We start from the raw sequence: 43994 nt of genomic DNA on the forward strand, positions 1-43994 counted from the left end.
TTCTGCTGAGCTCAGTGTTCTACCCCTTTTTGTCTTTTTCCAGCAACGGTTTAACACAAACCATCACCTTACCTGACGCAGGGCGCATGCTGTTTAACTATGACAGTGCAGCACTTGGGGTATTTATTGATTTGAGTATTATTGCCCTTCCTTTGTTAATGCTGTTGTTGCTCATTCCTATGCATATGGGCTTACTCAATGCCATCCCTAAATCTTGGGGCAGACGCATACTTAAATTTACCCAAGCGTTGGAACTTTGGGTTATGTCAGAGATTTTCCTTGTTGGTGTGTTGATCAGCATGGTCAAGATCATGAGCTTGGCTGATGTATCTTTTGGTCACAGCTTTTGGGCGTATGTTGGCTTTGTTATTTGTTACAGCTGGGCTTTTTGTAAAGTTAATCATGCGCGATTATGGCAGCAAATAATGCCATATCAACATATTGAGCCATTGCAAGGACCAAGAGCGATAGACTCACAGTTAAGAGCGTGCCACATTTGCCATCAACTCAGTAGCGATAAGCGCTGTCCGCGCTGCCATACACGCACATCTATCAGGCACAATCAGAGCGTACAAAAGGCTGCGGCGTGGCTTGCGACGTCAGTTTTACTGTATATACCCGCTAATGTGCTGCCCATCATGTACACCATTAGTCTGGGAGATAAAGAACCATCGACCTTAATAGGTGGCGTAATTTTATTGTGGCAAGCAGGCTCATACCCGATTGCGTCAATTATCTTTTTAGCGAGTGTGGTCGTGCCGTTTGCAAAAGCACTCGTTTTAGGGACATTGTGTGTTATGGTTTATCAACGTCTGGGACCACGTTCTAAAGTCTACACTCGGCTATATCAAGTCACTGAATTTATTGGGAAGTGGTCTATGATTGATGTGTTTGTGGTCGCTATTTTAGTCGCCCTAGTGCAACTTGGAAATTTAATGACAGTAGAGCCTGGTTTAGGGGCACTGTGTTTTGGCGCCATGGTAGTTTGCCAAATGTTGGCCGCCCATGCGTTTGACCCGCGTTTAATTTGGGATTCACCTGAGCAGGTAAAGAGAGTAGTGAATGACTAATTCTGCATACATAAAAGCAGCAAAGAAAATTTCTCCAATTTGGCTTATCCCATTACTAGCCTTATTTGTAGGAGCATGGATGCTGTTGCAATATCAAATGGATAAAGGGCAGACCATTTACATCAAAATGGCTAACGCCGATGGGATTGTCGCCGGTAAAACTGAAATCAAAGTGCGCAGTGTAAAGATAGGCACGGTAACGGCGATTCGCCTTGGCAATACCCGTGACCACGTATTGGTGCAAGCACAAGTAGAAAAACACTATGAATCATTGCTCACTGAAGATGCAAAAATATGGGTTGTAAGACCACGCATTGATGAAACCGGTATCAGTGGTTTTAGTACCCTGCTCTCTGGTGTGTATTTTGAATTTGCCCCAGGCGAAAGTGAGCGCACAGTGATCCGCTTTGAGTTACTCGAAGAGCCCGCTTTGATAGGTAATGACGTCAAAGGTACCCGCTTTAAATTATCTAGCCAAAACGCCGAAGTGATGGATGTGGGCACTGGAGTATTTTACAAAGGCTATAAAGTGGGCCAAATTGAAACAGCCCAGTTTGACGCCAGTCAACAGCAAATGCACTATGGTATATTTATCGATGCGCCTTACGAAACCCTGATCACCTTAAATACGATTTTTTGGGTGCACTCTGGCATTGAAGTCGATTTATCGGCAGATGGCATTAATGTTAAAACGGGCTCGCTCTCTAAACTGATAAAAGGCGGTGTATCTTTGGGGATCCCAGAAGGAGATGCCCCCGGCCCTGCAGTGAGTGAAGGCCACACCTTTAGTCTAAGTGAAAGTTATAATGCGGCCTTAGAGCAACGCTTTTACGACTACGAACATTACTTAATTCAATTTGAGCAATCTGTGCGCGGTTTACGCGAAGGTGCCCCTGTAGAATACCGCGGCATGCGCATTGGTACAGTTGAGCAAGTCCCAGCGCAAGTGATGATTGACGGAGCGCCAGCACACTTTAGTGACACCAGCGTGTCGGTACCCGTATTAATTCGCATCGAATTTGGTCGCCTATATCGCGATACGCAAATGGCCAGAGAGTTTTGGACTGACAACTTACAAGGCTGGCTCGACCAAGGCTTACGGGCATCTTTAAAGCCCGGCAATTTATTGACTGGTGCAATCTATGTTGATTTAGATATGTATCCAGACTTGGGGCCTGGACTGCTCTCTAATCGCGGTGAATTCACAGTTTTCCCAAGTACATCAAGTGGTATATCTGCTTTGGCGAACCAGCTCAACGATGTACTTAACAAGGTCAAAGACTTAAAGCTTGAAGATAGCCTAGGTCAATTTGAGCAAACTATGGCAAGTTATGATGCGCTCGCCAAAGACATGCGTACTTTTATCAATGACCCTGCAACGCGCGACCTTAGTGCTGACATCAGCAAGGATATGGCGGATATCAGTAAGAGCATGCGCCAATTTGAGCAAAGCATGGAGCAATTCGAAATTACCATGGCAAGTTTTCAAAATGGTTCACAGATGTACCACGAAATGCAGTCCACTATGGAGCAAGTCAGACGCTTGATGGATGAGCTACAGCCATTTTCTCGTGAACTGAACGAACAACCTAACATGTTGATATTTGATAAAGAAACATCACAAGATCCCACGCCAAGGAGTAAAGACTAATGCTGCGATTATTACCATTATTGATCACAACATCCTTGCTTGGAGCTTGTGCAAGCTCAACTCCCGAGCCGGCGCTGCGTTATTATCAATTTACTATCGACTATGCACAGCAACAGACTATTAGCCAAAGTCGTGAACAAACAGCGCACTTGCTAAGGCTCAGCCCCATAAAAGTGCAAGGAACGTTAAATAATCGCGCTATGGTATTGAAACTTTCTGAGCATGAAATATACAGCGCTAAATCACACTTTTGGGCAGACAATCCAGCGCAAATGCTTGCTAGTTCGACACAAACTCAACTGATGCAATCGTTGGAGGGTGTGCTCGTGGTGCGCGGTGCAGACGTATACGCTGAGCAACTGCAATCTTCATTTTATCAATTAGACATTACCGTTGAACAATTTAATGCTGGTTTGGAAAATGATGCTGAGGTAGCCGGGTTATGGCGACTTTCGCGGGTGGATAACAAGGGTAAATTGCATGTATTAAAGATTGCTCGCTTCTACCACAACGAACCATTAGCTCAAGATGGTTATGAAGCGCTTGCCAAAGCGATGGCTAAAGCATGGCACGCCATGCTTAAAAAAATGAGTGAGCAAGTGAATACACTCGTTACCCCAATTGAATTAAATAAATGATCTTCCTAGCAGACTAAATAGAGCTGTCCTAGCTCAAATTTCTAATACAATTGGTATTAAAAGCGCATAAAAAAGAGGATCTCATCCAGAGATCCTCTTTTGTTTCTACTCAAATATAGGCTTGCTTATTGCTGGCCTATTGCCAGCTAATCGCTTTATGGAATTGGTCCATCGATTGCACTTTTGTTTGACCGTCTAGTTCAGCGAACTCATCATCAGCAAACTTGCTACCACGTAATTGAATATTCAATCGTGCGGCATCCTGATTTAACATTGTCTGCTGGTAGAAATCTTGGATATCTTTAAGCGATGTTTTCTCAACTGCCGCAATAAGTTTAGCGCGGCTATCAAAATCATATTGCTCACGATACCAATCGGTGATCAAACGACCCACTTCGTCATTCAAATTCTTTGGCTTTTCTTTAAGTGCAACCAAAGTGGCATTTTTAAGCTGTAAGAACGTTTCTTCGTCCATATTAGCAAGCTCTTGCTGATATTGCTTTTTAAAGCTATCAAAACGCGCCTGCATATCCTTTGGCCCTTTTACTGGCGTTTGGATAAACAAGCCAATGCCTGCATATTCATCGAGTGGACGAGCCAATGCACCTACTGCGTAAGCGAGTTGCTCTTCAGTACGTAACTTATCAAACGCGATTGTACGGAAGTGACCACGCAATACTGATGCTGCCGCTTTTTGCTCGTAACCAGGCGTTGGGTGGTAAGCCATATCAATAATGGCAACGTCAGCAACGTCTATATCTTTTTGTACAACGTATACTTCACCCTGTTTCGGCTGCCACGTTTTTGAACGCGTGTACTGCGTGTCTTTTGCTTGCTCTGGCAATGCTTGGCTTATACTTTTAGCGATTTGCTCAACACTGCTGTCATCATAGTTACCAAATGCAAAAACACGAACGTTGTTGTTGCTGAGCACCTGACTCATCAATGACTCTAAATCAGCAACGTTAAGTGATTTAGCGGTTGCGATAAGCTCGTCTGTATCGTGACTACCTGAGCGGGTGATCTCAGAGTACATGCCAAACGCTTGATAGAATGGGAACTGCTTTTGCGCATTCATTAGGTTGCGCACATAACGATCCACAGCTTGATCGAACGCTTGTTGCTCTACATTCAAGTTGAGGTTCTTAAGCGCCTGAGTAAGTAACACCGGTTGCTTATCAGTAAACCCACCTACCGATAAACTAAAGCCATTACCTGCGTCCATGCTTACACTCATACCAGCTATGCTCGCTTCGGTAGCCAACGCGGTTTGCGATAGATTATACAAATCAGCCCATAGGCTCATTAGTACACCGGCTTTGATGTCTTGTTGCTTAAGCGGTGAGTTAACATACACTTCCAACAACCCTTTCGGCTGCTGAGCAAAGTACTGGCTTGGCTGCAACCACACTTTAATACCGTCTTTATCGTAACTAACCATCGGCTTGTCTTGCGCCTTGGCTGTCTTGATATCGAATTGCTCAGGTAACAAGCGATTTACACTTGGCAGTGCTAACGCAAATTGACTCGGTTGCTGCCAGCTCGCTTGCTCTTGCTCGCCGATATCTTCAATGCGATATTGGCCATCGTAAAAGTAAAGCTTGCCATCTGTTTGCTCTTCTTTAGACACATACCAAACACGCAGAGTATCACCGTTGAGTTGATTCAATACGCTGTTGATCGCTTCTTCGTTAAACTCACCGTAAAAGAATGGCGCGTTGATGGCGTTATTTAGCGGGTAATCTTGCATGCTTTGAGTTAATGATGACACGTAACCAAACTCGTCACTTTTCTCAAGGAATTGGAATTGGTTATTTAACGAAGTACGAATTTCGTTAAAGTACTTCTTATCAACACCTTGGGTTTTAATTAGCTCAATATAACGCATGATGGTAGCGACGATTTCCTCGCGATTTTTCATGCCTTCATCAGTCAAGTCGATGTTTACATTCAGCTCACCATAGTTGCCATACTTGTTCGGTGTTGCTGACGCACTAAGCTTAGATACCCAGCCCTTATCACGTAAAATCTGCGCTGGGCTGCCAGGCATTTCATTGCTCAACAGATAGGCAACAAAACGGTTAGGCTTGTAGGCAAATTCATCCATGTTGTTTTGGATGACAAAGTCCATCTGTAACTGCTTTACATCTTCGTTTGGCTTGTAGTAAACACGTTTACCACCAACATCATCGTAATTCAGCTGTGCACTGACCTTTGGTTTGTCTATTTTCTTATCTTCGATATCAGCAAAGTATTGCTGTGCAAGCTCACGCATCTCATTAATTGGGCGATTTGAGATCATGGCCACTTTCATGATGTTGGCTGAATAGTATTTATTATAAAAATCAACGGTTTCTTTGTGTAACTGGCTACCTTCTTTGTCGCCCAAGGTCTCTAGGTTACCAATCAAGAAACGGTTAGCAGGGTGCTCTCCCATCATCTTACGCGCAAGCTTAAATTGACCAAAGAAGTCCATCTCACGGCGCATTGACCACTCTGCATTTACTGCATTCTTTTCTTTATCTGTGTATTCAGGATAGAGCTTTGGCGATTTGAAAAAGTCACTGAAACGATCCAACGCTTCACCGTATGCGTCATTATTCACTTTGAACATATAGTTGGTGATATCGAGCCATGTATAGGCGTTGTGTGCACCACCATTTTTAGTCATGAAATCACTGTACCCTTTGGTATCAGGGTAACGCTCGGTCCCAAGGAACAACATGTGCTCAAGATAGTGAGCCATCCCTTGTTGCGTCATCGGATCGTGTAATAGCCCTACGCCAACACTTAGCGCAGCTGCCGATTTTTCTGCGCTTGGGTCTGACACCAAAATAACTTCAATATTGTTATCGAGTTTAAGCGTGTCATAAGAGCGTTTATCATTTGGACTAACGACCAAATTTTCAGGAATTAATTGTGCAGGTGACGATGTGATATTAGAGGTAGATGTCGCATTGCAGCCCACTAACACAGCAAGGCTCAATGCACTAAGTACAAGTGCTTTGTTCATTATTAGAATTCTTTGTCTGGAGTCGTAGGCTGACAATAATCAAAAATCAGCGACAAAAATGCAATGTAAAATGTGATTAAGTTTGTAACAGTTTATTAAATGGCTATTCACTAAAAAGCCTTATGGTAAGACAAACTATGTTAAGCTGGGCTAGAAATTAGCGAAAATAATTCGAATATGAGTCAAGGAATAGAAATGTTAGAAAAGTTATTGATCCTCGCCCTATTTGCTCAAGTCCTGCTGACCTTTTGCGTCATGTTTATTATGGGCCGACGTCGCTTTGCTGCTGCTAGGGCAAAAGAGATTCACTTAGAGCAGTTCTCAACCATGGATTTGAAAGACGCGTCTGAATCGGTGCAAGTGGCAGGGCGAAATTTCATCAACCAATTTGAAATTCCAGTGTTGTTTTTTGTCGCGTCGCTTGTCGCCTTAATAACCAATAACCTTGGGTACCTGTTGGTAACGCTAGCATGGCTATTTGTTGTGTCGAGAGTGATCCATACAGTGATACACCTGAGCAGCAACCATCTGTATTCACGCTATTATTCATTTTTAGCTGGCTGCATTATCGTCCTGATAATGTGGATCACTCTCGTGTGGCGTTTATTTTAACGCCACTTTACGACGCAGAGCCACTAACAGAGCGAAAGGTGCTAACCACCATGCACTGCCTGAGCTCGAGTCAGACGAGTTAACGTCATCAATCAGTGTATTTTCAACTGGGCTCAGTGTTACGGCTGAGTTTGGATCTTCGTCTATGATAATAACATCATTAATCGTAACGAGATTTGCTGATGTAATGTCTGAACCTTGAGAGCACTCATCGGCGCTGTAATTAACAGTAGGAACACTATCTAAGTAATTGAGTGCAGGCAAACCGCTGCACGTAGCCAGTGCGTTAATCTTATTAACCACATCCATGCCATCACCAATCACTTGTCCAAATACGGTAAATCCGCCATTTTGCAAATCGAGATTAGCGCTGTTATCACGGGTATTAAAGAACCATTGGCTAGTCGCACTGTTAACATTGCCTGCCTGCTTAGCCATCGCAATCGTGCCAGTCACGTTTGAGTATACAGGCTCATTTACTACTGCATTTTGAATATCAATAACGTCTATTGACTCATCAAACGTGAACGCGCCGCCCTGAACGACAAATTTTGCAACAGAACGATGCACAATCGTTGAACGATAATCGCCACGACCAACATAACCTAAAAAGTTCTCTACGGTTTTAGGTGTTTGTTGGTCGAACAAATTTACCTGAAAACTGCCTTGAGAGGTTTGAAATTCAACAATGGTTGCGTGGGCATTTGTTGCTAGCATTGCACCTGCAATAGTTAGCACACCGGCTGAAAGTACGGCTTTCATATTGACTCCTGAAACTGATGAGGGCATACCTTACTTCGAGACTAATTCAAGTGCTAGAGCAAAAATACAATAACTACAAATTGATACCTAACTGTAACTCAGGGTTACATTTGTATTTACTTTATATAATTTTAAGTTATTAAAAAATAAATTATAAAACATATCGGACTTATCAAACGCAGGATTCTTGCCTAAGATGGGCGCATGTTAGGGAAACGTTAGTAACAACACACATGAATAAAAATAACGTAATCTGCGATTTTGGCGTTCACAAAGGTGAACCTTACAAACAAGTCCCCGCTTCATTTTTAAACTGGATGGTGGGTATTAATCACAATAAAGCAGCCATCGCAAAAGAAGAATTACGCCGACGCGAGACTGCAGTTCAAGAACTCAGGTACAAAAATCAGTAAGAGATAATGAAATACTCACGAAACTGATTTAAGATCAGGCGCACTCATATACCTAATGGATACACTATGGTGCGCCTTCTTACTCTTACCTCCTTGCTCTTAGTCGGAGCATGCACATTTTCATCTCCTAGCCCTGAGCAATCAGTATCTCAACCTGACAGTCGATATTTAACTGTTTTGCACACCAACGATCATCACGGCCGCTTTTGGACGAATGACAAAGGTGAGTATGGCATGGCTGCACGCGCAACCTTATTGCGCACACTAAGGGAGCAAGCAGCGCAAAGAGGTGACGCGTTAGTGCTTCTATCTGGCGGTGATATTAATACCGGCATTCCTGAGTCTGACTTACAGCAGGCAGAGCCTGATTTTAAAGGTATGAGTTTACTGGGTTATGATGCCATGGCCATTGGTAATCACGAATTTGACAATCCATTAGCGGTACTCGACAAACAGCAAAAATGGGCCAACTTCCCTCTACTTAGCGCCAATATTAAGCATAAATCTAGTCATGAGTATGCCTATACACCTTATGTGCTGGTAGAAAAGAACAACATCAACATCGCGGTGCTTGGTCTGACGACCACAGACACCGCTAAAATTGCCAACCCAGAGTTCATTGGCGACCTCGAATTTATTAACCCGACCGATGCGACCACCGGCGTATTAAAAGAAATTAACAGCAAAAATCCAGATGTTATTATCGCCGTGACACACATGGGACATTACGCCGATGCAAAATTTGGAGTCAATGCGCCAGGTGATGTAACGCTCGCTCGTCAATTGCCCCTAGGAGCGATTGATATGATTATTGGCGGACACTCTCAAGAGCCTGTGTGCATGAGTGCCAGCAATGTAAACGATGCAAGCTACCACCCAGGGAAAACCTGCACACCCGATAACCAAAATGGCATTTGGATCATGCAAGCTCATGAGTGGGGAAAATACGTTGGCGAAGCCCGTTTCGAAATAAAAGGTGACGACGTTATCTTGCAAAGTTATACCTTACACCCAGTCAATTTACGTGATAAATCAGGACAATGGGTGGGAGATTATATTGAGCCTGACCAAAAAATGGTTGATTTCTTAAGCCCATATCAAGCAAAGGGGCAAAAGCAACTGAGTGTCACATTAGGCGTCACCAAAGAGCGACTTGAAGGGGATAGAAACAAAGTTCGCTTTATGCAAACCAATTTAGGCCAGCTCATCACCACTGCACAAAGCCAACACGTCAATGCTGACTTCGGTATTATTAGTGGAGGCGGTATTCGCGACTCCATCCCTGCCGGCGATATCAACTACAAGGATATTTTACGCGTACACCCGTTCAAAAACCGCATCGGGTACATTGACTTCAGTGGCACTGAGGCCCTTGCATTTATAAGCAAGATCACGCGATTCCCTGTTGATTCAGGGGCCTATACTCACATCAATAATGTCACACCCGTGTGTGATAATGCTCAGCTAGTCAATGTGTTAATAAATGGTCAACCACTTCAAGCTGACCAGACTTACCGCATGAGCATCAATAGCTATAACGCAGCTGGCGGCGATGGTTACCCACGTTTAAACAACGACCCGCGTTTTGTCGATACAGGCGATACTGATGCGGAAATATTGAGTGCCTATGTACGCAAAAATTCGCCAATACAAGGCATAAAAACGCCGCAGTCCCTTACTTGCCAATAATGGTAAAAGCGCTGTAATCGCGCACCCCGAGCCCATAGTGATGAACGCGAGAGCGAGAACCTTCACCATGGGCTTTAGGTGGAAAATAAGGCTCTTTTGATTCCATATCATTAGCAAAGCTCTCATCGAGCGCAGCGCGTATCTCACTTAAGGTCTTTTCTAGGCTGTTGCTGAAGTTTGGTCGTTTACGGATGGTATGACCGAGCTCGATTAAACGGGCAAAGTATTTATGCGCCAGTTGCAATAGCTCATCTGGCACATCTTTGTTTTGATTTAGCATTACTTGAGGATGTTCAACACTAAACTCGAGCAATGCCAAATAAAAACACAAAGGCTTATTTGCCAAGTTGACACGCTGGGAATGCTCCCCAAAACGAATACTTTTATCCACCAAGTCAATGATCAACTGCTTTGCCTCAATCTCGCTTTGTTGAGGCTGACTAAGCTCGGTGAGTTTGGTTTCCATGGCCCTAAACCACGGCCACATTAATAACGCCAATAACAGGGCTAACAAAATAGGTATGACACTGAGGCCCTTGCCAATTGGCATAGCCTGCAACGAGTAATACACTTTAATTGGCTCTGTACCCGGTTGATTGAGATAGATAAATCGCTCGGAATCAAACTTACCAGTGAGGCCTGTTTCGATTGCTTCAACGATAACAGGATAGTTATTACTCAACGCCAGTTCATTCAGATCAGCAATGTAAGTGCGAGTGCGACTATTATCTGCTGGCACTTCTAATAAAGGGTTGGCTAGGCCAATATATTGAGAGTCCAGTGCTATGCGTGTTTTAACCTGTGCCAACGCTAAGTTTTGTGTTCGCTGCCAACTGGCTGTCGCCCCCAAAAAGTAGGCCGTGAGGGAAGTTATAAGGGCACATACGCACAACAGGCTGATCGCGCGCCCTGCATGAAAGTGCTTTACGGGACCACGCTTTCTAAGCAAGGCAATGAGCATGCTGCGGACTCTCACAATGCCTCCTCAATAAATCGTGCGGCACTAACGTCATCACACTGCCAATAAGACTGCGCAGCGTTGAAGTATGCAGACGAGTCGGCCTTGGCTATCTCTAACAATGTTTTTTGTAATGCGCAGGCTAAATCTGGATTATCGGCGGCTTTTTTTAGATACCAATGGCTGCCACTAATATTATTGCCAATGGCAGTAATGTAGTTACGCGAGAAACGTTCAATATCACTTTGTTGCCAGTATGAAGCAATGACATCAACCTCTCCTCTGGCAAGTTTATCTCTAAGAGCCGAATGAGAGTTAGCAAAGGTAATATTGAGGTTATCCAAGTTAATATCTAAGTCTTTAAAAACTTGTTTTGGAATGATATGACCAGATCGGCTTGTGGGATAGTCAATTAAACCAATACGCTTATCGAGGAAGTACGCTTTATCAATGCGCGGTTTTTCGTGGCTACCGATGAAGTATGCAGTGTAGCTAGGGTAACCAATAATTGGGTAATAGCCGTACGTTTGTTTTGCGTCAAACGCATCAATGAGGTTGTCTTTTGCCAGTATTAAGGATGCGAGCCCTTTTCCCAAAAAGTTCACCTCATGTTGGGACGAACCGCCCCAAAATGCGATCACTTTTCCATATTGCTTAGAGACGATTGCATTCAAACACAAATTATCGGCAAGCTCTGTGGCTCTTTGTTGGCTTTGCATGAAGATTGACAGTTGCATCTGATTAGCGTCGCTTTGCGTGTTGCAACTGTAGGAAGTTTGCACAACGCTACCCAATGGCGGCAACTGCTTAGCGACATTAAAATCACCCAGCAGGTAACTTATCAAAGTCACTATTGCGATAGTTGTTAATACCAGCGCGCTGTCTCGCCAAGGTTTCATTGATTGCAAAGCGGTTTAACTGTACATCGATTTATGTTGCGGTTATTTCAACAGCTATTATTACTTATTGCAATAAGTAATTTTATCTATCAACAACAAACCATTGTTTTTTAAGAATTATTAATAAGTAATTATGAATGTCTTTAAATCCTTTTTTTTCACTTTAAAAACTCGGAAAATTTACTAGGACAAAGCAACTTTGCAACGTGATAACAACAATGGATTTACAGCATATTCGCGCTAACATTTCGGCATTTTTCTTTGCCGTACTGCTCGTCGTTGCCTGTTTAATAAACCAAGCATGGGCTTGGGGAGCAAACGGACATCGTATCGTCGCTGCGATCGCTGAACAAAATTTATCACCTCAGGCCAAAGCCAGACTGTATGAAATTTTAGGGACTCAAAGTCTCGCTCGAGTGAGCACATGGGCCGACGAAATGCGTTCTAACCCTGAGTATTTTTGGCAAAAGCAATCATCCCGTTGGCACTATATTAATATCGACTCCCAATCCGAATTTTCACGCTCTAAATTCCACGTTCATACAAACAAAAACGATATTAACAATGCACACAGCGCCATCCTCAGCGCAATTTCTGCTTTATCTGCCCCTGATACATCAATAGAAGACCAACGTTTTTACCTCAAGTTCTTAATCCACCTAATTGGTGACATCCACCAACCAATGCATGTAGGTCGCTCACAGGACCGCGGTGGAAATACAATTAAAGTGGAATTTTTCAATAACCCCACGAATTTGCATCGCCTTTGGGACAGTCAATTGCTAGAACAAGCACAACTTTCTTACTCAGAATATGCACAATTTTTATGCTGTGATAATCTAGAAAATACCCAATACAAGAACAAAGACAGTGTACAGCAGTGGTTATTGCAATCTCATAAGCTCGCTTCTTCAATCTATTCAAGCACTTCAGAGCAAATAGGCTACGCTTATGTGGACAAATATCAACGCATCATGGAGCAGCAGCTCGCGCTTGGCGGACATCGTCTCGCCGAGCTGTTGAACTATATATACCAAGGAACAGCGGGGACTCCGCTGCAAGAATAATTACTGGCACATAGATGTGCTGCAATAAATTTTGTTTAACAAATAAACTAAACACGGGAAACGACAACATGAAAATGCAACTTAGGAAAACGGCCATCTCTGTCGCTATCGCTGCGACTATGGGTGTATCCGCTGGTGCTTTCGCAAACGAGACGTCATCGTCAATCAAAGGTCAAATCACAGGTCCTAGTGGCAACCCTGCTGCTGGTACAGTGATCACCATCATCCACTTACCTACTGGGTCAACAAAAACAGCGGTAGTGAACGATGCAGGTTACTTCAGTGCAAAAGGCCTACGCGTAGGTGGTCCTTACAACGTAATCATTGACTCGGACAAATTCGAAGACCAACTGGTAGAGAACGTATCTCTTTCTCTTGGTAAAGAATATCCAGTGAACGTTCAACTACAAGCGAAAAGTGACATCGAGCAAATCGTTGTTACTGGCCGTACAATCAGTTCATTTTCAGGCGGCACGGGCCCTGCTTCTACCTTCACACAAGAAGACCTAGAAACTGCTCCTGCTATTAACCGCGACCTTAAAGACATCGTTCGTATCGACCCGCGTGTTTATATTGATGATAGCCGTGATGCAATTCACTGTGGTGGTGCAAACCCACGCTTTAACAGCTTAACGCTTGACGGCGTGCGCATGAACGACAACTTCGGTCTGAACTCAAACGGTTACCCTACCGTGCGTCAGCCGTTCTCATTCGATGCGATTGAGCAAGTTGCTGTTGAAATGGCACCGTTTGATGTTCAATACGGTGGTTTCACCGCGTGTAACATCAATGCCGTATCAAAGTCTGGTACCAACGAAATCCACGGTGGTCTTTTCTATGACTACACCAACGATTCAATGAAAGGTGACAGCATCGGCGATATCGATGGCAAAATCGATAACGGTGATTACACAGAAAAACGTTATGGCTTTAACGTTGGTCTTCCGCTAATCAAAGATAACCTATTCCTTTTCACGTCGTATGAAAAGTTAGAAGGTGTACAACAGTTTAACTATGGTCCTCTTGATAATGGTTCAATTTCACAAGCTGAAATCGACCGTATCCGTCAAATCACAAGCACTGTGTATGGCTATGACCTTGGTGGTACGCCAGGAAGCATGCCAGTTGAAGATGAAAAGCTACTTATTAAGTTAGACTGGAACATCAATGAAGATCACCGTGCTAACCTTGTATATAACTACAACGACGGTTTTGCATTATCACAGTCAGACGCTGATAACGATGAGCTAGCATTCTCAAGCCACTTCTATGAGCGTGGTGCTGAGTTCACATCAATTGTGGGTGCATTATACTCAGATTGGAATGACAGCTTCTCAACAGAAATTCGTGTTGGTAAGTCAGAACTAGACGCTCGTCAAAATGCACTTGATTCAGCAAGCAGCTTTGGTGAGTTCCAAATCAATGTTGGTGGTAACACCGTATACATTGGTCCTGATGATTCTCGCCACTCAAACGACCTAGATTGGGATAACTTCACGGTTAAGCTAGCGGGTACATATTACCTAGATCAGCACACTATCTCAGCGGGCTACGAATATGAAGACCTGAATGTATTCAACCTGTTTGTACAGCACACACAAGGTGAATTCCGTTTTGGTTCTATCGATGACTATGAGCAAGGTCTAGCATCACGCGTTTATTACAACAACGCAGCGGGTACCAACAACCCGAACGATTTAGCAGCGAGCTTCTCATACCAACTTCATACTTTCTATATCCAAGATGAGTATGCATTCTCTGATATCGACGCGACGTTAATGTTTGGTCTTCGTTACGACAAGTACACCAGTGACGATTACCCTAACTACAATGCTCAGTTTGCAAACCGATACGGTTTCTCTAACCAACAAAACCTAGACGGTATTGACCTTCTTCAACCACGCGTTGGCTTCAACTGGTTCGTAGATGAAGCGCTTGAAGTGCGCGCTGGCTTTGGTCTTTACTCAGGCGGTAACCCAAATGTGTGGGTATCAAATGCATACCAAAACGATGGTGTGACGCAAATCGGTCTTCAAGAGCGTGGCGTAAACCTATTTGATATTGCCTACACCAACGGTGGCACACCAGGTTATGAAATTCCACAAAGCATGTTTGACGAGATCCAAAATACACCAGCTGGTGAAGGTGATGCGGCTGTAAACGTGGTAGATCCTAACTTTGAAATTCCATCAGAGTGGAAGTATTCAATCGGTGCAACATACACGTTCGAAAATGACTATGTGTTAAACCTAGATGTACTTCATACTCAGAAAAAAGATTCAGCAATCATTCGTGATATCGCGTTACGTGAAAGCGGTGAAACAACCTTTGATGGTCGCCCTATCATTGAGAGCATCGAAGGCCGTAGTAACGAATACATGCTAACTAACGTAATGGGTAATGACGGTGTAGCCACTGTACTATCTGCAGCACTGAGCAAGAAGTTCGACAACGGCGTTGATTTCATGGTTGCGTACTCGTACACAGATAACGAAGACGTGAGCCCAATGACAAGCTCTGTAGCGGGTTCAAACTACGGTAACCTTGCAACAACTAACCCAGTTAACCCAGGTAAAGGGACGTCAGATTACGAAGTTCCACACCGCTTTGTATTCCAACTAGGTTATACGCACGACTTCTTCGACGGTTATTCAACGCGCTTTAACCTTCTAGGCCAAGCAAGCGATGGCTTACCGTACAGCTACACATATAGCCGTGCTGACAGCGAGTTTGGTGATTCAAACTGGAATGGCAGCCGCCAATTGCTATATGTTCCATTAGCAAACGATGCAAATGTCATTTACGACATGCCTGCTGATGAGCTTGCTGCATTTAATAACTTTATTGAAGAAGAGAACCTGACTCGTGGTGCTATTACAGCGCGTAACAGTGAAAGTGCAGAATGGTTCGTTAAGTTCGATCTGAAAATCTCGCAAGAACTGCCTGGCTTTATGGAAGGCCACAAAGGTGAAGCGTTCTTCGTAATTGACAACCTAACTAATCTTCTTAACGATGATTGGGGTACATACAAGAAAGGCTCATTCGTTGGTAACCGCATGGTAGACATGTACATCGACGATCAGGGCCGCTATGTATACACTGGCTTCAACGATGGTAACCAAGAGACATCTGTACAACGCGACGCTTCTCTTTGGGAAATGCGCGTAGGTGTACGCTACACATTCTAATGGTGTGAACAACCTATTTGAATAAACACGTCAAAGCCCATCCCTACTGATGGGCTTTTTTTATTTCCTCTGATTTACTTTCTAACTTTGACAAACATCGTATTAATAACGAAATTTCATCGTCGTTAAATTCCTCAAGTAACACTTTTTGCCAGTGCATTGCCACAGGCACTAAAGCATCAAATTGTTGTTTTCCTGTTGAGGTTAAACGCACCTGCTTGGCTCGCTTATCCGCGGCACACGGCTCAATTTTAAGCCACCCCATATTTTGTAGTTCGCTAATTGCTCTTGATGCCGTTGATTTATCAAGCATAGCCAAGTCACACAACTGCTTTGAGGTGAGCGTCGTATTCGCTTGCACGAGATGACAGACCACACGCCACTGGGGGTTCGTTAATTTATTCTGATACACATCAGCGAACGCCTCACTCACTTTCGCTCCAGTCAATGTCATTAAGTAAGGGATAAACGTCTCTAGGTTAAAAGTTGCCATAGCTTTACTTGTAAATAATCTCTTACAGCGGTGAACAAACACCATTTGAATTTACTCTCACATGAGAGTATCTTCTATCACAATACAATAGGAGCATCGCTATGAGCAACCAACAATTACAATATATGACTGGCTTTGGTAACGAATTTGAAACCGAAGCACTTGAAAATGCGCTACCTATCGGCCAATTTAGCCCACAAAAAGTAAATTACGGCCTATACGCTGAACAATTCTCTAGCACCGCATTCACCGCGCCACGTGCTGATAACCGCCGTACGTGGCTTTATCGTATTCGCCCTTCAGTAATACAAGGCGATTATGAGTTGATGGATAACGGCTTACTACGCACCGCTCCTATTACCGAAGTACCGACGCCGCCAACTATGCTGCGTTGGAACCCCGTTGCTATCCCAGAGCAAGCCACTGATTTTATTGACGGTCTTGTTACCATGGCTGCAAATGGCAGTGCCAACGGTCAATCTGGTATTGGTATTCACATTTACGTGGCCAACCAATCGATGCACGGGCGCTATTTTTATAACGCCGACGGTGAAATGCTGTTTGTACCGCAACAAGGTCGCCTGCGCTTAAAAACCGAATGCGGCGTTTTGGAGATTGAAGCGGGAGAAATTGCTGTTATTCCTCGTGGCATGAAGTTCAGCGTTGAACTCCCTGATGGCCCAGTTCGTGGTTATATCTGTGAAAACTACGGGAACCCTTACATTCTGCCAGAGCGTGGCCCTGTAGGTGCGAATGGTTACGCGAATGATCGCGATTTCCAATATCCAGTAGCCTGCTACGAAGACATCGAGGGCGACTTCGAGCTAGTAGCTAAATTCAGCGGTCAATTGTATCGTGCAGATATCAAACACTCACCACTGGACGTTGTTGCATGGACAGGTAACAGTGCGCCATACAAATATGATTTAGCGCGCTTTAACGTAATGAATACAGTGAGCTACGATCATCCAGATCCCTCTATTTTCACTGTCCTGACATCGCCATCAGGTACACCGGGGGTCGCTAACGTTGATTTCGTTATCTTCCCAGAGCGTTGGATGGTTGCCGAACATACTTTCCGCCCACCATACTATCACCGTAATATCATGAGTGAGTTTATGGGCCTTATCAAAGGTGTGTATGATGCAAAAGAAGCGGGCTTCGTGCCGGGTGGCTCAAGTTTGCATAACTGCATGTCACCTCATGGCCCAGAAGCTGATGTATTTGAAAAAGCCAGTAACGCCGAGCTTGAACCACAGCGTTATGAAAATACGCTAGCATTTATGTTTGAGTCACGTTACATCATTGCGCCAACCAAGTACGCATTGGAAGGGCAAGAGCGCCAAGGCAACTATCTAGATTGCTGGAATGGCATTAAGAAACACTTTAATGGACAAAAATAATGAAGTTATATAGCTATTTTCGCTCATCAGCAGCATACCGTGTGCGTATTGCGCTGAACCTAAAAGAGCTTGAGCATGACATTGTGCCGGTCAACCTATTAAAGTCAGAACAACAAGGTGATGATTACCTGCAAAAAAATGTTCAGGGCTTACTACCTGCACTGGAGACTGAAGAAGGCGTGCTGGGACAGTCTTTGGCTATCCTTGAATGGCTCGATGAAACAACGGATCACGCTCCTCTAATAAGTGGTAATGCGTGGCAAAAGGCACAGATCCGCAACCTTGCATACGCTATTGCTGTTGATATTCACCCACTTAATAATTTACGTGTGCTGAAGTATTTGACCAATGAACTACAGGTCACAGAGGAACAAAAAACAACGTGGTATCAAGATTGGATCACCACAGGGTTTGATAAAGTAGAGAAAATGCTCGGTGATGGACCATTTTGCTTCGGTGATACACCGACACTGGCAGATGTGTGCTTAATACCTCAGGTATATAATGCCCTGCGTTTTAAAACGCCAATGGAAAATTACCCGAAAATCATGGCAATCTATACCCATTGTAATACCCTTAAAGCATTTAGTGACGCTGCTCCAGAGCAGCAAATAGATGCACAATAAGGTATATAATGCGCAACAAAATGCTGCTTGGACTTGCTCTGCTAACTTCTTTGCAGGTCCATGCTAATAACAGCAATAAAAGCGAGCACTTAATTGTCGGCGTCAGTCCTGCAACAAGTGCTGCGCATCTGTGTTGGTATAACGAGCAGCGTTTCAGTGAAGGCGCTATCATAGAGATGCATAAAACTGCCAAAATCTGTGCCCTCAAGCACCCTAACCAAGCCAATGGCCCTCTAATGTGGCGTTCGCTCGATGCCAAAGGCCAGCCCATCTACCCCGAACTAAAAAGCAAAATCCAAGTACGCTAGGGCGTGTTGACCTAGGGTTTAATTAACACTAGGTACCATCACCTTGAGCGACATAGGTTGAATCTCGATATCTAGCTCATTGGCGTGGCGTATTTCACCATCAATCACATAGTCAATGCCATCTTCGCAACCAATGGTCACGTGTTTAGCATTGGTATGATGCACGTTCACATCAAGCTGGGTTTGGGTCACGCTATTGAATGCCAGCTCTGCTATGCTCAACACATTAACACTCGAGTCCTTCGCAGGTTCTAGCCAGTTAACATCTAATAAACCATCATCGTGCTCAGGTTGCCCTCGCCCTTGGGCGAGCAAGGTGAATGCAGGAGCTGCATTAGCGACAATCATACTGTTGGTATGAATTGTCTGTGGCGGCACTTCATCCATTTTGAGCACGTAATCTTTGGCTTTGTGTTCACTCAAGGCCTGCCAAAATCCCTGTAAATAGGCAAACTGACCGCTGTTATTTTTAGCTTCACGATGAGCGGATTCAATCATTTTGTGTTCAAAGCCAATGCCAACAAGCAGCAACACGAGTTCATCGTTACAACGTGCTGTATCTATCGCTTTAGCATCACCACTGATAAGTACATCCAGCGCTTTAGTCACACCAAATGCTTTGGTTTCTATTCCCATTAACACGTGCGCCAACGCGTTGGCAGTGCCAAGAGGTATAATCCCAAGAACCACCTCAGTGTCACAGGTGACCGATGCAACCTCGGCGATAGTGCCATCGCCACCGCAGGCGATAATCATATCGGGGTGCTCAGCCATGGCTTCGCGAGCCAATACTTTGCCGTCTTTATCTTCGCTGGTGACTTTAACAGACATGTCAAAATAGCCGTTAAGACGAGACATAATTTCGTGCTTTTTGTCATTCCACTGTTGGCGTCCAGACACGGGGTTAGCAATCAAGCATACGCGGTTGCGCACCACCAGCTCGCCTCGCTTGTGCATTTTCTTAAGGGCCTTTAATTGGAAGCGGTTTAAACTCGCCGTTTCTCGGGTTTCTTGGATACGATTAAGTATGTCTTCGACGTCGGCATTAGGGTCTTTCGCTAACAAATAAGCAGCCATCACCAACACCGAGCGCCCTCGCCCTAATGCGCAGTGAACCACAACATTGCGATTACGCTTACGGTGATGGTGGATCCAATTAATCGCTTGGCGTAATTGCGCGCGGTTGGGGGCAGCATGATCAAGAACGGGAATATTAAGATAGCTAATGTGCTCACCGAACACCGTCCAATCGAGGCCATCAAACTCACAGGTGGCATCTAATATAGCGGTGACGTTTTCATTTTTTAGGGTATCAACATCAGGCGGAAACAATCTACAGGCAAGAAATAAGCCGGGTTCAACCTCTTGAATTGGTGGCACTTTATCATTTTTTCTTTGCCATGCATTATAAAGCTGAGCACCCAATAAAAAGGGTATGAACGCCCAACGTATGTACCAGGGAATTGTACCATTTTGACGTTTTCTGAAAATGCGCCCCGCATTAGCGATATACGCTAAGGACACCAAAAACAACGACAGTGCACTCCAATAAAAGAACAGTGCAAAATAGGGTGATTTCATCATCACTGCTGCAGCACATAACACGACAGCAAGTACCAAGTATGCAATGGCGGCGTACATCTACCACTCCTTGTATGCGTTTATAATTATAATGCCCATCAACATGGTGTTGCGTTGAATCCCTGTGCACCTGCTTTTGCTGTTCAACGCGTTGATACAGCTCTATGCTTTAAGCTTAATACACTTTGGCCCGTTGTGTTATTTGCACATTAGCAAAAACACCCAGCAGTTTCTATTCACTGCGCAATGTGTAACTGACAATGAGGTCTTCAATCACACACGCATTGTTATTTGTGGATGTATTAAACATGGTTGTGGCCTCACTTGCCTCTAGCGTAAAGTCCCACATTTTTCCTTGCCAATACTGTTGCGCTAGCGCTTTGTCTGTATTCGTTAGGCACATAGCTTGAGTAAGGCTTCTCAGTTTGCCATCGTACAAAATGTCATTAAATCGTGTATTGGGCAGCGTTTGCCCTTTTGCACTCACGCTTGGCTCTTGCGGAGTTTTTGCAAGTAAGCGCCACTGGTTATCGGTGTATTGCAGTCTTACACCGGCAGGGTAGTAACTGTAGCTAAAGCGCTGAGTGTCCAACGGGGTGATTTTAACCACGCCAGATTTGCCAAGTACCGTGGCGATATTGCCGCGCTGTGAGGTAATAACAACCAAAGCGCTCGTTTCATCGACTCCATAACCCGAGCCCTGTCCCGTTTGGAGTAGTAAATTATGAAGACGCAAGGTGCGATTGCGTTCACTAAAATGTGTATCAAGTACGCCATCGCTAAAACTGCCAAGACCACCACTTTGCACATAACTCAACGCTTCGAATCCGGCTAATGCACTTGGCGCGCTTTCTTTTTTCTGTGCATGCTCAGTGCTCAGCAGGACAATCGCATCGCCGCTGGTGATCATTGGTACCGGACCATGGATGTTGTTGCCACCACTTTGCAGTGCTGTGCCCGCACTGGTACCCACGATCACAGGTGCTGTGCGTAATGCTTGCGTCCATGGGTAGGGCTGACCCTGTGAGTCAAATAATACTGTGAGCGCCCTACTTTGGTCCCCGCCATTAAATACCACAGCAGTCGCCGATGAAATGTGTGTTAAAAGCGCATCCACGCCCTGTTCGCACAGCGCCTGCTCTTGCGCCACTAAGTCAGGGTAAACACGCGCACGGTTGAATACTCCAGCGTTATTGCGAAACTCCTCTAAGCGCTCACAGTTACCAACACTGATAGCCTGCACCAGAGCTGGGGTCAGCGCGAGCCACTCGCTGTCGATATCGTCAAAACTAAATAACTGCTGATAATAATCGGCACTCGCATATGGGTCTCGACTTGACGCGGTGATACTCACCACCTTTGCTTTACCCGATTGCTCTTTAGCAGCGAGTCGCACTGCATTGGCTACAAATGACAAAATATCTCTAGTGGCGTCACTTGCGGTTAAATCGCGAAAAACCTGCTCTTTGCTGTGTTTAGTGCGCGTATCTGTGTGCGCTACTTGCAATGAATCAAGCACATAATCCTGAATTTCGATGTCAAGCAGTTGCGCCTTAGCATCTTGCGCAAACCATTTATCCACCAACGCTGAACGCGTTAACGCTTCGTTGCTTGGTATCGCCCTGAGCGCTGCTGCCAAGGCCTCTTTGTGCTGTGCAAATGCATCGGGCATTGCCCTTAACATGCGCTCAATAGCGTGTTCATCGAGTTGATATAGCGGTAAATGAGGCGCATTGAGCGAAGGTGGCTCAGAGCAAAACTCAGGTGTAGATGATGAGCAAACCTTGAGAGCCCCACCGATAAGCACCTGAGTTTGCGCCTGTGCAGCCGCCCCCCATAAAGCGCAAACCATCAGCATTATTTGCGGTATAAATCTAACCAAACTACACCCCTTATTATCACTTAACGCTCTTAGCGTGGTGTCGTAAACATGACTCAATGCACCGAGTGTACTTACGCTAGCGACTTCGGTTTTGTAAGTCAAAAAGTGTCGTAACTCGCGCAAAAAAAAGAGCGCCGAAGCGCTCTTGAGTCAATGATATTTACTTATTCATTGCCTCTAGTAGGAAAGCGGAAATTTTAGCGCCTTCTCGCAAGGTGGTCTCTGAACTGGACTTACCTTCAAGAGAGCTGTCGGTAAATGGTGCTATTTCCATCATGTCTGCACCAGTGATTGGGAACTCATCGCCCAGAGCTTTGAGTATAGCCAGTGCTTGTTCTGGGTTGAGGCCGTCGTCTTCTGGCGTACCCGTTGCCGATGCGAATTGTGCGTCAAGCGCATCAATATCGAAGCTCACGTATAATTCATCGACGCCATCAGCGCGTAGTTGTGCGAGCACCTCTTCGATCACCGCATCCGTGCCACGCTCATTAATCTCATGGGCCCAATGTTGCTTGACACCAAATGTGCCTTCCCAATGTGCTTTTGGTTTGCCACTTGAGCGAATACCAAATTGGATAAGATGCGATGGGTTTGGCAAATACTCTAGGATATGTGTACACCAAGAACCAAAACACAAATCGATGCCCAAACGCTCCACAAGTAAGTCCGTGTGCGCATCAAAGTGAATGATTGCGACCTTCTTACCTTGCTCACGCTTGGCTATTAGATAGGCCTTGGTTAATGGATAACTAATTGAGTGGTCACCACCGATACCAAAGATGCCTTTATCAGGGAAGTTAGCGTAAAAGTCTGTACATACGTCTTCAGTTATAGACAAAGGACTGACGTGGTATTCGCTGTTTTCATTAGCATACAGCGCCTTTTGGCAGTTGCTGATCGTGCCCTCATTCAGATACTTATCATGCAGCAAGTGTGGAATGACACGCACATCACCTAAATCGAATGACGTTGCTTGTGGCTGCTGCTCAACTAAGGTGCTGCGCAAGAATAACGGTCCCCAGTTTGCACCACGCAAAATACCGCCACCACAATCCGAGCTGATCCCCAGCATGACAGCTTTGTGCTCAGTTGTTTGCAAGCCATCTAAAGAATCCCGCCACACATTTTCAACATCTTCTGTTTGCCCATACAGTTTTTGATGAAGCGCAGCTTTGCGCTCTTTTGCCGTATTTACGGTAAACACACCATTTCCTGGTGGACATAAACAGTGTTCGATTTTATTGCGGAATTCTTGCCACTTCGCTGACATGCTATCTCCTCGATATTTATGCAGTTTTGCATCTTGCCCATGTTTTTTGATAGTCGCACTCGTACGTCGACCAGATACGGCTTTGCAAAGCGTAACAGATGGTCACGATTATAAATTAAGCCATTGATAAAAATAAACTTTTTAAATTTATCAATTAAACGAATGCGCTTGCATACTGGATCAATATACAAGCGCGAAGACGTTGTCAAACGTACACTGTTCGACACGGTTTTGGTGGGTGACTGCCTATGCATTAAAGGTGCATAAGCCTGCCATCTGCGTTATTCGTACTTACGTGGACGTTTGGTTTTGATGGTGGCGATATAGCCATGCCAGCTTGCATAACTTAATAGCGGCATAATCACAATGAACCCAGCCGTGCCCGTTGCAAACCCAACTAACACCAGCGTCACAATACATGCACACCACACAATCATTGCGCCAATGTTATTGCGTACCGCATGCATCGATGTCACCACGGCAGTCATAATATCCACTCTGCGTTCCATCATGATTTGCGGCGTAAAGGCTGAAATGGCAAATACGCTTACCAATAACACTCCACCGATGATTGAGCCCAAGGTCAAAAACGCACTAAGCTCTTCAAAGCTAGGGTTAGGCGTGTTTGGATAGAGCGCATGCACAAGTGCCGCCAAACGCATCCACACAATCATGATCACCATGAGTAAAATAGCAAAACCCCACTCTCCTGCAGGATTGCGGAACATTGACTTTAGACTATGTCGAAATGTGGGAGTATGACCTTTCTCAAGCTCCCATGCCACATCATACAATCCCGCGGCAAATGCCGGACCTATCAAAGCAAACGCAACGGCCGCTGGTAAAAGAACCAAGTGACTGTCGCTTGCATAGGCGAAGTAGAGAATGGCGGCGGGAATAAGGGTAAATACTAGGCCATAAATTAGACTTAAAATTGGCGCTCTGGCCATGTCTTTGAATGCTAATGCGAGCCAATGAAATGGAGCAAAAGCGGATATCTGATTACACTCAAAACAGCGTGCAAACTCACTGTGACTCGTCGCGTTAGTCGATGCAGCCATAACTTACCTCCTGTGATACATTTACAAAGTCAGTGCTTTGGTTAACGCTTTTTGTGCGATTTAAGTCTTTTGTACATATTTCGTACGGACTTGCGCATTGTTTCTCTACACTGACTATTTAACATCTAGTTGACATTTACGGGGCTGGCAAGCTAATTGGATCAAACATATCGGACATAAGTCCTTATTGACCCACTGCAAACAGTCGCAGCATGTGATGTTATTACCAGTAAGGGATATAAAACAAAGGGTTACTATGAAAACAGTGTTTCACCTAGGAATTAGTCAAGCCGACCTTAAAGGTGCCACCTTGGCCATCATACCGGGCGCACCGGAGCGAGCAGGCGTCATTGCACAGTTGTTAGACAATCATGAGTGTTTGGCTAAGCATCGAGAGTTTCATGTATACCTTGGGCATATCAACAACATCCCTGTTGTGGTGTGTTCAACGGGTATTGGTGGCCCATCTACTTCCATTGCTGTGGAAGAGCTGGCGCAATTAGGCGTGAACACCTTTTTGCGTGTTGGCACCACAGGTGCTATCCAAAAGCACATTAACGTTGGCGATTTGCTTATCACCCATGCATCAGTGCGTTTAGATGGGGCGTCACACCATTTTGCGCCCCCGAGTTACCCAGCAGTCGCCGACTTCAAAGCCACTGCAGCACTGGTTAAGGCCTGTGAAAAAAATAACGTGGCGCACCATATCGGTATCACCGCATCGAGCGATACCTTTTATCCGGGACAGGAGCGATATGATACGCACAGTGGCTATGTCCCAACGCACCTCCAAGGCAGCATGAAACAATGGCAAGCACTCAATGTGATGAATTATGAGATGGAATCAGCAACCTTACTGACCATGTGCAATGCGCTAGGCCTCAAGGCTGCATGTATCGCCGGTGTATTGGTTAACCGTTGTAATCAAGAAATTCCCAATGTAGATATTGCTGAAGTAGAACGACGTTCAATCACTCAAGTTATTGACGCGGCACGCGCGCTGCTTGAGGATAAATAATCAAACTGAGCGTGTGCAGCCACCACCTTAACAATGGACTGTACAGCGCTTTGGTGCGATTTAAGGCTGGGCTCTTCGGCAAGAGTCACGGCACTTATTTTATCAAAATCAATCCCTTTTCCAGTCAAGGCTATCTGGCTTAAGGCGGCTAAGAATGGGTTAAAGCTTGGATTAAACGCTGCATTTTCAATGTAACGACCAAAATAAGCTTTACCCTCATAATCAATCTGTACCGCAGCGCGCCCACCACTGTATGGCGCATAGCTGTGTGCTAAATGGCTCATCAATGCGCTGCGTTGATCATTGCTATTGCTCTGCGCGCTCAGCTGCTCTGAGGTTGTGAGTACTCTTTGTGAAATGTTTAAGTCTTCAGGGCCAAATGCCAGTGGCAGCAATTGCTCAAGGTCGGTGTGAGTATCATTAATGCTCACCGCTAAGCGTTGGTTGACCACAAACTCATTCATGAATTGACGACAATACCCGCACGGCGCGGCATTGATGTAAATATGCTTAAGCGCCACAGCACCATTTAGCCAAGCGTTATGTATCGCCGTTTGTTCAGCATGAACCGCAGTATCTAAGGCGCAATGCGGTAATTCTACATTCACTCCCAGTGCAAAAAAGTCCTCGCCATGCTCATTTTCAGCGCGCACCAAAGCGCTCACATAAAATTTTGAAATGGGGGGAAAAGCCCACGACTTAAAGTGCGCCAATAGCCATTTCGCAGTGGCATTGTCATCAGCATCTAATTGCAGCGCGAGTTGTTGAAATTGTTCGCAAGTAATGATCCCGCGTTGAGCGGTTATGGCATCAAGCAATGAAGATTGGCTCACTCATTAGCCTTGTATAATTATTATTTTCGCCGATAGTAACTCAGCAACCCACTGCGGGCAAATTCATACCTCAAAGGTCACATTGCTCTAGGTAAGAAGTTCGCCCCGCACATAGTAGATTGCGCGGGGCATTGAAGTGCGATTAACCGGTATTGCGCATTCCTGCTGCGATGCCTGTCATTGTGATCATCAACGCGTTATCCAGCGCCTCGGAGCTTTCACTGCGAGCGCGTTTAAGCAACTCCACTTGCAGCACATTCAGAGGATCGGTGTACGGGTTTCTCAAGGCTATGGACTCTCGGATCCATGGTTGATGCCCTAACAAAGTGTGCTCAGGGCTTAGCTCTTTGATGAGCGCGACTGCCTGTGCCAATTCCTCACGCAGCTTATCGCCCAAAGGCTGTAACTGTGCACTCACCAAATGTTGGTCGTAGTAAGCGCTGAGCCAACTGTCGGCCTTACAAAATACCATTTCCAACATTTCTATCCGAGTGCGGAAAAATGGCCATTGTTGCGACATTTGCTGCAACCTCTGCTCACCAAATTTCTCAATCGCCGCCGCCAAGCCTTGATAAGCACCAAGCCAAGCGGGAAGCATCAAGCGGTTTTGTGACCATGCAAAAATCCACGGAATTGCACGTAAGCTCTCAACACCACCATGAGGATTGCGTTTGGCCGGTCGCGAACCGAGTGGCAACTTACCGAGTTCTTGTTCCGGCGTTGCGCTACGAAAATACGGTACAAAATCTGGGTTTTCACGCACTACGCTGCGATAATGTGCGCACGATACATCACTTATCAAGGCCATCGCATCACGCCACTGCGGCTGAGGCTCTGGTGGTGGCAATAGGTTGCCTTCAAGTACCGCGCCAACATATAAGTGCAGGCTCTGCTTAGCCACACTTGGCAAACCAAACTTAAAGCGGATCATCTCCCCTTGTTCAGTGACACGCAAGCCGTTTTTTAAACTTCCCGGCGGTTGCGAACGCAGCGCTTGTGCCGCAGGCGCACCGCCGCGCCCTACCGTGCCGCCACGACCGTGAAACAGCACTAACTCAATACCATTATCCTCGCTCAGAGCCACTAATGACTCCATCGCGCTGTATTGCGCCCAACCAGCCGCCATCATACCGGCATCCTTAGCTGAATCAGAGTAACCAATCATGACATGCTGATGTGGCCCCATAATACCTCGGTAAACATCATTCGCGTAAAGCGTAGACATTACCTGCGGTGCACGATTTAAATCATCGAGCGTTTCAAAAAGTGGCGCTACTGGCATATTGAAGCCACAGCCTACTTCTTTGAGCAGCAGTTTTACTGCGAGCACATCAGAGGCTTGTCGTGCCATAGAGATAATGTAAATGCCAAATTTATCGGCACGGTTATTGGCGATGACTTTGAAGGTATCAAGCACTTCTTGGGTTTGCTCTGATCCCTGCCAATGAGCAGGTAAAAGCGGGCGTTTGCTGGCCAGTTCAGACTCCAAAAACGCGAGTTTTTGTTGCTCGTCCCACTGGCTGTAATCACCGAGTTGTAAATATTCGGTGATTTCAGCGAGTACCTGCGCATGCCTATCACTGTCTTGGCGAATATCTAATTGGCTCAACTGCAAGCCAAAACAACGACAACGGATCAGGGTATCGCGCAGTAAACCATCGGCAATAGTCTGCATATTGTTTGCGCACAGCGAGTCGTAGCATATTTGCAGTACTGAGCTGACCTGCTCAATGTCGGTAATACAGTCTTGGCCACGTGGACTTTGACCAGTAATTTTCGCTTCTAGATATTCATGGGTGAGTCGCAGTTGGCGACGTAGTTCCTTGAGGACTGTGCGATAGGGTTCGTGTGCCTCAGTACTCAGTGCTAACAACTCAGCGCTTGCTTGATGCATCGACAACTCACTGATCAACTGATTAAGGTCACGAATGTATAAGTCCAACGCCATCCAGCGACCGTGTTCAATAACGCTTTGCGTCACCTTTGCGGTGACAAAAGGATTACCGTCTCGATCGCCCCCCATCCAAGATGTGAAACGCACTGGCTGCGCATTTTTGTCTAAACCAATACCTAGTTGGGCGTTAAGTAATTGGTCTAACTCTTTGACATATTCGGGCACCGCTTGCCAAAGACTATTCTCAATAACCGCAAATCCCCACTTCGCTTCATCAAGTGGTGTCGGTCGACTGCGGCGAATTTCATCCGTGTGCCACGCTTGCGCTATAAGTTGACGTACGCGCTCCATCAGGCGTGCTCGCTCTGAGGGTAATAAGTCACTTAACTCTAATTGGTTTAAACAATCACTGAGCTCGACATGCTTATTGATTAGGGTGCGCCGCGTGACCTCAGTTGGATGTGCGGTAAGCACAAGATTAATATCTAATTTTTCAACAGCTTCTTGTATTTTATCTGGACTAACATGGTTGTGCTTTAAACGATTTAACGTTTGTTCTAACGGGTCGAGCTGGCAAAAGCCAACATCTGCATTACGAGAAACGGTGTGGTACTGCTCTGCCACATTGGCCAAGTTTAAGAATTGATTGAATGAGCGCACCACCAACAGCAATTCATCATCACTCAAGTTTTGCAGCTCTGCGAGCAACTTGGCTCTTGCAGCATCATCGCCATTACGGGAGCTCTTTGCTAACTGACGGATTTCTTCGACTTTATTTAATGCGTTTTCACCTTGGGCAGCGGCAATCGTCTGCCCCAGCACTTGGCCCAATAAACTTACATTACTTCTCAGTGCAGCATATTGGTCACTCATCCTCATTCTCCTGTTGCTGTTTAAATGGCTTAGGTCTTTTCAGTTGTAGCATGGAACGCGTGTTCATTTGAAGTGCACACACAGGTGATAAATATTAATGTGATGGATTAAATATAATCCGTACCCCTTTCAAACACTCGGTTTGAGTGATAACGATACAAATTTTCATCACTTTTTTTGCAATATTTTTGTAGCAGTACTTTGTATAAACCCAAATAAACAAGCTAGAATCAGGAAGATAGCAGTGACCTTGGAGAGACTTATGTTGCGAAAAACCCTATATACCGCGAGCCTTTGCGTCGCTTTCGCTCTGAGCGCCCCCGCTCAAGCAGGATTAGAAGAAGGCATAGCTGCTGCAAATGTTGGCGACTTTGAAAGAGCAGTCAGTGAATTTCAATATCTCGCAGACAAAGGATTTGCACCGGGCATTTATGAGTTGGCGCAATTATACGAAGGTGGTTTTGGAGTACCTAAGAACCAGCACAAAGCAGCCGAACTATATCAGCAAGCCGTTGATCAACAATATCCTGATGCAATGTTCTCTTTGGCGGTAATGTACCAAGAAGGCCGTGGCGTTAAAGTCGACCTGCAACGTGCGGTGGAATTATTCACTAGCGCTGCAGAAAAAGGGATAGCCGCAGCCCAATATAATCTGGGTGTCATGTATACCAATGGTGAAGGTGTACTTAAAGACTACAATGCCGCTGTAGATTGGTACCAAAAAGCAGCTGCACAAAACTACACTCTGGCACAGTTCAACCTTGCCCTGATGTATTACGATGGCCTAGGCGTTCAAAAAAGCCTAGAGAAGTCATACATCTGGAACACGATTGCAGAGTACAATGGCAACGACAACGCCAGTACAAGTCGCAAGCTTGACGAGCGTAAGCTGCAACCAGAAGTAATAGAAAGGGCCAAGAAAACAGCCGATGATATCTATCAAAGAATTCTCGCTGGTAGATATGTTGGCGAAGGTCGACGCTTATAATGCAGGCGCATTAGCATCATGATGAGGACTGACACAGCAGTCCTCATAACATGCGTGTTTGCAAACGAAGCTAGTTCAATTCCAGTCTAAAGGATTAGAGTGTCAAAATGGAATTTGCGATCCTCCTTGCAACGCTTTCATATCAACAACTCTTAAAGGATTTCAAGGGGATGGTATGAAATTAATCAGTAACGGACTGAGCCATCAAGGCTTTGTACGACATACAAATGAAGACGCGTTACTCGAATTACCAGAGCACAAAGTGTGGGTGATTGCCGATGGTATGGGCAGTCATGTACACGGCGATTTTGCCAGTGAGTTAATCATCACTGAAATTAAAAATCAGCTGAGCAATGGTGCTTGTCATAACAATAAACTCAGTGCGATACGCGATGCTTTAAGCAATGCCAACGAACGGCTTTACCACTACAGTGTAAACCAACTCAAAGGACAAAAGGTTGGTTCAACAGCAGTTGTATTAGTGCTCACGGAAGATACATATCATTATATATGGGTGGGAGATAGTCGCGGCTACTTGTTGCGCAATAATGTTCTCAGCCAACAAACACGCGACCATAGTCAGGTAAATGAACTACTCGACGAGGGTGCCATTACCGATGCGCAAGCAACCGCACACCCGCTCAATAGCAAAGTTTCAAGGGCTATAGGGGTCAGTGCCAACGTTATCATTGACTCGGTCCAAGGCCCCCTTGTTCACAATGACACCTTTTTGCTGTGCAGCGATGGCCTAACGGGCCAGTTGTCAGACGTAGAAATTGAGCATGCATTAATTGACAGCGCCACAAACGTAAATGCCCAAAATCTTGTGCAATCTGTGCTCGACAGAGGCGCACAAGACAATGTCAGCTGTATCTTGGTCAAATACGCAAGTTAACAAACAATATTGCGCGCTGTTCTATGCACTCTGTGGAGCCTTTTTAGCCTTGAGGTAGTTGTAAATACCTATCAGTGACGCGGCTATCCAGAAGATTTCGATAACAAAGCTAGCAAGGTTAAAGTTGTAGCAAAGGCTGATAAGCAGCAAGATTGCGCCACTGAGGTTCATGAGGTTATATCCCATGCCAGAGGCGGGTAATTTACCCAGTTGCAATAAGAAAAAAGCACCAACCACCAAAAATGTGCCGCTCATGCCAATTACGTCAAATAATATGTCCATCATGTCCTACTCAATAATGAAACCTGCGCCAGCCTACCAAGCAACACACGCACACCTAAGGACATATGCCCTACTTCATATGGACTTTCTGACCAATCATTTTTAAAGCAGGTGTTCCTCTGATCATTGTTTGGCGCGCAAATACTTGATGGCAGTTAGGGCAAGTTGCTGTTTGCTCAGTGTAATCTTCAACAATGCGTTCGATGAAACACTTAACTAATGCTCCTTTTCCGCCCTTGCGATACTTATAGAGCTGAGTGCGACATTTTGCGCAAAATATGTCGACGGTACGCACAGGACCTTTTTTATTGGGTTTGGCCATGACACTCCCCAGTGACAAAACCGTGAGTGTAACATCGATAGGTAACGAGGATTAACTCCAAAGCCCGAGAATAAAACCGATTAAGGTAAACTGCACGGTATGATAGCCACCATTAACCAGAAATAATTTAAGGGGTCGCTGCTCAAACAAGTAACTGATCCCAAATGAGGTCGCAACCCAAGCGATACCTGCAACAAATCCAGCTCCCACGGCAAAACCTAAATCGGGGTTAGGACCCAAAAACAAAGCAAAAGCGAAAGAAGCGATAAGTGAGAGGATAAACGCCAACAAAAAGACTTTTTTCATTGATGCATTCGCCAAGTCGACGTCGGTCAAACCGCACCCATCAAGCCATGCAGATTTGAACATGTAGGATGAATACCAAAAACCACCCAGAACAAAGCAAGCCAAGGCGGACACAAAAACAGCAAGGAAATTTAGTTCAGAAAAATTCATAAGATTACCCACTCAAGGCTAACACTTAAAGCGTAGTCTTTTATTAGCATTACAGCAACGCTGTAGCCCCAGTGAAATGCGCTGACACGCTTATTTTTACTGGCCTAGAGCGCGAGCATACATCTTAATGGGTTGTCTCTGTCTTTTTAATGGGGAACGGCTCACTCGGTGAGCCTTGGTGATACACCAAACGCCAATGGTCAGTGTCGCTTAAACGCCAAATCGACATCCGTGTAGAAAAATGCCATTGGCCGCCCTTTATCCGTCTAAGGGCAGCGCTATAGGATATTTGCACCACGGTGTCGCTGAGCATACGGCCTGTAAAATCTTGATTATGGAATACCGGTTTACGCCCCTTAGATTGTTCTCTAGGAGCGCGCAGCAGAACACTTTCTTTGTTCATACGCCGACCATCAGTCGACACCTCAATGAAGTCATCATCAAGTAATTCATCAAGTCGCGCAGCATCGGCACGTACTTCTTCGCGCATCAAAGTGCGCTCCAGCTCTATTAATTGCTCCAATAGCTGCGCTTTGATTTTACTCATGATTTTTTACAATATTCCCTTGTTTCATTACGAAGTCTACAGACAGCAGTTGCCCAATGTCCTCTAGTGGCGATTTGTCTACAGCAATTACATCAGCGTAGTAGCCGGTTGTTAATTTGCCAACTTCTTGTCCCATATTCAATACCTTAGGTGCGGCTTCTAAACTTGTCGCCAACGCTTGACGAGGTGTCATTCCATAATTTACTAACAGCACAAATTCCTGTGCATTATCGCCATGACGCGAAACCCCAGAGTCTGTGCCGAAGGCAATATTAATATCCGCGTTCAAAGCCTGTTGGAAAGAGGCTTTTACCACAGGTGCCACCGTTTGTATTTTCTCGACGATGGCTGCTGGCATGTTGGGATTATTGCCAACTTCTTTGGCTACTGTCACGCCCGCCATTAAGGTAGGCACCAAATACGCTTTGGTTTTTTTAAACAACTTAATCGTGTCTTTATCTAAGTATGAGCCATGTTCGATAGAATCCACTCCGGCTCTAAGTGCAGCGGCTATGCCACCGGTGCCATGAGCATGTGCCGTTACAGGACGCCCTAAGTTGTGAGCAGTATCAACAATGGCACCCAGCTCTGCATCGGTTAACTGTTGATTCAACCCCGCTTTTGTATTGCTCAGCACACCACCTGTGGCTGTAACTTTAATTACCTGAGCGCCAGATTTAACCATCTCACGCACCGCTCGTGCGCAGTCATCAGCGCCATCACATACCCCCATTCTTGGAGCGAATGCATCGAGCACCTCTTGACGGTAACCGTGCATGTCAGCATGTCCACCTGTGGGTGTAATTGCCTCTCCAGCGGCGATGATACGCGGACCTACCAACGTATTACTGTCAACCGCGCGTTGCAAAGGGAAAATCACCTCATTGCTGCCACCTAAGTCTCGCACCGTGGTAAAACCTGCCTCTACGGTGCTGCGCAAGTAGTTAACTGAACGCAAAGCATAGTCTGCCTCCACTTCCATCAACGCACGATGCGGGTTAGCTTTAGGGTCTCGCTCAAAGCCTAGGTGTACGTGCAAGTCTACCAACCCCGGGAGCACAAATTTCTGCTTTAGATCCACAACCGACGCGTTATCTACCCCAAGATCTGCTGGACTCAGATAGCCATTGTGAATCGCCTTTACTTTACCCTTGTGTACTTCAATCGTTTGCGCTGCCAATACCTGCGCATCTGCCGCAGTGAGTAGTTGCCCAGCATGGATAAGCGTTGTTTTTGCCCACACGCTGTTTATCGATGCCGTAATCAATGCTGCTGCACAGATCAATGCCTTGTTCATGACGCATCCTCGTTTTGTTTATTTTGTTTGTATTACTGTAGGTTACGAAATAGAGTTTCGTACACTTGCGTACAATTTAAGACATCATAGTTTGCGCATATAAGCCAGTATAACTCGACCAATTGCGCGCATTTTGATATAAAACAGCAATTATAAAGACATCTGGCTTGTGCAAAGTTAGCAACCAAGATGCAGCAACAATAGGAAATTTTATGCACTATGCAGAGATCACGGGCTGGGGTAAATGCATTCCACCAGCGCGCATCAGCAATGAAGATATTGCTACCGTTGTCGACACTTCCGATGAGTGGATCAGCAGCAGAACGGGTATCAAAGCTCGTCACGTTAGTCATGTTAGTACCGCTGAACTCGCTGCAGTCGCTGCACAACGCGCACTAGATTGCGCTGGCCTTGATGCCACTGACCTCGATTTGGTATTGGTTGCAACGTGTACACCGAGTACAGTGGTTGCCAACACGGCTTCAGAAGTACAGCAGATTCTGGGCGCTAATGGCGCCGCTGCATGTGATGCTAACGCAGCATGCTCAGGGTTTTTGTATGCCTTGCAAATGGCAACTGCACAAATCCAAGCAGGTATGATCAAACGCGCAGTTGTTGTCGCTGCTGAGCGCATGACTTGGTATGTTAACTGGGCACGACGTGACAGTGCGGTACTTTTTGGGGATGGCGCAGGGGCTGTTGTACTTGAAGCAACTGAAGAGAAAGTCGGCTTGCTGGCGTCAAAATCAGGTTGTGACAGCTCTGACAGAAGTATTCTACACATAGACAACTTTGGTTCGAACATTAATAAGTACGAGGCCATTGGCGGGTCAGAAATTAACTTTATTGGCCCTGAAATTTTCAAACGCGCAGTCAAAGGCATGAGCTTAGCGTGTGATGACGTACTCAATAATGCCCAATTAAGTCTTGATGACATTGACGTGTTAGTACCTCACCAAGCCAATTTACGCATTATTCAATCAATTCAACAGCGCTTGAAAGTTGAAGATGAAAAAGTAATGGTCAATATCGATGAATACGGCAACACCTCAGCGGCAACCATTGCCATTGCGCTATGTGAAGCGGTTGAGCGTGGCATGATCAAACCAGGTGCAAATATTATGTCTGCCGCTTTTGGTGCGGGACTTACATGGGCTGCCAGCTATATTAAATGGGGCCAACGTATTACACCGCTGCGCCAAAGCACAGCTCAATTACCACAGTGCACGCAAACAGGTTTAGAGCTTATCGCTGAAGCAGTAAAAGCGTGCCAAGAGTAAGCACTCAAAACTAAGTAATTAAGGCCACATATGTGGCCTTTTTTATTGCACCAAAACATGCGCTACATCATGGCAGCACGGACAAATTCGGCTATGTTTTTAACATAAACCTGCGATGGGGTATGAACATGAAAAGACATGGTTTGCACATAGGTATAGAGCGCACTGATACACGCTTTTACATTGCGCTGGTGTTAGTTGGTACGCTGGAGCATCGTGATTACGAAGTGATCACGCCACTTTTTGATGATGCACTTGAGGGCATAGATGAACGTATCGTCGATGTATTTGTTGACGCAAGTGCGCTCGAAGGCTTTACAGCACATGCCATGTGGGATGATTTCCAACTTGGAATGGCCCATCGCAACCAGTTTAGGCGTATTGCTTTGTATGGTCACAGCCGTTGGCAAGAATATGCAGCAAAATTTGCTAATTGGTTCGTCAGTGGCGAAGTGCGCTATTTCAGTGAACAACACGACGCACTAACATGGTTAAATGAATAATACATCGGAGCCACGGGTGTGGCTCCAATCATTGTCACCTAGTGACCATACTTGTCATTGAGCATTGCATACACTGCGCGAATACCGAATGCTTCACCACCCACAGGGCGCCCCGGAAGATTTCTGATGTTCCACGCCATGACATCAAAGTGCACCCATGGTGTATTTGGCGCAACAAACTCTTGTAGATAAAGTGCAGCAGTGATTGCTCCACCAAATGGGCCTGCGCTGCAGTTAGTCATATCTGCCACATCACTATTGAGTAAGTTTTTATACTGCGCAAACAACGGCATACGCCATACAGGATCCTGACTTTGTTCACCTGCGGTGCAAAGTAAGTTAGCAACTTGCTCATCGTTACAGAAAAACCCTGGTAACTCAGTTCCCAATGCAATGCGCATGGCTCCAGTCAGGGTTGCGAAATCGATGATCAGATCTGGGTTGTCTTGTTGCGCTTCATCTAACGCGTCACATAACACCAAACGCCCTTCGGCATCGGTATTATCAATTTCGACAGTCAACCCTTTGCGTGTTTTCACTACATCGCCTGGGCGAAATGCATTACGAGACACCGCGTTTTCAACCGCAGGAACGAGTACACGCAATTGCACATTTAGGTTCATGGCCATAATGAGATTAGCCAAGCCAATTACATGAGCGGCGCCACCCATGTCTTTTTTCATCAAGCGCATACCTGCGGCCGGCTTCAAATCTAAACCACCCGAGTCAAAACACACGCCTTTTCCTACTAGGGTTACTTTAGGTGCGTTTTGTTTACCCCAGCGTAAATCAAGTAAGCGAGGCTTATTTTCACTGGCACGACCAACAAGGTGGATTGTCGGATAGTTTTGCTCAAGCAATTCGTCACCAACCCACTGAGAGAACGTGCCATTGTAACGTTGGGCCAAATCACTCATCACTTCACTCAAGTGCTGGGGCATCATGTCTGCCGCAGGAGTATTTACCAAATCGCGCACAATGTTGGTCGACTCTATTTGCGCTACCAATTGGGCATACAGGGTGTCGTCGCTTATCAATAATCGAGCTTTAGGCGCATTTACTTGCTTATAACCGCAGAATTGATAACCACCCAGAGCAAAACCTAAAGCGATATCAGCTTCATTGCTGCAATTTTTGAGGGTGTAATCAGCGTGGGGGAGCTTGGCTACCACATCACCTGCTGCCCACATATTCGTCGCGTCGTCACAGACAATAACCACACATTGGCTTTCGCCGCTTTGTGGGTTAGGAACAACACACACTTTATTTTGTTCGGCGTTGCCAGATACCCATGTACGCACAAATTCATCTTGTTGTTCAAGCCAGCTATCAAGCTGCGCTTTTTCAAATACAAAAAGTGGCACTAACGATGTATCAACTCGTGGTGTGTTTATAAGTAAATTCATTGCACACTCGCATTCTATTACGGATACTGTTGAGGATAACAATTCCACTAGCTAAATGATACTGCACAGCGATGGACACACAGACACCGAAGCATCTAGAACCCATGCGATTATTCTTCGCGCTGGGGTTGGATGCTGTGAGTAAAAACAAGATAGATAACTGGCTGCGTAGTCACGTTGAATTATCCAAACCAGCAACACAACAGCGAAACTGGCATCTCACTTTAGCGTTTCTCGGCCAAGTCACGCAGCCACTATGTGAAACCTTAATAGCACGCGCGCACACAATCGCTAGCCAACCTTTTGAATTGGCACTCGACGAGCATGAATTTTGGCCGCACAACGGTATATTTCACCTCAAGCCAAGCTCTCCTCCACAGACGTTGGTACGCCTTGCAACAGATTTGCTTGGTATGGCATCCGAGCACCACATAAAAAGTGAACACAGCCGCTTTCGCCCCCATGTGACCCTTGCTCGCAATCTCAAAGCATCGCCGTTAGTCACCAAGCAGGTGCCTGCGATTCAATTACACTGTCATGAATTCACTTTGTATCATTCTACTCGGGATGAACAAGGATTGGTGTACAAGCCACTGAGCACCTTTGCACTGCAAAGCTAGTCGGCATTTTTGTCTTTATGACTATGTTTAGGTGGTCGCGGATTGCTAAATGAGCTGGGCAAGATATCCACCCCCACTATTTTCGCTATTTTAACAACGAGCGGAATAGTGATTGGCGCAAATGGTAAGACAGCGAACACGCCCAGCCCTAACCCTTTTAACAGGTCGACAAACTGCTCATTGGCTACTTGTAGCTCTTGCTTGCTCGCTTGGCGTTTAGTGTAACGCCGATAAATATCGAGCATTTCTTTGGTTTCTTCGCGCTCTTGCGCAAGCGCCCATTTAAGCGACACCATGGCTCGACGAAGCTTCAACTTTTGCCGCCTGCGGGATATTTTAATAACCCGAACAGGCGCTTTGTGGAAGGAGCGATAAATCCGCATAACATCACTCTGAAACTTAATTGTTGTAGATTGTCACATACTTCACCAGCAGACACTAGCTTCACGTTCACCGACTCACTCAGCAACTTATTAATTAAAAAAAGTTTCACTTTGACAATAGTCGTAACTAAACAGTATTGAACTTAGTGTTAATTGTCTGTATACATTGCATATACACAATGACAACAAAGAAGCAATATCTGTATAAGTCTGGGGGACATTTATGAATTTAAAATACAGAAAACTACAATCAGCTGTACGCTGCGCTCTACTGTCAACGTCTGCTATTGCTGTGATGCACAGCGGTGCAGCATTCGCTGAAGAAGACACAAACGCTGAAAAAGCAGAAAAAATCGAAAAGATTGCGGTAGTAGGCTCGCGTGCTGCACCACGTTCAATTGGTAGCTCTCCAGTTCCTGTTGATATCATCGGCGCTGACGAGCTAGGCAAGTCTGGCAACACCGACATGCTTGAAGCTATCAAAGGCACGGTTCCTTCATTCAATGCGCATTCAAACCCTATTAGTGACGCGGCAACGCTAGTTCGCCCAGCGAACTTACGTGGTCTGCCTTCAGACAGCACGCTTGTACTACTCAATGGTAAACGCCGTCACCGCGCGTCGGTTATTGCATTCCTAGGTGGTGGTATCAACGATGGTGCACAAGGCCCTGATATCTCAGTTATTCCAAGCATTGCTCTGAAGCAAGTTGAAGTACTACGTGACGGTGCTGCGGCACAATACGGTTCTGATGCAATAGCAGGTGTAATCAACTTTGTACTAAAAGATGCAAGCGAAGGCGGTACTATCGAAGTACGCTCTGGTCAGTATTACGAAGGTGACGGCGATTCAACGCAAATCGCAGGTAACATCGGTTTACCATTTAGCGATGATGGTTTTGCGAACTTCAGCTTCCAATACAAAAATGCTGATGCAACAAGCCGCAGTGTTCAACGCCCAGATGCAGCTGCGTTTATCGAAGCTGGCGTACCCGAGGTACCAGATCCTGCGCAAATTTGGGGTTCTCCAGAAGTAAAAGACGACATCACGTTATTCGGTAACATCGGCTTAGAACTTAGCAACACCGACGAGTTCTACATGTTCGGTAACTACTCTGAGCGTGATGTACGTGGTGGCTTCTACTACCGTAACCCGCACACTCGTCCGGGCGTATACTCGAACGATGGCGGCGAAACACTTCTTGTTGGCGACTTAACAGGCGATATGAGCGGCAACTGTCCTACAGATATTGCTATTCCAACTAACGGCAGCGTATTAGACGACCCACGTTACATCAATGAAGTTGCAAACAATCCAAACTGTTTTGCTTTCAACGAAATGATCCCTGGCGGTTTCACTCCTAACTTCGGTGGTAACATCACAGATGCATCAATCACTGCGGGTGTGAAAGGCGAATACGAAGACGGCTTCCTTGCTGGTTGGTTATATGATGCAAGTGCGTCTGTAGGTTACAACGAATCTCGCTACTTCCTATACAACACAGTGAATGCATCGTTAGGTCCAGATACACCTCGCGATTTTTCACCAGGTAAATACGAGCAGCTAGAAAAAACATTCAACTACGATATGAGCAAGTTGTTTGACTGGGGCTTGTACGATGATGTGAACGTAGCAACAGGTGTAGAATGGCGTGAAGAAACCTTCACGGTTGTAGCAGGTGACGAGTCATCATTCAAAGTTGGCCCACTAACGTCTCAAGGCTTTAGTATCGGTTCTAACGGCTTCCCAGGCTTCCAGCCTTCGCAAGCGGGTGAATTCACGCGTCGTAACTACGCGGCATACGTTGACTTAGAAGCACTTGTGTCAGAAAACCTATTACTTGGTACTGCACTTCGCTACGAAGATTATGACAGCTTCGGTTCTACAGCTAACTACAAGTTTACAGCGCATTACACATTCAATGACATGTTCTCAATGCGTGGTTCAATCAGCTCTGGCTTCCGCGCTCCAACAGTAGGTCAAGCGAACGTAAGTAACGTACAAACAAACCTAAGCAGTGGCGTGTTAGTAGACTCAGCGCTATTACCACCAACAAACCCAATTTCTGTACAACTAGGTGGTACAGAGCTTGAGCCTGAAGAGTCACAAAACTACACGCTAGGTGCAGTTTACCAAAATGGTGACTTCTTCATGACTGTGGACATGTACCGTATCGACGTTGATGACCGTATTTCTCAGTCAGACAAGATTGAGCTAACACAGAACGACAAAGATGTGCTTAAAGCTGCAGGCGTTCCAAACGTTGATCAGCTAGCGCAAGTAAGCTTCTTCACAAACGACTTCGACACCACGACTAAAGGTGTGGACGTTGTTGCGAACTACAGCACTGACCTACTAGGTGGCTCATCTACGTTCAGCGCAGCATACAACTACAACAAAACTGAGGTTACTCGCTTTAGTGAAATCACAGGTGAGTTCAAGGTTCGTCGTCTAGAAGAAGACCTACCGAAGCACCGTGCAACATTCACATGGAACCAGAACTGGGATACGGTTTCAGCGTTTGTTCGTGCTAACTTCTACGGCGAGTACCAAGGCGTTCACGTAGACTATGATGCAACAGCGAAAATTGCTGACGCTTCATGGACATTCGATGCTGAAGTAACGTACCACGTGAGTGACTCTATCGGCATTTCAGCGGGTGCTCAGAACCTGTTTGATAATGAAGGCGAGAAACTTGATTTCGAAGATTCAGGTTTAGCTAACAACACATGGGGTGGTAAGTTCTATGAAACATCACCTTATGGTTTCAACGGCGGTTACTACTACGTTAAAGCGTCATACAGCTTCTAACAGTTAACTGTTTTGAATACATCGAAAAGCGGGCTTAGGTCCGCTTTTTTATGCTTGCACTGACGTGTTTAGAGCGTTATGTTGAAATCAAAATAAAGTTTACGTTGAAAAATTATGAACTTATTGGAACAAGCAAACCAGCTTCTCAGTGAAAATCGTTTGCAAGAAGCTGAGTTCCATTATAAATCTGTATTAGAGACGGGCAGCCATCAAGGTGAGGCTTTATTTGGCCTTGGTCGTATTGCCATGCGTCTAGAAAAATACCCCGAAGCGGTGGTGCTACTCCAACAAGCTTGCCAACGCTTACCTAAAGTACTTAACCCGCTTTTTGCGCTTGCCGATGCGTTTGATTCGCTGCAAAAAGGCAAAGATGCGTTTGATATTCTTGAATATTGCTGCAAAATTGCACCGCATAATAGCCATGCATTTTATCGATTAGGTTTGCACTTACTCATCTATGGACACCTAAAACAAGCGCAGAATGCGTTTTTAAAGGGGCTGAACTGCCCTATCAGTGATGTCACACCGTACCTTTATTACGAGCTCGCGCAATTAGATAAAAAACACATAACCACTGGTGAGATAGAGCAATTACATAACCTATTAGCCCGCACACAGAACCTTTCGGGCCAAGTCGTATTGCACTACACCCTTGCCAAGGCGTATCACCATCAAGGGGATAAAAATCAAGCGATGGCGCACTACCGCCTAGCAAATAGCCTGCAAGCAAAACGATGTGCCCCTTTTGGTAGTGATTTTAAACACTACATTGACGATATCATCACCACGTTCAACGCCGACTTCATCGCAGATCATCAAGATCCTGTGCAGGCCAGCTTCACACCTGTTTTTATTATTGGTATGCCGCGCAGTGGTTCCACGCTATTAGAGCGTATGCTTTGCCAACACCAAGGCGTTGCCAGTCTTGGCGAAAATGACAGTATCAGTGCGAAAGTAATGGCTTTTTTAAGCGCGAAAACGAAAAAACCTTTTCCGCACTGTCTCACTGGCAGCGATGAGCAAATGCGTGCTCAAGCCCGACAAATATACGCTCAAGAAGTCAGCAAGCGCAAACTGGGTAATGCCATTATCCTTAATAAATTGCCTGCGAATTTTCAGGCCGTAGGCGCAATAAAAGCGATTTTTCCCAATGCCAAATTTATTGACATGCGACGCAGCTTTTACCCTATGGCATGGTCTGTGTTTACCCATTACTTTGGGGCTAACGAAGCGTTTTTCTGCGACATGGATGCATTAACAACGTATTACGAAGGTTACGATGAGTTGATGGTGCATTGGCATAATGCCGTTAAAGGTAGCGTTACCACGATACATTATGAGCAGTTAATCGAACAACCTGAACAACAACTGCGTCAACTCTTTAATTGGCTGGGGCTCACTTACACCAAAGAGAGCCTGAATTATCATAAATCACGCGCTCCGGTGAGCACGCTAAGCCGTCACCAAGTGAGAAAGCCGCTTTATAACGACGCCAATAAAGCGTACAAAGAGTACGAACAGGCGTTCAAAGAGTGTTTTAGCCGTAGCGTGCAAACCAGTTCAGCACATCTTGAAACTGATCCCGCGTCGCCTGAGGGTGTGTAAGCATATCGATGTGGCCATAATTGTGTTTATGGCCATACCGACGCCCATACACATTGAGCTCACTAATACCAATACCTGATTCTTTTATAAAGCGTTCGATATCTACAGGCTGCGCCAGAGCTTTATCTTTCACCCCAGCGATGTGCAGTGTTGGGGGAAGTGCTTTGCCCTTTAAAAAAGCACCATAATCAAAGTTATCGTCACTATCTACCCACGGATTAGGCTTCACCCATTGCACGCTTTGCGCATGAGATTTTTGGGTTTCGTCATCACTCCCCCATTTCAGCCTTTTAGCAGGCAAGTAACCATGCTTTTTCGTGTATTTGGCCCCCAACCAAGACCAAAACACATTCCCTTTAAGAAATTTACTCGGGTGGCGATTCACTAAAGTACGCTTTGAACCAAAATAGGCGCAAGCACTCACTTGCTTTATATACTGAGGGAAGCGTGCAAAGGCACAATTCAACAGCACCCCTCCCCATGAATGAGCTATCCAAAATCGGGGAAATTGACCACTGTGCTCCTGAATTTTATTGATAAAAGCAGGAATATCTTCACAGATTGCTTCTGTTTGCCCGTATTGTGCATCACTGCATATAACAGGTTTACTCTCGCCACGACCTCGCAAGTCAGCAACGTAACAACGATAACCATGGCGTGCTAAAAATGGCGCTAGACCTTTATTCGTGTGAGTGTAGAAAATTTTGCCGTTTTCCACCGCGCCATGCATAAAGAACACGCAAGGCCCCTGTGCTGACTCTTTGGCTATGTAACGCAGATGCAAGGTTTGCTTAGCGTCGAGCTTAATGCTCAACGACGTTTGAATGGGTTCTGATGTCATAATTTGCACTTTTCTCTCATCGTACCAGCGTGTAAAAAAAGCGACAAGCTTGTATCCATATTCAGCGTGTGGCGGGTGCCATTCAAAATGAGAATCTGCGGCACGATGAGATTTTGGTTATAGAGTAACAACAATGCAGAACCATTATTCATTGATGTTAGAAGTTCGAGTTGCTGGAGCCACTGGCTAGATGAGCGCTAACAAAAAGGCGATGAAAATGTGCCGAAAAAGTTTGTTTGATGGTTTCTATGTTGTGTAATTCACATTTACGGTGGGCAGCGGCCTTGTACCATTAGTGGTCATAAGGCCATCATTGAGTGTGAGCAGACGTTGAACATAACTCATATTTGGACAGAAATGAGTTAGTGTATTTATTCGGTAACGCCTTACTAATGGGCGCATAAATGCTTGGCTAAAATTAGCGACGAAGGAGCGCAAGCCAAGCGTTTTGCGTCCTTTTGAGTAACTTGATACTTATTGAACCTTCTCCCCGAAGTTTAGCGAAATACTAAACTTCAAGGCGACCAAACCAAAAGGAGAAAGCTCAATGAAATTTTA

At 45.4% G+C, this 43994-nt stretch carries 38 protein-coding genes (1 of these 38 only partly in view); 19 read left to right on the forward strand and 19 right to left on the reverse strand.

Annotation, left to right across the window (positions count from 1 at the left end):
• The 3 genes in view from AAEU32_RS13950 to AAEU32_RS13960 are tightly spaced (each overlapping or abutting the next) and all read left to right on the forward strand, a layout consistent with a single transcriptional unit that may run on beyond the window.
• Window positions 1-1070: the 3' portion of a PqiA/YebS family transporter subunit gene (locus AAEU32_RS13950; protein ID WP_421971150.1), read on the forward strand. It extends 160 nt beyond the left edge of the window; only the last 1070 of its 1230 coding nucleotides appear in the window; its start codon lies beyond the left edge, outside the window; it ends in the stop codon at window positions 1068-1070.
• Complete coding sequence (pqiB, locus tag AAEU32_RS13955; protein WP_421971151.1) at window positions 1063-2721, forward strand: intermembrane transport protein PqiB; 1659 nt, start codon at window positions 1063-1065, stop codon at window positions 2719-2721. Before AAEU32_RS13950 ends, pqiB begins: the two co-directional genes overlap by 8 nt.
• Window positions 2721-3359: a PqiC family protein gene (locus tag AAEU32_RS13960; RefSeq protein ID WP_421971152.1), complete on the forward strand. Its 639-nt coding sequence runs from the start codon at window positions 2721-2723 to the stop codon at window positions 3357-3359. Before pqiB ends, AAEU32_RS13960 begins: the two co-directional genes overlap by 1 nt.
• A 136-nt stretch (window positions 3360-3495) precedes the next feature.
• Here AAEU32_RS13960 and AAEU32_RS13965 read toward each other — a convergent pair whose 3' ends face one another.
• On the reverse strand, window positions 3496-6372 hold the full coding sequence (locus AAEU32_RS13965) for an insulinase family protein (RefSeq protein WP_421971153.1): 2877 nt from the start codon (window positions 6370-6372) through the stop codon (window positions 3496-3498).
• A 195-nt stretch (window positions 6373-6567) separates the two neighbouring features.
• On the opposite strand from AAEU32_RS13965, the gene AAEU32_RS13970 reads away from it, so the two are divergent.
• Window positions 6568-6984 (forward strand): MAPEG family protein, encoded by a 417-nt coding sequence (locus AAEU32_RS13970; RefSeq protein WP_421971154.1) that lies wholly within the window; start codon window positions 6568-6570, stop codon window positions 6982-6984.
• Here the strand turns inward: AAEU32_RS13970 and AAEU32_RS13975 are convergent.
• Complete coding sequence (locus AAEU32_RS13975) at window positions 6976-7746, reverse strand: peptidylprolyl isomerase (protein WP_421971155.1); 771 nt, start codon at window positions 7744-7746, stop codon at window positions 6976-6978. The genes AAEU32_RS13970 and AAEU32_RS13975 overlap by 9 nt on opposite strands.
• A gap of 233 nt (window positions 7747-7979) precedes the next feature.
• On the opposite strand from AAEU32_RS13975, the gene AAEU32_RS13980 reads away from it, so the two are divergent.
• Together AAEU32_RS13980 and ushA are read left to right on the forward strand one after the other, a co-directional pair.
• Window positions 7980-8159 carry a hypothetical protein gene (locus AAEU32_RS13980; RefSeq protein WP_421971156.1) on the forward strand — a complete coding sequence of 60 codons (180 nt, stop codon included), beginning with the start codon at window positions 7980-7982 and terminating at the stop codon, window positions 8157-8159.
• 66 nt (window positions 8160-8225) lie between these two features.
• Window positions 8226-9848, forward strand: a complete 1623-nt coding sequence (ushA, locus tag AAEU32_RS13985) for a bifunctional UDP-sugar hydrolase/5'-nucleotidase UshA (protein ID WP_421971157.1) — start codon at window positions 8226-8228, stop codon at window positions 9846-9848.
• Here the strand turns inward: ushA and AAEU32_RS13990 are convergent.
• Both AAEU32_RS13990 and AAEU32_RS13995 read right to left on the reverse strand, forming a co-directional pair.
• A complete protein-coding gene (locus tag AAEU32_RS13990) occupies window positions 9835-10824 on the reverse strand; it encodes a hypothetical protein (protein ID WP_421971158.1) in 990 nt (329 codons plus the stop codon). The two genes, ushA and AAEU32_RS13990, sit on opposite strands and share 14 nt — an antisense overlap.
• Entirely contained in the window at window positions 10821-11705 is an 885-nt protein-coding gene (locus AAEU32_RS13995; protein WP_421971159.1) for a type 2 periplasmic-binding domain-containing protein, read from the reverse strand. Before AAEU32_RS13995 ends, AAEU32_RS13990 begins: the two co-directional genes overlap by 4 nt.
• Window positions 11706-11923: 218 nt before the next feature.
• On the opposite strand from AAEU32_RS13995, the gene AAEU32_RS14000 reads away from it, so the two are divergent.
• Together AAEU32_RS14000 and AAEU32_RS14005 are read left to right on the forward strand one after the other, a co-directional pair.
• Entirely contained in the window at window positions 11924-12772 is an 849-nt protein-coding gene (locus AAEU32_RS14000) for a S1/P1 nuclease (protein ID WP_421971160.1), read from the forward strand.
• A 68-nt stretch (window positions 12773-12840) separates the two neighbouring features.
• On the forward strand, window positions 12841-15960 hold the full coding sequence (locus tag AAEU32_RS14005) for a TonB-dependent receptor (RefSeq protein WP_421971161.1): 3120 nt from the start codon (window positions 12841-12843) through the stop codon (window positions 15958-15960).
• A 43-nt stretch (window positions 15961-16003) separates the two neighbouring features.
• On the opposite strand, the gene AAEU32_RS14010 is transcribed toward AAEU32_RS14005, so the two are convergent.
• Window positions 16004-16453, reverse strand: coding sequence for a MarR family winged helix-turn-helix transcriptional regulator (locus AAEU32_RS14010; RefSeq protein ID WP_421971162.1), 450 nt, complete (start codon window positions 16451-16453; stop codon window positions 16004-16006).
• A 101-nt stretch (window positions 16454-16554) separates the two neighbouring features.
• Between AAEU32_RS14010 and hmgA the strand changes: the two genes are divergently transcribed.
• The 3 genes from hmgA to AAEU32_RS14025 are packed head-to-tail and all read left to right on the forward strand — an operon-like array spanning window position 16555 to window position 18790.
• The gene (gene hmgA / locus AAEU32_RS14015; RefSeq protein WP_421971163.1) at window positions 16555-17856 is read left to right on the forward strand and encodes a homogentisate 1,2-dioxygenase; all 1302 of its coding nucleotides are present in this window, start codon (window positions 16555-16557) and stop codon (window positions 17854-17856) included.
• A complete protein-coding gene (gene maiA / locus AAEU32_RS14020; protein ID WP_421971164.1) occupies window positions 17856-18482 on the forward strand; it encodes a maleylacetoacetate isomerase in 627 nt (208 codons plus the stop codon). Before hmgA ends, maiA begins: the two co-directional genes overlap by 1 nt.
• A gap of 8 nt (window positions 18483-18490) precedes the next feature.
• A complete protein-coding gene (locus AAEU32_RS14025) occupies window positions 18491-18790 on the forward strand; it encodes a DUF1496 domain-containing protein (protein WP_421971165.1) in 300 nt (99 codons plus the stop codon).
• 18 nt (window positions 18791-18808) lie between these two features.
• Here the strand turns inward: AAEU32_RS14025 and AAEU32_RS14030 are convergent, their stop codons facing one another.
• The 4 genes from AAEU32_RS14030 to AAEU32_RS14045 all read right to left on the reverse strand — a co-directional run bounded on the left by AAEU32_RS14030 (window position 18809) and on the right by AAEU32_RS14045 (window position 24584).
• Complete coding sequence (locus AAEU32_RS14030) at window positions 18809-20431, reverse strand: diacylglycerol kinase family protein (protein WP_421971166.1); 1623 nt, start codon at window positions 20429-20431, stop codon at window positions 18809-18811.
• Window positions 20432-20603: 172 nt separating this feature from the next.
• Complete coding sequence (locus tag AAEU32_RS14035) at window positions 20604-22355, reverse strand: cyanophycinase (protein ID WP_421971167.1); 1752 nt, start codon at window positions 22353-22355, stop codon at window positions 20604-20606.
• Window positions 22356-22413: 58 nt separating this feature from the next.
• Entirely contained in the window at window positions 22414-23523 is a 1110-nt protein-coding gene (locus AAEU32_RS14040; RefSeq protein WP_421971168.1) for an arginase family protein, read from the reverse strand.
• A gap of 281 nt (window positions 23524-23804) precedes the next feature.
• Window positions 23805-24584: a DUF2189 domain-containing protein gene (locus AAEU32_RS14045; protein ID WP_421971169.1), complete on the reverse strand. Its 780-nt coding sequence runs from the start codon at window positions 24582-24584 to the stop codon at window positions 23805-23807.
• Between the two features lie 256 nt (window positions 24585-24840).
• Here AAEU32_RS14045 and udp point away from each other — a divergent pair, with 256 nt between their 5' ends.
• On the forward strand, window positions 24841-25602 hold the full coding sequence (udp, locus tag AAEU32_RS14050; protein ID WP_421971170.1) for a uridine phosphorylase: 762 nt from the start codon (window positions 24841-24843) through the stop codon (window positions 25600-25602).
• Here udp and cdd read toward each other — a convergent pair.
• Both cdd and ppc read right to left on the reverse strand, forming a co-directional pair.
• Complete coding sequence (gene cdd, locus AAEU32_RS14055) at window positions 25560-26435, reverse strand: cytidine deaminase (protein ID WP_421971171.1); 876 nt, start codon at window positions 26433-26435, stop codon at window positions 25560-25562. The genes udp and cdd overlap by 43 nt on opposite strands.
• A 142-nt stretch (window positions 26436-26577) precedes the next feature.
• Window positions 26578-29202, reverse strand: a complete 2625-nt coding sequence (gene ppc / locus AAEU32_RS14060; RefSeq protein WP_421971172.1) for a phosphoenolpyruvate carboxylase — start codon at window positions 29200-29202, stop codon at window positions 26578-26580.
• A 262-nt stretch (window positions 29203-29464) separates the two neighbouring features.
• Between ppc and AAEU32_RS14065 the strand changes: the two genes are divergently transcribed.
• Together AAEU32_RS14065 and AAEU32_RS14070 are read left to right on the forward strand one after the other, a co-directional pair.
• Window positions 29465-30190, forward strand: coding sequence for a tetratricopeptide repeat protein (locus tag AAEU32_RS14065; RefSeq protein WP_421971173.1), 726 nt, complete (start codon window positions 29465-29467; stop codon window positions 30188-30190).
• A 175-nt stretch (window positions 30191-30365) separates the two neighbouring features.
• Window positions 30366-31085, forward strand: coding sequence for a PP2C family protein-serine/threonine phosphatase (locus AAEU32_RS14070; protein WP_421971174.1), 720 nt, complete (start codon window positions 30366-30368; stop codon window positions 31083-31085).
• 21 nt (window positions 31086-31106) lie between these two features.
• Here AAEU32_RS14070 and AAEU32_RS14075 read toward each other — a convergent pair whose 3' ends face one another.
• From AAEU32_RS14075 to AAEU32_RS14095, 5 genes are all read right to left on the reverse strand, one after another.
• Window positions 31107-31370: a CBU_0592 family membrane protein gene (locus tag AAEU32_RS14075; RefSeq protein ID WP_421971175.1), complete on the reverse strand. Its 264-nt coding sequence runs from the start codon at window positions 31368-31370 to the stop codon at window positions 31107-31109.
• Between the two features lie 67 nt (window positions 31371-31437).
• Window positions 31438-31689 (reverse strand): hypothetical protein, encoded by a 252-nt coding sequence (locus AAEU32_RS14080; protein ID WP_421971176.1) that lies wholly within the window; start codon window positions 31687-31689, stop codon window positions 31438-31440.
• Window positions 31690-31740: 51 nt separating this feature from the next.
• Window positions 31741-32145: a DUF1761 domain-containing protein gene (locus AAEU32_RS14085; protein ID WP_421971177.1), complete on the reverse strand. Its 405-nt coding sequence runs from the start codon at window positions 32143-32145 to the stop codon at window positions 31741-31743.
• A 124-nt stretch (window positions 32146-32269) separates the two neighbouring features.
• A complete protein-coding gene (locus AAEU32_RS14090) occupies window positions 32270-32692 on the reverse strand; it encodes a nuclear transport factor 2 family protein (RefSeq protein WP_421971178.1) in 423 nt (140 codons plus the stop codon).
• Window positions 32685-33989 carry a metal-dependent hydrolase family protein gene (locus AAEU32_RS14095; RefSeq protein WP_421971179.1) on the reverse strand — a complete coding sequence of 435 codons (1305 nt, stop codon included), beginning with the start codon at window positions 33987-33989 and terminating at the stop codon, window positions 32685-32687. The genes AAEU32_RS14090 and AAEU32_RS14095 overlap by 8 nt, the downstream gene beginning before the upstream one ends.
• Window positions 33990-34201: 212 nt before the next feature.
• On the opposite strand from AAEU32_RS14095, the gene AAEU32_RS14100 reads away from it, so the two are divergent.
• Together AAEU32_RS14100 and AAEU32_RS14105 are read left to right on the forward strand one after the other, a co-directional pair.
• On the forward strand, window positions 34202-35269 hold the full coding sequence (locus AAEU32_RS14100) for a ketoacyl-ACP synthase III (RefSeq protein ID WP_421971180.1): 1068 nt from the start codon (window positions 34202-34204) through the stop codon (window positions 35267-35269).
• 128 nt (window positions 35270-35397) lie between these two features.
• Entirely contained in the window at window positions 35398-35772 is a 375-nt protein-coding gene (locus AAEU32_RS14105; RefSeq protein WP_421971181.1) for a SpoIIAA family protein, read from the forward strand.
• Window positions 35773-35810: 38 nt separating this feature from the next.
• Here the strand turns inward: AAEU32_RS14105 and AAEU32_RS14110 are convergent, their stop codons facing one another.
• On the reverse strand, window positions 35811-37178 hold the full coding sequence (locus AAEU32_RS14110; RefSeq protein ID WP_421971182.1) for a leucyl aminopeptidase family protein: 1368 nt from the start codon (window positions 37176-37178) through the stop codon (window positions 35811-35813).
• Between the two features lie 71 nt (window positions 37179-37249).
• On the opposite strand from AAEU32_RS14110, the gene thpR reads away from it, so the two are divergent.
• Entirely contained in the window at window positions 37250-37798 is a 549-nt protein-coding gene (thpR, locus tag AAEU32_RS14115) for an RNA 2',3'-cyclic phosphodiesterase (RefSeq protein ID WP_421971183.1), read from the forward strand.
• Here thpR and AAEU32_RS14120 read toward each other — a convergent pair.
• Entirely contained in the window at window positions 37795-38181 is a 387-nt protein-coding gene (locus tag AAEU32_RS14120) for a hypothetical protein (RefSeq protein ID WP_421971184.1), read from the reverse strand. The two genes, thpR and AAEU32_RS14120, sit on opposite strands and share 4 nt — an antisense overlap.
• A 223-nt stretch (window positions 38182-38404) precedes the next feature.
• Between AAEU32_RS14120 and AAEU32_RS14125 the strand changes: the two genes are divergently transcribed.
• Window positions 38405-40990 (forward strand): TonB-dependent receptor plug domain-containing protein, encoded by a 2586-nt coding sequence (locus AAEU32_RS14125; protein ID WP_421971185.1) that lies wholly within the window; start codon window positions 38405-38407, stop codon window positions 40988-40990.
• A gap of 114 nt (window positions 40991-41104) precedes the next feature.
• Entirely contained in the window at window positions 41105-42595 is a 1491-nt protein-coding gene (locus AAEU32_RS14130; protein WP_421971186.1) for a tetratricopeptide repeat-containing sulfotransferase family protein, read from the forward strand.
• Here AAEU32_RS14130 and AAEU32_RS14135 read toward each other — a convergent pair.
• Entirely contained in the window at window positions 42528-43436 is a 909-nt protein-coding gene (locus AAEU32_RS14135; RefSeq protein ID WP_421971187.1) for an alpha/beta fold hydrolase, read from the reverse strand. The two genes, AAEU32_RS14130 and AAEU32_RS14135, sit on opposite strands and share 68 nt — an antisense overlap.
• Window positions 43437-43994: the final 558 nt, after the last annotated feature.

Origin of the sequence: Pseudoalteromonas maris, assembly GCF_049257235.1 — a bacterium.
Taxonomy (GTDB): domain Bacteria; phylum Pseudomonadota; class Gammaproteobacteria; order Enterobacterales; family Alteromonadaceae; genus Pseudoalteromonas.

Coding starts and splice junctions, on each gene's coding strand:
- pqiB (WP_421971151.1), top strand. CDS start 1,063: ATGACTAATTCTGCATACATAAAAGCAGCAAAGAAAATTTCTCCAATT.
- AAEU32_RS13960 (WP_421971152.1), top strand. CDS start 2,721: ATGCTGCGATTATTACCATTATTGATCACAACATCCTTGCTTGGAGCT.
- AAEU32_RS13965 (WP_421971153.1), bottom strand. CDS start 6,372: ATGAACAAAGCACTTGTACTTAGTGCATTGAGCCTTGCTGTGTTAGTG.
- AAEU32_RS13970 (WP_421971154.1), top strand. CDS start 6,568: ATGTTAGAAAAGTTATTGATCCTCGCCCTATTTGCTCAAGTCCTGCTG.
- AAEU32_RS13975 (WP_421971155.1), bottom strand. CDS start 7,746: ATGAAAGCCGTACTTTCAGCCGGTGTGCTAACTATTGCAGGTGCAATG.
- AAEU32_RS13980 (WP_421971156.1), top strand. CDS start 7,980: ATGAATAAAAATAACGTAATCTGCGATTTTGGCGTTCACAAAGGTGAA.
- ushA (WP_421971157.1), top strand. CDS start 8,226: ATGGTGCGCCTTCTTACTCTTACCTCCTTGCTCTTAGTCGGAGCATGC.
- AAEU32_RS13995 (WP_421971159.1), bottom strand. CDS start 11,705: ATGAAACCTTGGCGAGACAGCGCGCTGGTATTAACAACTATCGCAATA.
- AAEU32_RS14000 (WP_421971160.1), top strand. CDS start 11,924: ATGGATTTACAGCATATTCGCGCTAACATTTCGGCATTTTTCTTTGCC.
- AAEU32_RS14005 (WP_421971161.1), top strand. CDS start 12,841: ATGAAAATGCAACTTAGGAAAACGGCCATCTCTGTCGCTATCGCTGCG.
- AAEU32_RS14010 (WP_421971162.1), bottom strand. CDS start 16,453: ATGGCAACTTTTAACCTAGAGACGTTTATCCCTTACTTAATGACATTG.
- hmgA (WP_421971163.1), top strand. CDS start 16,555: ATGAGCAACCAACAATTACAATATATGACTGGCTTTGGTAACGAATTT.
- maiA (WP_421971164.1), top strand. CDS start 17,856: ATGAAGTTATATAGCTATTTTCGCTCATCAGCAGCATACCGTGTGCGT.
- AAEU32_RS14025 (WP_421971165.1), top strand. CDS start 18,491: ATGCGCAACAAAATGCTGCTTGGACTTGCTCTGCTAACTTCTTTGCAG.
- AAEU32_RS14030 (WP_421971166.1), bottom strand. CDS start 20,431: ATGTACGCCGCCATTGCATACTTGGTACTTGCTGTCGTGTTATGTGCT.
- AAEU32_RS14040 (WP_421971168.1), bottom strand. CDS start 23,523: ATGTCAGCGAAGTGGCAAGAATTCCGCAATAAAATCGAACACTGTTTA.
- AAEU32_RS14045 (WP_421971169.1), bottom strand. CDS start 24,584: ATGGCTGCATCGACTAACGCGACGAGTCACAGTGAGTTTGCACGCTGT.
- udp (WP_421971170.1), top strand. CDS start 24,841: ATGAAAACAGTGTTTCACCTAGGAATTAGTCAAGCCGACCTTAAAGGT.
- ppc (WP_421971172.1), bottom strand. CDS start 29,202: ATGAGTGACCAATATGCTGCACTGAGAAGTAATGTAAGTTTATTGGGC.
- AAEU32_RS14065 (WP_421971173.1), top strand. CDS start 29,465: ATGTTGCGAAAAACCCTATATACCGCGAGCCTTTGCGTCGCTTTCGCT.
- AAEU32_RS14070 (WP_421971174.1), top strand. CDS start 30,366: ATGAAATTAATCAGTAACGGACTGAGCCATCAAGGCTTTGTACGACAT.
- AAEU32_RS14075 (WP_421971175.1), bottom strand. CDS start 31,370: ATGATGGACATATTATTTGACGTAATTGGCATGAGCGGCACATTTTTG.
- AAEU32_RS14080 (WP_421971176.1), bottom strand. CDS start 31,689: ATGGCCAAACCCAATAAAAAAGGTCCTGTGCGTACCGTCGACATATTT.
- AAEU32_RS14085 (WP_421971177.1), bottom strand. CDS start 32,145: ATGAATTTTTCTGAACTAAATTTCCTTGCTGTTTTTGTGTCCGCCTTG.
- AAEU32_RS14090 (WP_421971178.1), bottom strand. CDS start 32,692: ATGAGTAAAATCAAAGCGCAGCTATTGGAGCAATTAATAGAGCTGGAG.
- AAEU32_RS14095 (WP_421971179.1), bottom strand. CDS start 33,989: ATGAACAAGGCATTGATCTGTGCAGCAGCATTGATTACGGCATCGATA.
- AAEU32_RS14100 (WP_421971180.1), top strand. CDS start 34,202: ATGCACTATGCAGAGATCACGGGCTGGGGTAAATGCATTCCACCAGCG.
- AAEU32_RS14105 (WP_421971181.1), top strand. CDS start 35,398: ATGAAAAGACATGGTTTGCACATAGGTATAGAGCGCACTGATACACGC.
- AAEU32_RS14110 (WP_421971182.1), bottom strand. CDS start 37,178: ATGAATTTACTTATAAACACACCACGAGTTGATACATCGTTAGTGCCA.
- thpR (WP_421971183.1), top strand. CDS start 37,250: ATGGACACACAGACACCGAAGCATCTAGAACCCATGCGATTATTCTTC.
- AAEU32_RS14120 (WP_421971184.1), bottom strand. CDS start 38,181: ATGCGGATTTATCGCTCCTTCCACAAAGCGCCTGTTCGGGTTATTAAA.
- AAEU32_RS14125 (WP_421971185.1), top strand. CDS start 38,405: ATGAATTTAAAATACAGAAAACTACAATCAGCTGTACGCTGCGCTCTA.
- AAEU32_RS14130 (WP_421971186.1), top strand. CDS start 41,105: ATGAACTTATTGGAACAAGCAAACCAGCTTCTCAGTGAAAATCGTTTG.
- AAEU32_RS14135 (WP_421971187.1), bottom strand. CDS start 43,436: ATGACATCAGAACCCATTCAAACGTCGTTGAGCATTAAGCTCGACGCT.